General features: G+C 71.1%; 46 protein-coding genes. 25 read left to right on the top strand and 21 right to left on the bottom strand.

Going from position 1 to position 45,500, the window contains the following annotated elements:
* The 5 genes from E1294_RS25430 to phoH2 all read left to right on the top strand — a co-directional run.
* The coding region (locus tag E1294_RS25430) for an MbnB/TglH/ChrH family RiPP precursor modification enzyme (RefSeq protein WP_132512271.1) at positions 1-884 on the top strand (884 nt) is incomplete at its 5' end.
* Positions 881-1,303 carry an SCO6045 C-terminal-like domain-containing protein gene (locus tag E1294_RS25425; protein WP_132512269.1) on the top strand — a complete coding sequence of 141 codons (423 nt, stop codon included), beginning with the start codon at positions 881-883 and terminating at the stop codon, positions 1,301-1,303. The genes E1294_RS25430 and E1294_RS25425, both read left to right, overlap by 4 nt.
* Positions 1,304-1,354: 51 nt before the next feature.
* Entirely contained in the window at positions 1,355-1,903 is a 549-nt protein-coding gene (locus tag E1294_RS25420) for a hypothetical protein (protein WP_132512267.1), read from the top strand.
* 41 nt (positions 1,904-1,944) lie between these two features.
* Complete coding sequence (locus E1294_RS25415) at positions 1,945-2,706, top strand: isoprenyl transferase (RefSeq protein ID WP_132512265.1); 762 nt, start codon at positions 1,945-1,947, stop codon at positions 2,704-2,706.
* Between the two features lie 207 nt (positions 2,707-2,913).
* Positions 2,914-4,233, top strand: a complete 1,320-nt coding sequence (gene phoH2 / locus E1294_RS25410) for an RNA 5'-3' helicase PhoH2 (protein ID WP_281284500.1) — start codon at positions 2,914-2,916, stop codon at positions 4,231-4,233.
* On the opposite strand, the gene E1294_RS25405 is transcribed toward phoH2, so the two are convergent.
* From E1294_RS25405 to E1294_RS25395, 3 genes are read right to left on the bottom strand one after another with little or no spacing between them, the layout of a single operon-like run.
* Positions 4,234-4,737, bottom strand: a complete 504-nt coding sequence (locus tag E1294_RS25405) for a hypothetical protein (protein ID WP_132512263.1) — start codon at positions 4,735-4,737, stop codon at positions 4,234-4,236.
* Positions 4,734-6,146, bottom strand: coding sequence for a sensor histidine kinase (locus tag E1294_RS25400; RefSeq protein WP_132512261.1), 1,413 nt, complete (start codon positions 6,144-6,146; stop codon positions 4,734-4,736). The genes E1294_RS25405 and E1294_RS25400 overlap by 4 nt, the downstream gene beginning before the upstream one ends.
* Positions 6,143-6,817 carry a response regulator transcription factor gene (locus tag E1294_RS25395; protein WP_132512259.1) on the bottom strand — a complete coding sequence of 225 codons (675 nt, stop codon included), beginning with the start codon at positions 6,815-6,817 and terminating at the stop codon, positions 6,143-6,145. The genes E1294_RS25400 and E1294_RS25395 overlap by 4 nt, the downstream gene beginning before the upstream one ends.
* Before the next feature lie 272 nt (positions 6,818-7,089).
* On the opposite strand from E1294_RS25395, the gene E1294_RS25390 reads away from it, so the two are divergent.
* Both E1294_RS25390 and E1294_RS25385 read left to right on the top strand, forming a co-directional pair.
* Positions 7,090-7,794, top strand: a complete 705-nt coding sequence (locus tag E1294_RS25390; protein ID WP_246083264.1) for an aggregation-promoting factor C-terminal-like domain-containing protein — start codon at positions 7,090-7,092, stop codon at positions 7,792-7,794.
* A 70-nt stretch (positions 7,795-7,864) separates the two neighbouring features.
* The gene (locus E1294_RS25385; protein ID WP_132512257.1) at positions 7,865-9,862 is read left to right on the top strand and encodes a glycosyltransferase family 2 protein; all 1,998 of its coding nucleotides are present in this window, start codon (positions 7,865-7,867) and stop codon (positions 9,860-9,862) included.
* A 43-nt stretch (positions 9,863-9,905) separates the two neighbouring features.
* Here the strand turns inward: E1294_RS25385 and E1294_RS25380 are convergent, their stop codons facing one another.
* Both E1294_RS25380 and E1294_RS25375 read right to left on the bottom strand, forming a co-directional pair.
* The gene (locus tag E1294_RS25380; protein WP_246083263.1) at positions 9,906-11,765 is read right to left on the bottom strand and encodes a helix-turn-helix domain-containing protein; all 1,860 of its coding nucleotides are present in this window, start codon (positions 11,763-11,765) and stop codon (positions 9,906-9,908) included.
* Positions 11,762-12,514, bottom strand: coding sequence for a 3-hydroxybutyrate dehydrogenase (locus E1294_RS25375; protein ID WP_132512255.1), 753 nt, complete (start codon positions 12,512-12,514; stop codon positions 11,762-11,764). The genes E1294_RS25380 and E1294_RS25375 overlap by 4 nt, the downstream gene beginning before the upstream one ends.
* Before the next feature lie 240 nt (positions 12,515-12,754).
* Between E1294_RS25375 and trpD the strand changes: the two genes are divergently transcribed.
* A complete protein-coding gene (gene trpD / locus E1294_RS25370) occupies positions 12,755-13,849 on the top strand; it encodes an anthranilate phosphoribosyltransferase (RefSeq protein WP_132512253.1) in 1,095 nt (364 codons plus the stop codon).
* Here trpD and E1294_RS25365 read toward each other — a convergent pair.
* The 4 genes from E1294_RS25365 to E1294_RS25350 all read right to left on the bottom strand — a co-directional run bounded on the left by E1294_RS25365 (position 13,846) and on the right by E1294_RS25350 (position 19,369).
* Entirely contained in the window at positions 13,846-15,231 is a 1,386-nt protein-coding gene (locus E1294_RS25365) for a class II fumarate hydratase (protein ID WP_132512204.1), read from the bottom strand. The genes trpD and E1294_RS25365 overlap by 4 nt on opposite strands.
* 49 nt (positions 15,232-15,280) lie before the next feature.
* On the bottom strand, positions 15,281-17,545 hold the full coding sequence (locus E1294_RS57300; protein WP_132512202.1) for a serine/threonine-protein kinase: 2,265 nt from the start codon (positions 17,543-17,545) through the stop codon (positions 15,281-15,283).
* Positions 17,546-17,580: 35 nt separating this feature from the next.
* Positions 17,581-18,690 (bottom strand): serine/threonine-protein kinase, encoded by a 1,110-nt coding sequence (locus tag E1294_RS25355; protein WP_132512200.1) that lies wholly within the window; start codon positions 18,688-18,690, stop codon positions 17,581-17,583.
* 70 nt (positions 18,691-18,760) lie between these two features.
* Positions 18,761-19,369 carry a superoxide dismutase gene (locus tag E1294_RS25350; RefSeq protein ID WP_132512198.1) on the bottom strand — a complete coding sequence of 203 codons (609 nt, stop codon included), beginning with the start codon at positions 19,367-19,369 and terminating at the stop codon, positions 18,761-18,763.
* A gap of 577 nt (positions 19,370-19,946) precedes the next feature.
* Here E1294_RS25350 and E1294_RS25345 point away from each other — a divergent pair.
* Complete coding sequence (locus E1294_RS25345; RefSeq protein ID WP_132512196.1) at positions 19,947-20,135, top strand: DUF5999 family protein; 189 nt, start codon at positions 19,947-19,949, stop codon at positions 20,133-20,135.
* 195 nt (positions 20,136-20,330) lie between these two features.
* Here the strand turns inward: E1294_RS25345 and E1294_RS25340 are convergent, their stop codons facing one another.
* Together E1294_RS25340 and E1294_RS25335 are read right to left on the bottom strand one after the other, a co-directional pair.
* A complete protein-coding gene (locus tag E1294_RS25340) occupies positions 20,331-21,983 on the bottom strand; it encodes a fumarate hydratase (protein WP_132512194.1) in 1,653 nt (550 codons plus the stop codon).
* A 52-nt stretch (positions 21,984-22,035) separates the two neighbouring features.
* Positions 22,036-22,911 (bottom strand): DMT family transporter, encoded by an 876-nt coding sequence (locus tag E1294_RS25335; protein WP_132512192.1) that lies wholly within the window; start codon positions 22,909-22,911, stop codon positions 22,036-22,038.
* A gap of 134 nt (positions 22,912-23,045) precedes the next feature.
* Between E1294_RS25335 and pdxR the strand changes: the two genes are divergently transcribed.
* From pdxR to E1294_RS25320, 3 genes are read left to right on the top strand one after another with little or no spacing between them, the layout of a single operon-like run.
* Positions 23,046-24,392, top strand: a complete 1,347-nt coding sequence (gene pdxR / locus E1294_RS25330) for a MocR-like pyridoxine biosynthesis transcription factor PdxR (protein ID WP_246083262.1) — start codon at positions 23,046-23,048, stop codon at positions 24,390-24,392.
* A gap of 51 nt (positions 24,393-24,443) precedes the next feature.
* Positions 24,444-25,382 carry a Gfo/Idh/MocA family protein gene (locus E1294_RS25325; RefSeq protein ID WP_132512188.1) on the top strand — a complete coding sequence of 313 codons (939 nt, stop codon included), beginning with the start codon at positions 24,444-24,446 and terminating at the stop codon, positions 25,380-25,382.
* Positions 25,379-26,185, top strand: a complete 807-nt coding sequence (locus tag E1294_RS25320; RefSeq protein ID WP_132512186.1) for a TIM barrel protein — start codon at positions 25,379-25,381, stop codon at positions 26,183-26,185. The genes E1294_RS25325 and E1294_RS25320 overlap by 4 nt, the downstream gene beginning before the upstream one ends.
* On the opposite strand, the gene E1294_RS25315 is transcribed toward E1294_RS25320, so the two are convergent.
* Entirely contained in the window at positions 26,155-27,345 is a 1,191-nt protein-coding gene (locus tag E1294_RS25315) for an MFS transporter (RefSeq protein ID WP_132512184.1), read from the bottom strand. The two genes, E1294_RS25320 and E1294_RS25315, sit on opposite strands and share 31 nt — an antisense overlap.
* A 25-nt stretch (positions 27,346-27,370) precedes the next feature.
* Positions 27,371-28,060, bottom strand: coding sequence for a DUF998 domain-containing protein (locus E1294_RS25310; RefSeq protein ID WP_165977467.1), 690 nt, complete (start codon positions 28,058-28,060; stop codon positions 27,371-27,373).
* A 230-nt stretch (positions 28,061-28,290) separates the two neighbouring features.
* Between E1294_RS25310 and E1294_RS25305 the strand changes: the two genes are divergently transcribed.
* Entirely contained in the window at positions 28,291-28,941 is a 651-nt protein-coding gene (locus E1294_RS25305; protein ID WP_165977466.1) for a DUF1707 SHOCT-like domain-containing protein, read from the top strand.
* Positions 28,942-28,991: 50 nt separating this feature from the next.
* Here E1294_RS25305 and glpX read toward each other — a convergent pair whose 3' ends face one another.
* The gene (gene glpX, locus E1294_RS25300; protein ID WP_132512178.1) at positions 28,992-30,026 is read right to left on the bottom strand and encodes a class II fructose-bisphosphatase; all 1,035 of its coding nucleotides are present in this window, start codon (positions 30,024-30,026) and stop codon (positions 28,992-28,994) included.
* A gap of 237 nt (positions 30,027-30,263) precedes the next feature.
* Between glpX and E1294_RS25295 the strand changes: the two genes are divergently transcribed.
* The 3 genes from E1294_RS25295 (at position 30,264) to E1294_RS25285 (ending at position 31,759) form a co-directional block, all read left to right on the top strand.
* Positions 30,264-30,872, top strand: coding sequence for a TetR/AcrR family transcriptional regulator (locus tag E1294_RS25295; RefSeq protein ID WP_132512176.1), 609 nt, complete (start codon positions 30,264-30,266; stop codon positions 30,870-30,872).
* Positions 30,873-30,883: 11 nt separating this feature from the next.
* The gene (locus E1294_RS25290) at positions 30,884-31,414 is read left to right on the top strand and encodes a DUF4245 domain-containing protein (RefSeq protein ID WP_132512174.1); all 531 of its coding nucleotides are present in this window, start codon (positions 30,884-30,886) and stop codon (positions 31,412-31,414) included.
* Positions 31,415-31,522: 108 nt separating this feature from the next.
* A complete protein-coding gene (locus E1294_RS25285; protein ID WP_132512172.1) occupies positions 31,523-31,759 on the top strand; it encodes an exodeoxyribonuclease VII small subunit in 237 nt (78 codons plus the stop codon).
* 122 nt (positions 31,760-31,881) lie between these two features.
* Here E1294_RS25285 and E1294_RS25280 read toward each other — a convergent pair whose 3' ends face one another.
* Positions 31,882-32,292 carry a nitroreductase family deazaflavin-dependent oxidoreductase gene (locus E1294_RS25280; RefSeq protein WP_246083261.1) on the bottom strand — a complete coding sequence of 137 codons (411 nt, stop codon included), beginning with the start codon at positions 32,290-32,292 and terminating at the stop codon, positions 31,882-31,884.
* Positions 32,293-32,374: 82 nt separating this feature from the next.
* Between E1294_RS25280 and E1294_RS25275 the strand changes: the two genes are divergently transcribed.
* Entirely contained in the window at positions 32,375-33,007 is a 633-nt protein-coding gene (locus E1294_RS25275) for a TetR/AcrR family transcriptional regulator (RefSeq protein ID WP_220447928.1), read from the top strand.
* Positions 33,008-33,073: 66 nt separating this feature from the next.
* On the opposite strand, the gene E1294_RS54740 is transcribed toward E1294_RS25275, so the two are convergent.
* Genes E1294_RS54740 through E1294_RS25260 form a run of 3 tightly spaced genes read right to left on the bottom strand, consistent with a single transcriptional unit; the run spans position 33,074 to position 35,394 of the window.
* Positions 33,074-33,217 (bottom strand): hypothetical protein, encoded by a 144-nt coding sequence (locus tag E1294_RS54740; RefSeq protein ID WP_220447927.1) that lies wholly within the window; start codon positions 33,215-33,217, stop codon positions 33,074-33,076.
* A 9-nt stretch (positions 33,218-33,226) separates the two neighbouring features.
* Positions 33,227-34,465, bottom strand: a complete 1,239-nt coding sequence (gene xseA, locus E1294_RS25265; RefSeq protein WP_132512166.1) for an exodeoxyribonuclease VII large subunit — start codon at positions 34,463-34,465, stop codon at positions 33,227-33,229.
* Positions 34,466-34,524: 59 nt separating this feature from the next.
* Positions 34,525-35,394 (bottom strand): hypothetical protein, encoded by an 870-nt coding sequence (locus tag E1294_RS25260; protein ID WP_132512164.1) that lies wholly within the window; start codon positions 35,392-35,394, stop codon positions 34,525-34,527.
* A gap of 101 nt (positions 35,395-35,495) precedes the next feature.
* Here E1294_RS25260 and E1294_RS25255 point away from each other — a divergent pair, with 101 nt between their 5' ends.
* Both E1294_RS25255 and E1294_RS25250 read left to right on the top strand, forming a co-directional pair.
* Positions 35,496-36,461, top strand: coding sequence for a 4-hydroxy-3-methylbut-2-enyl diphosphate reductase (locus tag E1294_RS25255; RefSeq protein WP_132512162.1), 966 nt, complete (start codon positions 35,496-35,498; stop codon positions 36,459-36,461).
* Positions 36,462-36,536: 75 nt separating this feature from the next.
* On the top strand, positions 36,537-37,955 hold the full coding sequence (locus E1294_RS25250) for a hypothetical protein (RefSeq protein ID WP_132512160.1): 1,419 nt from the start codon (positions 36,537-36,539) through the stop codon (positions 37,953-37,955).
* On the opposite strand, the gene E1294_RS25245 is transcribed toward E1294_RS25250, so the two are convergent.
* Positions 37,910-38,419, bottom strand: a complete 510-nt coding sequence (locus tag E1294_RS25245; protein ID WP_132512158.1) for a DUF6542 domain-containing protein — start codon at positions 38,417-38,419, stop codon at positions 37,910-37,912. The two genes, E1294_RS25250 and E1294_RS25245, sit on opposite strands and share 46 nt — an antisense overlap.
* Positions 38,420-38,433: 14 nt before the next feature.
* Positions 38,434-39,705, bottom strand: coding sequence for a DNA recombination protein RmuC (locus E1294_RS25240; protein ID WP_132512156.1), 1,272 nt, complete (start codon positions 39,703-39,705; stop codon positions 38,434-38,436).
* A gap of 95 nt (positions 39,706-39,800) precedes the next feature.
* Between E1294_RS25240 and E1294_RS25235 the strand changes: the two genes are divergently transcribed.
* Complete coding sequence (locus tag E1294_RS25235; RefSeq protein WP_132512154.1) at positions 39,801-40,532, top strand: hypothetical protein; 732 nt, start codon at positions 39,801-39,803, stop codon at positions 40,530-40,532.
* A gap of 11 nt (positions 40,533-40,543) precedes the next feature.
* Positions 40,544-41,620: a redox-regulated ATPase YchF gene (ychF, locus tag E1294_RS25230; RefSeq protein ID WP_132512152.1), complete on the top strand. Its 1,077-nt coding sequence runs from the start codon at positions 40,544-40,546 to the stop codon at positions 41,618-41,620.
* Positions 41,621-41,664: 44 nt separating this feature from the next.
* Here the strand turns inward: ychF and E1294_RS25225 are convergent, their stop codons facing one another.
* On the bottom strand, positions 41,665-42,021 hold the full coding sequence (locus E1294_RS25225; RefSeq protein ID WP_165977465.1) for an iron chaperone: 357 nt from the start codon (positions 42,019-42,021) through the stop codon (positions 41,665-41,667).
* Positions 42,022-42,305: 284 nt separating this feature from the next.
* On the opposite strand from E1294_RS25225, the gene E1294_RS25220 reads away from it, so the two are divergent.
* From E1294_RS25220 to E1294_RS25205, 4 genes are all read left to right on the top strand, one after another.
* Positions 42,306-42,605 carry a hypothetical protein gene (locus E1294_RS25220; RefSeq protein WP_132512148.1) on the top strand — a complete coding sequence of 100 codons (300 nt, stop codon included), beginning with the start codon at positions 42,306-42,308 and terminating at the stop codon, positions 42,603-42,605.
* 625 nt (positions 42,606-43,230) lie between these two features.
* The gene (locus E1294_RS25215; RefSeq protein WP_246083260.1) at positions 43,231-43,950 is read left to right on the top strand and encodes a conjugal transfer protein; all 720 of its coding nucleotides are present in this window, start codon (positions 43,231-43,233) and stop codon (positions 43,948-43,950) included.
* 80 nt (positions 43,951-44,030) lie between these two features.
* Positions 44,031-44,276 (top strand): hypothetical protein, encoded by a 246-nt coding sequence (locus E1294_RS25210; RefSeq protein WP_132512273.1) that lies wholly within the window; start codon positions 44,031-44,033, stop codon positions 44,274-44,276.
* Positions 44,277-44,329: 53 nt separating this feature from the next.
* Positions 44,330-45,500, top strand: a 1,171-nt coding sequence (locus E1294_RS25205; RefSeq protein WP_132512146.1) for a conjugal transfer protein, incomplete at its 3' end; no start/stop codon positions are given.

Below are 45,500 nucleotides of genomic sequence, written 5' to 3'. Positions count from 1 at the left end.
CTGGGCCGGCTGCGCCGCGGCGCCTTCCGGCTGCGGCGGCGGTGGTTGTGGTGGGGGAGGAGGCTGACGTGGCCGAGCTGGGAGTGGGCATCGGCTGGCGGAGCGAGCTCGACCTGACGATCGAGCGGATGGACGGCGTCGACTTCCTCGAAGTGGTCGCCGAGAACATCAGGCCGGCTCGGCTGCCCGAGTCGTTACGCGTGCTGCGCGAGCGGGGCCTGCCGGTGATCCCGCACGGGGTGTCGCTCGGGGTCGGCGACGCGGAGCCGCCGTCGCCCGCCAGGCTCGCTCATCTGGCCGCCTGCGCGCAGGCTCTCGACGCGCCGCTGGTCAGCGAGCACCTGGCGTTCGTACGCGGCGGAGGCGTCGAGGCCGGGCACCTGCTGCCCGTGCCGCGCACCCGCGAGTCGCTGCGGGTGGTCACCGAGAACGTGCGGCGGGCCCAGGACGCCCTGCCCGTGCCGCTGGCCCTGGAGAACGTCGCCGCCGTCTTCGGCTGGCCCGACGACGAGCTGACCGAGGCCGAGTTCCTCGCGGAGCTGGTCGCGGCCACCGGCGTCGGGCTGCTGATCGACGTGGCCAACCTCTACACCAACCAGGTCAACCTGGGCCTGCCGGCCGTGTCCGCGCTCGACGTGCTTCCGCTGGAGCACCTCGCCTACGTCCACGTGGCCGGCGGCTACGAGCACGGCGGCATCTGGCACGACACCCACACCGAGGTCGCCCCGCAGCCGGTGCTCGATCTGCTGACCGAGCTGTGCGCCCGCGCCGCGCCGCCGGGCGTGCTGCTGGAATGGGACGACGACTACCCGAGCGACGCCGTCCTGGCGACCGAGCTGTTCCGGATCAGGGTGGCCATGTCCCTGGCGGGAGAGCCGCGGTGACCGGCCCGCAGGTCCCCGGCGGGGGAGTCGCGGCGACGGACGAGGTGCGGCGGCGGCTGGCGGAGGCGCAGGGGCGGGTGGTGGCGGCTCTGGTCACGGGGGCGGAGCCGCCTGAGGGTTTCGACCCGGAACGTATGCGGGTGCAGGCGGCGAGCCTGCTGGCCAAGCGGCGCGGCATCGTGGCCAGGCTCCGCCCCGACGCGGCCGCCGCCGCGGGCCCCGACTTGGCCGCGGAGTACGCCGCCTACGCGCGTTCCCGCAGCACGCCGCCGCCCGGCTACCGCGCGGACGCCGACGACTTCGCCGCCTGGTTGCGAGCCCGTGGCCGCATGCCCGCGCCGTCCAGGAAGGGCCGCTGGTGGTCGCGTCTCCTGCCCTGGAACGCGGGCGGCTCCCGGCCGGGCGGATGGCCCGATTGACCGGGGACATCGCCCGGGTTTAGCCGACTTTCGGGCGGAAATTGTGAGGGGATGGGGGGACTGCGCTGTGTCGATGGTTCGTATCTGAGCGTCACGCCCATCGCCTGCAGGGACAGCGTCGGCAGGCCGTACGAGATCACTCTTGAGTTGCATCGGGACGGCAGGCCTTACGGCAGCGTGGGGGAGCGGTGCGGCTGGCTGCTCGCGCGCCTCGCGCGCGGCGTCGACCAGGCCCGCAGGGACGGCGGCGCGGCCGGGCGGTGGGCCGACCCCGACGATCGTTTCCCCGACGAGGCGCCCGACAGCGAGCTGTTCTCCTTCCGCTACCGCACGCGTTCCGGCCTGGTCGGCGGCGGGGAGCTCCGCTGCCAGCTGCGCACCATCCCGAGATGGCAGCCCGTGACCGGCGAGTGGCGGCTGACCAGGCGGGCCTACGTGGAGGCATGGGGCGCCACGGGCGTGGGCATGCGGGCGGTGCTGACCTCGGCCGAGTTGTCGGGGTTCGTACGTGGGCTGGTGGAAGAGGCCGAAGGGTGCCTGGAAGGCAGAGACTTGGCCAGAAATCCTGTCCAGGGGGCAGGCACGGGCGAATCACGGTGATAATTGCCTGTTAGGTCACAGCACCGCTGGGAGGCACGTCCGTGGGCCTGCGCAATCTGGTCTACCGGCTCTATGAGCACCGGCTGGAGGCCAAGCTGTCCAAGGACAGCGTCCCCCGGCACGTCGGGGTCATCATCGACGGCAACCGCCGCTGGGCGCGGGCCATGGGCATGCGCGACGTGGCCAGCGGTCATCGCAAGGGCGCGGACAAGATCTCGGAGCTGCTCGGCTGGTGCCGCGAGACCGGGGTCGAGGTCGTCACCGTGTGGATGTTGTCCAACGACAACCTCAACCGGCCGCGGGACGAGCTGGAGCCCCTGCTACGCATCATCGAGGACGTGACGCGGGAGCTCGTGGCCGAGGGCTGGCGGATCAGCCCCGTCGGAGCGCTCGACCTGCTGCCGGACCGGACGGCGAATGTCCTCAAAGATGCAAAAGAAGTCTCCTCGCACCGTCCAGGCCTGATTGTGAACGTTGCAGTTGGGTATGGAGGAAGGCGTGAGATTGCCGATGCGGTGCGCTCACTCCTCCAGGAGCATGCGAGCAAGGGGGCGAGCATCGAGGACCTCGTCGAGGTGCTCGATGTGGAGCACATCGCGGAGCATCTTTACACTCGCGGCCAGCCCGACCCGGACCTCCTCATCCGGACCTCGGGCGAGCAGCGCTTGTCGGGCTTCATGCTCTGGCAGAGCGCCCATTCGGAGTTCTACTTCCACGAGGCCTACTGGCCGGACTTCCGCAGGGTCGACTTCCTCCGAGCGCTGCGCGATTACGCTGCGAGACACCGGCGTTACGGTTCCTGACGCGACATCTGGGTATTCAGGACGTAACGTTGGAAATGTCCGGCCACAGGACGGACATTTCGGAGAGGGTCCGCCTTTGCATCGTGAACTGCCGAGGGGGGCCGGACCCCGGCGCCGACGGCACGTAGCGGTCGGGGACGCGGGTCCGGTCCGATTCCCGCCTCGTCTGCAGGGTGCCCGAACCTATGGGCGCCCGGGGGAGAACGTGTGGCAGTGTCCTCGAGCAACCCTACGACCAAGCCGGCCAAGCGCACGTACGTGCTCGACACCTCGGTCCTGCTAGCCGATCCGGCGGCAATGACCCGCTTCGCCGAGCACGACGTCGTCCTTCCGATCGTGGTCATCACGGAACTGGAAGGAAAGCGGCACCATCCCGAGCTCGGCTATTTCGCGAGGAAGGCCCTGCGCTACCTCGACGAGCTGCGCATTCAGTACGGCAGGCTCGACGAGCCGATGCCGACGGGGGATGGCACGATCAGGGTTGAGCTCAATCACAGCGATCCGTCCATCTTGCCCGTGGGCTTCCGCCTGGGAGACAACGACACCCGCATCCTGACCGTGGCGCGTTCGCTGGCCGCCGAGGGCTGCGACGTCGTCCTTGTGTCCAAAGACCTGCCGCTGCGGGTCAAGGCCGCCTCGATCGGCCTGTCGGCTGAGGAATACCGCGCGGAGCTGGTGCACGAGTCCGGCTGGACGGGGATGGCCGAGCTCCAGGTGACCGCCGAAGACGTCGAGACGCTCTTCGACCAGGGCACCGCCGACGTCGAGGAGGGCAGGGAGCTGCCCACGCACACCGGCCTGCGGCTGCTGTCGGCCAAGGGCTCGGCCCTCGGCAGGATGCTGCCGGACAAGTCGGTCAAGCTCGTGCGCGGCGACCGCGAGGTGTTCGGCCTGCACGGCCGCTCCGCCGAGCAGCGCATCGCCCTTGAGCTGCTGATGGACCCGGAGATCGGCATCGTCTCGCTCGGCGGCCGGGCCGGCACCGGCAAGTCGGCGCTGGCCCTCTGCGCCGGCCTGGAGGCGGTCCTGGAGCGCCGCCAGCACCGCAAGGTGGTCGTCTTCCGCCCTCTCTACGCCGTGGGCGGCCAGGAGCTCGGCTACCTGCCGGGCACCGAGGGCGAGAAGATGGGCCCGTGGGCGCAGGCGGTCTACGACACGCTGGGCGCGATCACCTCGCCCGAGGTGATCGAGGAGGTGCTCGACCGGGGCATGCTGGAGGTGCTCCCGCTGACGCACATCCGCGGCCGCTCGCTGCACGACGCGTTCGTGATCGTGGACGAGGCCCAGTCGCTCGAACGCGGCGTCCTGCTCACGGTGCTGAGCCGGATCGGCGCCAACTCGCGGGTCGTGCTCACCCACGACATCGCCCAGCGCGACAATCTGCGGGTGGGCCGGCACGACGGCGTGGTGGCGGTGGTGGAGAAGCTCAAGGGCCACCCGCTCTTCGCGCACGTCACGCTGACCAGGTCCGAGCGTTCCCCAATCGCCGCCCTGGTGACGGAGATGCTGGAGGACATCACGCTCTGATCACTTGAGCTCGCCGCAGGTGTACCGCCCCTCCGTCTCGGAGGGGCGGTTCTCGTTCTCGCGTACGATCTTGACCAGCTCGAACGCCGCGTCCTGCTGGGCGGTGCAGACGATCTGGGCCTTGCCGAGCTTGGTCAGCGTGCCCTCGCCCCTGATGTAGACGGTCAGCGTCGAGGTGCGCGGGAGCTGCACCTCGTCGCGCTGGATCGGGTTGAGCGAGTCCTTGATCCCGATGTAGGTGAAGCCGCGCAACGCCGTGTCCCGGTTGCCGAGCGGCTTGGTCGACGCGTCGAAGAGCGCCCCGAGCAGGCTGCCGACGGTGTCGTTGTCGACGTCGGCGGCTTCCAGGATGAGCTCGCCGTCCCTGAGCAGGTAGATCGTCTTCGACGGCGGGGGGATCTTGGTGGTCGGGGCGTTGCCGCGGTCCTGGACGTCGGTGGGCGAGATGCCGCAGGCCGCGGCGCCGACCAGCGCGGCGATGGCGAGGATGCGTTGGGCTTTCATACGTGGGGCAACCAGACGGTGAAGAGGGTGCCGGGGTTCTGAGCGCGTACGGAGATCGTGCCGCCGTGCAGGTGCACGTTGGCCCTGGCGATGGCGAGGCCGAGACCGCTGCCCTGGCTGCGCGACCGGCCCGCGCCGGCCTTGAAGAAGCGGTCGAAGACGTGCGGCAGCGCCTCGCGGGGGATGCCCTGGCCGTGGTCACGCACCTTCACCTCCAGGCCGCTCTGCGTGGTTCTGGCGCTGACCAGCACCGGTGGACGGCCGTGCTTGAGCGCGTTGCCGACGAGGTTGGCCACGATCACGTCGAACCTGGCGGGGTCCAGGTTGACGGCCAGTCCCTGGGGGGCCTTCACGGCCACCTGGTCGCTCCAGCCGCGCATGGCCAGGCAGTCGTCGATGGCCTCGGCCACGTTCACCGGCTCGAGGTTGAGCGTGGCCGTGCCCGCGTCGAAGCGGCTGACCTCGATCAGGTGCTCGACCAGCTCGCGCAGGCGCTCGATCTCCCTGAGCACCAGGCGTACGGCCTCGGCCGGCGCCTCGGGCAGCCGGCCGGCCTCCTCGGAGAGCATGTCGGCGACGGCCGTCATCGAGGTCAGCGGCGTGCGCAGCTCGTGGGAGACGTCCGCGACGAACCTGCGCGACATGGCCTCCAGCGAGCGCAGCTCCGCCACGCTGAGCTCCAGCGCCGCGGCGGCGTCGTTGAACCTGCTGGTGAGCTCGGCCAGCTCGTCCTGCCCGTGGACGGGCAGCCGCGTGTCCAGCCGGCCCTGGCCGAGCGCCTGCGCGGCCGCGCTCAGCCGCCGGACCGGCAGCAGCACCTGCCGGGCCGACAGCAGCGCCACGACCAGCGCGATCAGCACGATGACCACGCCGGCCTGGGTGAAGGTGGTCCTGAGCCTGGCCAGCTGCCGCTCGTCGTCCTTCAGCGGGAAGAAGACGAACGCCCGCAGGCCCGTCGCCTCGATCCTGCTGCCGGCCTCCCGGTAGACCTCGGCGCCGACGATGAGCCAGAGCTCGCCCCGGATGATCTTGCGCTGGGTGACGACGCTCTGCTTGGCCCTTCCGTGGAGCTCGTTGGGCACGTCGCTCATGGACATCGGGCCCTCGGAGGCGATCAGGGCGCCGTACTCGATGAGGACGCTGCGGCCCGGCCCGTTGAGCGCGTGGGCGAGGCGGCCGAGCTCCTTCGCTGTGGGGGCGGCCTCGCCCGGCCTGAGCCGGCCGATGGGGAAGGTGATGCTGCTGAGCTCCCTGGTGACCTGGTCGAGCGCGGTGGTCTCGGCCCGGGTGACCAGCGCGGTCTTGGCCAACTCGAAGCCGATCGTGGCGACCAGCAGCGAGGCGGCCACGGCCACGAGCGTGAACGTGATGACCAGGCGGGCGCGCAGCCCGGTGGGCAGCGGGATCACGGAGGGCTGAACCGGTAGCCGAACCCGCGCACCGTGTGGATGAACACGGGCTCGCCCGGCTTGGGTTCGATCTTCGCGCGTACCCGCTGCACGCAGGCGTCCACCAGCCGCGAGTCGGCGATGTGCGTGTGGTCCCACACCTCGCGCAGCAGGTAGCGCCGGTTGAGCACCTGCCCGGGGTGCCGTATGAGCTCCAGGAGCAGCCGCAGCTCGGTCGGCGTCAGGTGGATCTCCTTGCCGGCGAGCGAGACCTTGAGCGCGCCCCGGTCGACCACGAGGTCGCCGAAGGTGATGCGGTCGGAGGCGGCCGACTCCGCCCGGCGCAGGATGGCGCGGATGCGGGCGTCCAGGACCCTGGGCTCGACGGGCTTGACCACGTAGTCGTCGGCGCCCGCCTCCAGCCCGACGACCACGTCCAGGTCGTCGCCGCGGGCGGTGAGGAGGATGACGGGGAGCTGGTCGAGCTTGCGTACGCGGCGGCACACCTCGATGCCGTCGATCCCGGGGAGCATGACGTCGAGGATCGCGATCTCGGGGCGGCGGGCCCTGATGTGGTCGAGCGCCTCCTCGCCCGTCGCGTAGGACGTGACGGAGTGCCCCTGCCGCGTCAGCGCGAGTTCGAGTGCCGTACGGACGGAGGGGTCGTCTTCTACAAGGAGGATGCCTGCCACGCGCACATTATTGTTCCATGTCCCAAATATCCGAGTTACGTCACCAAATCGTGACAATCCGTTGATGGGGCGAAGAGATGTCGAGTGTCGTCCTGTGTTGGCGCGCAAACCCTCCAAGGGCCGCGCGACAGTGTGATGAATGTCACACTGATCGGGAAACTCCACGCTAACCCGATAGTTAGCCAAACTTACGCCAAGCGATTCCCGCGTTTCGGTTGCGGACCACCCCCTAGGACAGGGCAAGCTCATGGATCGTGAGCCCCGGTCCGCAGTTGAGCGAGCGCCCTCGCGAGCGCCACCCGAAGGATGCCTCTCCCTCGGCGCGGCGGCGTTCGCGTGTCACGCCGAAGCGCGTCGTCATCACCGCCGCCACGCTGGTGATCGTCGTCGGCGGCGGTGGCTTCGTCGCCTACCGCGCCGTCCAGAACGCCAACAGGCCGCAGCAGGCCGCGCTCTCCGTCGACGACTTCGCCAAGCTGGCCGGCGGCGACCTGTCGGGGCCAGACCCCGAGACCGACGCGCTGAAGAACGCCGCCGAGCAGGCCTACCGCGCCGACCAGCTGAAGAAGGGCCGCTCCGGCAAGGCAAAGGGCTTCGACTGGGTCGTCCCGGAGCGGGCGCCCGGCGGTGACGGGTTCCCCGCCGCGAACTTCCCGCCGGGCAGCGACCCCTCGCCGGGCAGCAACAAGGCCACCGCCAAGTCCATGCTGGCGGCCAGAGGCTGGGGCGACGACCAGTGGGGTTGCCTGGAGCGGCTCTGGCAGAAGGAGAGCGGCTGGAACGAGCGGGCCATGAACCGCTACTCCGGCGCGTACGGCATCCCGCAGTCGCTGCCGGGCAGCAAGATGGCCAGCGCGGGCGCCGACTGGCAGACCAACGCCACCACCCAGATCGAGTGGGGCCTCGGCTACATCAAGGGCCGCTACGGCACGCCGTGCGGCGCCTGGGGCCATTCACAGTCGGTGGGCTGGTACTAACAGGTCAACTTTCCTCCTCAAATCGGCAAGCCGCCGCGTCCGATCGGGTATATCGGCGCACGCTGGCCGCATGGGTGTGAAGGTCAGTGTGATCGTCATTGTCTGCAATCCGGGTGACACCGCCGACGCGTGCATCCGCTCCGCGCTGGAGCAGACGATGCCCGCAGACGACTACGAAGTGATCTTCGTCGACGACGGGTCGACCGACGGCATCGGGGAACGGCTGGACACCATCGCCTCGGCCCGCCCCAACGTGCGTACGCTGCACCTGCCGCACACGGGCACGCCGATGCGCGGCCGCAACGTCGGCCTGGCCGCGGCCACCGGCGACTACGTCTACTTTCTCGACCAGGGTGACCGCCTCGAACGTGACGCGATCGCCCGCATGCACGACCGCGCGATGGAGACCGACGCCGACGTGCTGATCGGCCGGCTGGTCCGCGACTACGGGCCGCCGATGACCGCGTTCGAGCGCAGCACCGCCCGCGCCGACGTCGTGCGCGACAAGCTGCTCACCCTGCTCCTTCCGCAGCAGCTCTACCGGCGCACCTTCCTGGAGCAGCACGAGCTCGGCTTCCCCGTCCCCGGCGGGCTGATGGGGGAGCAGGCGTTCGTGATGCGGGCGTACCTGCACGCCAAGGCCATCGCCGTGCTGGCCGAGCACGTCTGCTGCCACCTCGGCCGGCGCCCCGTCGCCGAGGACGAGCCGCGGGCGATCGTGAAGGAGCTGCACGCGCTGCTCGACGACATCGACACCTACGTCGGCGAGGGCCGCCAGCGCGAGCGCATGTACGCCCACTGGTTCCGTTCCGTCGTCCTGCGCCCCCTGCTGACCAGCAAGTTCGCCGACTCATCCGTCGACCGCGGCGTGCACTTCCGGGTGGTCCAGGAGTTGGTGTTCCAGCGGTTCCCCGAGCGGCTCGACACCTACCTGCCCGTTCAGATGCGCGTGGTGGCCGCGTACGTGCGCACGGGACGCCTGGACCAGATCATGCTCCTGGCCAATTCCACCAGGCGGGCGGGCCTGCGCTCCGACCTGACCGAGGTGCGCTGGGACGCCCACGTCCTGGTGCTCGGGCTGACCGTGGAGGTGCACGGCGGCGACGGCACACCCGACAGGTACCGCGCCGACGGCGACCGCCTGCACTGGATCCCGCCGCGCTCCATCGACGCCAGGCGCCTGCCCGAGAGCGTCACCGACGTCACCGACGCGATCGAGCGGGCGCGCATCGAGGTCTACGTCCGGCACACCGAGACGGGGCTCGTGTACTTCCTGCCGCTGACCCAGCACGTGGAGCGCATCCAGGACGGCCGCCGCCGCTTCCGCGTGCAGATCAAGGGCGAGGCCCGGCTCGACGTCACCAGCGCCGCGCTCGGCGAGCCGCTCAGGCCGGGGCAGTGGGAGGTGCACGTACGCATGTTCGGCGGCGCCAACCAGGCCAGGAGCCGCGTCAGCCGTGCCAAGGGGCCGCTCAACTGCCTGGGCGTGCTGGCCCAGCGGCCCAGGATGCGGCTCGTGGTGCCGTGCTGGACCGACCAGGGTGAGCTGGGCCTGGTCGTCGAGCCGCGCTCGTTCTCGGAGTCGATCGCGCTCGTGTCCCCGGGCGTGACGGTCAAGCACCTCGACGGTCACCTGTACGTCGTGCTGCCGGTGCCGTACGTGCCGCCGAGCGGAGGGCCGCCGCTGGAGCTGGTGTTGCGCAGCAGCGGGCGGCGTGCCCGCGAGGTGTGCGCTCCCGCGCTGGTCGAAGCCGGCGTGCCGGGCAGAATCGCCGGGCAGCTCGTGGCCAAGGTGCCGGTCAAGCGGATCATGCCGGAAGACGACCACTTCGGCCCCGGCACCTGGTTGTCGTCGCTGCGCTCGTCGGACGGGGAGTTCGGGCTCAGGTTCGCGCTGGAGATGCGCAGGGGCCGGGTCGAGGTGCGCCCGGCCGCCGCGGCCGAGCCCGAGCGCCGCTCGCCCATGGGCCGCGACACCCTGCTGCACCGGATCGGCCGGCGCCTGCCCGGTGCGCGCCACATGGTGCGTCTGGCGCGCGCGGGCGGCCACCGGTACCTCAAGGAATGACCGGCGTCACTCCTATGGCGTCGGCGCCTACAGCCTGCCTGGTCTATGTGTGGCCGAGCCGGTGCAAGCGGAGCGCGAGCTGGATCTCGAGCGCGCCCTCCGGCTCCAGCCAGCCCTCGCCGAGCAGCTTGCCGACCCGGTCGAGCCGCTGCGTGACGGTGTTGACGTGGATGTGCATGGCCTCGGCCGTACGCGAAGGAGACCCGCCCGAGCCGAAGTAGGCGGACAACGTGTCGGCGAGCGCGGTGCCCCTGCGGGCGTCGTACTCGATCACCGCGCCGAGCGTCGAGTCCACGAAACCGCGCACGTCACGGCCGTCGCCGACGAGCAGGCCGACGAAGCCCAGCTCGGCCGCGCTCGCGCCGTCGCCCGCCCGGCCGAGCGCGATGAGCGCCTCCGCGCACCGCCGCGCCTCCTGGTAGGCCCCGGCGACGCCCTGTGCCCCGGGCGGCTCCCTGCCCTCACCCGACATGCCGGACGCGCCCGCCGTGGCCGGGCTCTGCAGGGACACGCTCAGCTCGGTGGCCACCCGCCGGGCGGCGCCGCTCGCGTCGCCGCCCGGCAGCAGCAGCACGACCTCGTCGCCGCGCCCGGCGGCCAGCCCGTGCCACCTCGTGGCCTGCGACGACGCCCAGAACGCGGCCCGTTCGCGCTGCCCCGCGTGCTTGGCCACCACGACGACGTGCGGCGCGCCCAGATCGACGCCGAGCCGGTGCGCCCGGTCGGCCAGGCCGGGGGAGCCGGGCCGCGCGATCAGGTCGTCGAGCAGCTCGCCCCTGACCCGCCCCTCGGCCTCCGCCACACTCCGGCGGAACAGCAGCAGCAGCGCGCACACGAGCGCCGCCCGCTCCAGGATGGGCTCGTCGGCGTCGTCGCTGCACAGGACCAGCGTGCACAGCGGTTCCCCTCCGACGTCCACCGACGCGATCAGCAGGTCGCCCCTGCGCACGGTACGGCCCAGCGCCCTGGACGCCTGCGCCGCCTCGAACACCTCCTGGTCGAGCTCCCCGACGTCTCCCGTGAGCGCCCGGCCCAGGTCGTCCAGCACCGCCAGCGAGCCGCCGAGCACGTCGGTCACCACCGCCGCGACGTCCTCGATCCCGCCGCCGCGCAGCACCAGCGAGGTCATCCTGTCGTGCGCCAGCGCGGCCCGCTCCACGGCCTCGCCGTGCGCCCTGGCCGTCCGGTGGGCGTGGGAGAGCTCCTCCAGCGCGTTCCTCGTCTCCTGCAGCAACCTGGCGTTGTCGATCGCGACCGCGGCGTGCGCCGCCAGGCTGGCCAGCAGCGACACCTCCTCCTGATGGAACGGCCGCGCGCTGCGGTTGGCCGCCATCAGCACGCCGATCACCCGCTGCCCCAGCCGCAGCGGCACGCCCAGGATCGCGACCAGGCCCTCCTCCGTGACGGCCTCGTCGATGTCGTCCTTGTGCCGGAACCTCGCGTCGGCGAAATAGTCGGCCGTCGCGTACGGGACCGCCGTCTGCGCCACCAGGCCGCCCAGCCCCGTCCCCATGGCCAGCCGCAGCGCCCGGAACTTCGCCGAGATCGACCCGTCGGTGACCCGCATGTACGTGTCGCCCCGCTCGGGGTCGTGCAGTGTCATGTACGCGATGTCGGTGGCCAGCAACTGCCTCGCTCTGTGCACGATGGCCTCGAGCACGGCGTCGAGGTCGCGCAGCGCGGCCAGGTCGCCGGCCGTGTCGTACAGCGCCGACAACTCGGCCTCCCGCCTGGCGCGCCTCCTGAGCAGGTCGCGCACCTTCAGCGCTTCGACCTTGGCCTGTTCGAGCTCCTCGATCGTGGCCGGGTCCGCGCCCGCGGCCCTGGCCGCGATGATCGGACCTTCGAACTCGACCGCCGACGCCTCCCTGGCCAGCAGTTCGAGGAAGGTGGTGCCGGTCACCTGGCCGTCCAGCCGCCGTCCACAGGGAGCGACACGCCGGTGATGAACGCCCCGCCGGGCCCGCACAGGTAGGCGACCAGCTCGGCCACCTCCTCCGGCTCGATCAGCCGCTTGATCGCGGCCGGCTGGAGCATGATGTCCGTCACCACCTCGTCGGGCGCGATGCCGTGCACCCTGGCCTGGTCGGCGATCTGCGCCTCGACCAGCCCGGTGCGGACGTAGGCGGGGCAGACGCACGTCGAGGTCACCCCATGGGGAGCGCCTTCGAGCGCGACCACCTTGGAGAACCCCTCCAGCCCGTGCTTGGCCGCGGTGTACGCCGACTTGTACGGCGAGGCCCGCAGCCCGTGGACCGACGAGATGTTCACGAACCGTCCCCAGCCCCTGGCGTACATGCCGGGCAGCACCTCGCGCGCGATCAGGAACGGCGCCTCGACCATGACCCTGAGCATCGCCGAGAACACCTCGGGCGGGAACTCCTCGACCGGCGCGACGTGCTGGAACCCCGCGTTGTTGACCACGATGTCGATGGGCTCGTCGGGCAGCGCCGCCAAGAAGCCGGGCTCGCTCAGATCGGCCACGACGGCCACGCCGCCGATCTCGGCGGCCACCGTCGTGGCGGGCTCGGCCCGCAGATCGACGACCATCACCCTGGCTCCCGCCGCGGCCAGCCGCCGGGCGCAGGCCGCCCCGATGCCGCCGCCGGCACCCGTGACCAGCGCCGTCCGCCCCGTCAGCTCCTTCGCCATACCCCTTGACTTTAGCGCTCGCCGCGCTCCGGCACATGGGTGCATGAGACATAGAACGCAGTCGCCTTATGTGGCCGACGTGGTCTGCTATGTTGGGTCGCATGATCGCGTATTCGTTCCTGTGGTGGCCCGCCTCCTAGGCGGACCTTCCAGCGCATACGCACACGGCCGCCTCGACGAGGCGGCCGTACGCATGTCGCACGCGCCCCCGTCGAGCACTGACGAAAAGGGACGCTCACCATGACCAGCTCCACAACGCCCGGCACCGCGACGACCACGGGGCCCACCGTGACCTCCACCTGGCCACAGCTGCTCACCATGCTGCTCGACGGCGTGTCGCTCACCTCGCGCCAGACCGCGTGGGCCATGGATCAGATCATGTCGGGCGCGGCCACGGACGCGCAGATCGCCGCGTTCGCCGTGGCGCTGCGGGCCAAGGGCGAGAGCGTGGCGGAGGTGTCAGGGCTGGCCGACGGCATGTTGTCCCGATCGGCCGCCATCAGGGTGTCCGGCGACCCCGTCGACCTCGTCGGCACCGGCGGCGACCGCGCCAACACCGTGAACATCTCCACCATGGCAGCCGTCGTGGCCGCCGCCGCGGGCGCGAAGGTGGTCAAGCACGGAGGCCGGGCCGCCTCTTCCATGGCCGGCGCCGCGGACGTGCTGGAAGGGCTCGGCGTGGTCGTCGACCTGCCGCCCGGCGCCGTGGTCGCGATCGCGGAGGAGGTGGGCATCACGTTCTGCTTCGCGCCGGCGTTCAACCCGGCGCTGAAAAGCACCTCCGGACCGCGCCGCGAGCTGGGCGTGCCGACGGTCTTCAACTTCCTGGGCCCGCTCACCAACCCCGCCCTGCCCGCCGCGCAGGCGGTCGGCGTCTTCCACCCGGCGATGGCGCCGGTCATCGCGGGCGTCCTGGCCGAACGCGGCGGCTCGTCCCTCGTCTTCCGCGGCGACGACGGGCTCGACGAGCTCACCACGTGCGGCCCCTCGACGATCTGGGTCGTACGGCGCGGCACGGTGACGCGGACCGCCTTCGACCCCGCCGACCTGTCGATCCCGCGGGCTCGCCCTGACGACCTGCGCGGCGGCGACGCCCGGCACAACGCGGCGGTGGCCCGCGCCGTCCTCGCGGGAGAGCCGGGCCCCGTACGAGACGTCGTGCTGCTCAACGCGGCCGCCGCCGTGGTGGCCGCCGACGGGGTGCCGCCGGCCGCCGAGCTCACTGCCGCCCTGGGCGCCGCCCGCAAGCGGGCCGCCGACGCCGTCGACTCCGGCGCCGCCGCGGCCCTGCTCACCCGCTGGGCGCAGGCCACGCAGCGGGCGCGGCCGTCCTAGGGACGGGTCATCGACAGAACGTCGAGCGCGGCGTCCAGCTGCTCCTCCGTCAGGGTGCCGTTGGCCACGTGGCCGCGCTCGATGACGACCTCACGGATCGTCTTCCGCTCCGCCAGCGCCTGCTTGGCGATCTTGGCCGCCTCCTCATATCCGACATACCGGTTCAGAGGGGTGACGATCGACGGGGACGACTCGGCGTACTCGCGCAGGCGCTCCACGTTCGCCGTGATGCCGGACACACAGCGGTCGGCGAGCAGCCGCGAGAGGTTGCCCAGCAACCTGATCGACTCCAGCACGTTGCGGGCGATGACCGGCAGTTGCACGTTCAGCTCGAAGTTCCCCGAAGCGCCCGCGAACGTGATCGCCGCGTCGTTGCCGATGACCTGCGCCGCGACCATGCCCGTGGCCTCAGGGATCACCGGGTTGACCTTGCCCGGCATGATGGACGAGCCGGGCTGCAGGTCGGGCAGGTTGATCTCGCCGAGCCCCGCGCGCGGGCCGGACCCCATCCAGCGGAGATCGTTCGCGATCTTGTTCAGCGAGACGGCCACCACCTTGAGCTGCCCCGACAGCTCGACGATCGAGTCTTGCGCGCTCTGGGCCTCGAAATGGTCCCTGGCCTCCAGGAACGGGATGCCGGTCGCCTCGCGCAGTTTCGCGATCGCCTCCTGAGCGAACCCCGCGGGGGTGTTGATGCCCGTGCCCACGGCCGTGCCGCCGAGAGGCAGCTCAAGCACGTGTTCGAGCGCCGCCGTGACGCGTACGACACCGTGCTCGATCTGCGTGGCGTAACCCCCGAACTCCTGGCCCAGCGTCACCGGAGTCGCGTCCATCAGATGGGTGCGCCCCGACTTCACCACGCCGCCGAACTCGGCAGCCTTCGCCCGCAGCGCCTCGGCCAGGTGCTGGAGCGAGGGCAGCAGGTGATAGGTCACCTCGGTCGCCGCCGCCACGTGGATCGACGTGGGGAAGACGTCGTTGGACGACTGGGAGGCGTTCACGTGGTCGTTCGGGTGCACGGGCCGGCCCAGCCGCTCCTCGGCCAGCGTCGCGATCACCTCGTTGGCGTTCATGTTGGACGAGGTGCCCGAGCCGGTCTGGAAGACGTCGATCGGGAAGTGGGCGTCGTGCTCGTTCTCGGCCACGTCGGCGGCGGCCTGCGCGATCGCCTCGGCCATGTCCTTCTCGATCACGCCGAGCTCGCCGTTGACCTCCGCCGCCACCGCCTTGACCAGGGCCAGCGCGGCGATGTGGGACGGCTCGATGGGCCGCCCGGAAACCGGGAAATTCTCCACCGCCCGCTGGGTCTGCGCGCGCCACCGTGCTCCTGCCGGCACGCGAACCTCACCCATCGAGTCATGTTCGATCCTGAACTCGCTCATGACTTCAGTCTGGCTCACGAATTCGGGCTCGCCGGGAAACGCCCCGCGTTCAGCTCGAGATGAGGGCGACGATCAGGATGGCGATCACCACGGCCGCGGCGGCGGCGACCGCCATGAGCACCAGCATGCCGTTGCGGTTGCCGTCGGGCCGCTGCTCCGGCTGGCCGGCGATGGCGAACAGGTCGGTGCCCAGCCCGCCAGGACCCCCTCCCTGCGGCACCGGCGGCGGCTGCTGCCGCGAGCCGGGTTCCTGGTCCGTCGGCGGGTAGACCTGCTGGCCCGGCGACCCGCCCTTCGGGATGCGCGCGGTCATGAACGCGCCCTCGTCGCCCTGCCCCTGCGGCGGTCCGCCCTGCTCGGGACCCAAGGGGAAGGGCCCTTTGGGCCGCGAGATGCTGATCGTACGCTCCGGATCGAACCCCGACTCGGGAGACGCGGTCCCGGGCGCACCGCCCTGCGGCCCGGCGCCGCCCGCGGTGGTTCCCGGCGCACCGAACTGCTGCTCACCCTGCGGCGGGCGCCCGATGCTCTGCGGAACGGTGGGCGCGTTGGAACCCCGCACCGGCCCTCCGGCCCCATGCGGCCCGATCCCCTGCCCACCGGGTCCCTGGTTACCGGGCCCCTGTCCACCAGGCCCGTTCCCCTGCCCTCCGGGTATCTGCCCGCCAGGCCCCTGGTTACCGGGCCCGTGCCCGCCAGGTCCTTGTCCCCCAGATCCCTGTCCGCCGGGCCCCTGCGATCCGGGCCCCTGTCCGCCGGGCCCATAGGCGCTGGGTCCCTGGCCACCGGGCCCGGGTCCGCCCTGGCCCTGCCCGCCGGGTCGTTGCCCGCCGGTCCCGTGCCCCCCGGGTCCCTGGCCGCCGGGTGATGGGCCGCCGGGTCCTTGCCCGCCAGGGCCGTTTCCTGGGCCGCCGGGTCCCTGGCCCCCAGGTCCGCCGGGGCCCGGCCTTCGGCCGGGCCCGCCGCCCGGTGCCGGTCCGGTCGAACCGGGCCTGCCGCCCATCGGATCGGTCGCGCCCGGGCCCTGCCCAGGTGCTCCGGACCCGCCCGGTCCTTGCCCGGACCGGCCCTGCTCGTGTCCTGGACCGCCGAAGGCCCCCTGCGGATCCGGCCCGCCTTGCCCCGGACCGGATCCGGTGAAGGCGTTCGGACCCGGCGCGGACGGCCCGGTGTATCCCTGCCCCGGTCCGCCGGCCGCAGCCGGGCCGCTGAACGCCCCACGCGGCGCCGGATGCCTGGGCCCCGCGGGACCCTGTCCGTGCCCTCCGGGACCCTGTCCAGGGCCGCCCCGGTCCTGCGGCGCTCCCGGTCCGCCGGGCGCGTTTCCGGGCCCGCGCCTGCCAGGGCCGGGCCCCTGGCCACCAGCGCCGGGCCCCTGGTCGTCGCGGCCGGGTGCCTGGTCGGCGGGGGTTTTCTGGGCAGCGAACGGATCGGGCAAAGCGGCCTCCTGCGCCATAAGAGCCTCGGCCGTGAGCACCGGCATCTCGCTCGTGGGGGTGTCGGCGACCATGCGCAGCAGGGTCTCCGCCTTGGCAGCGCCGAGACGCTGCCGATAGTCCTTGTTCAGCAGCCCGTTCAGCACGGGACGGAGTTGTCCCGCCTGCGTGGGCGGGTCGGCGCTCTCGGTGAGCAGCGCCGCCAGTGTCTCAGCGACCGTGGACCGTTCGTACGCCGGCCGCCCCTCGACCGCGAAGTAGAGCGTGGCCCCCAGCGCCCAGATGTCGGACTCGGGCCCGGTGTAGTCGCCCCTGGCACGTTCCGGGGCGGTGTAGCCGGGGGAGCCGATCACCATGCCCGTCTTCGTGAGCCGGGAGTCGCCCTCGGCCTTGGCGATGCCGAAGTCGGTCAGCACCACGCGCCCGCTCTCGGTGATGAGCACGTTGGCGGGCTTGACGTCGCGGTGGGTGATGCCCTGGGCGTGTGCGGCGCGCAGCGCGCCGAGCAGATCGACGCCGATCTCGGCCACGAGCCGGGGCGGCAGCGGACCCTCCTCGTCGATCACCTGTTCCAGCGAGCGGGCCTCGATGAGCTCCATGATGATCCACGGGCTGTCGTCGTGGATGATCACGTCGTGAATGGAGGCCACGGACGGGTGGTTGATCCGGGAGGCGATGCGGCCCTCGCGGACCATGCGTTCGCGCAGCTCCGTCCGTTGTTCTTCGGTGAGCACCGGGTCCTGGCGGATCTCCTTGACCGCCACCTCGCGCCCTAGGGCGCGGTCGCGTGCGCGCCACACGGTGCCCATGGTGCCCCGGCCGAGCGGGGTGATGAGCTCGTAGCGCTTCGCGAGCAGGCGTGTCTGCTGTTCCGGCATGAGAAGAAGATATCGATTCTCGCTTGGGAAGTGCTTTACCCTCGCTTGCGAAGTTCTCTTGGCCAGAACCGCCGAGGAAGGCACAACTTTATCACCGTCGCTTTCAGACGGGCATAAGCCGACGGCGACGGCCGCGCTTCAACGCGCTTCCTGTGCACCCCCTCGCCGGGTTTACGTTCCTGTCTCGGCTCGGGCACGGTGACGGTCTGGGTCTCGGCGCGGTGCAGCCCGCGATGCGCGGGCCTGCGTGTGAAAGACGGCGGTGTGAGAGCAGGCACCGGCCGTGCGGGTTTGGGCTTGCGCGGGGTCAGCGGCTCCTCCGCCGAGCCTCCTGCGGCCACCCTGGCCAGCATCAGCGAGGCGCGTACGGAGTCGAGCCTGGTCTGGGGGTCGATCCGCAGCAGCGCGTCGAGCACGGGGGCCAGCGGGCCGGCCTTGCTCATCGGGATCGGCTCGCCGCTGGTCAGCGCCGCGAGCGCAGCGGCGGCCGTACGGCGGCCGTGCAGGCCCCTGCCCTCGACGGCGGTGTAGAGGGTCGCCCCGAGCGACCACAGATCGCCCGCGGGGCTGGCCTTCGAGCCGAGCACCCGCTCCGGCGCGATGTAACCGGCGGACCCCAGCACGATGCCCGCCTGGGTAATGGAAACGTCACCTTCGAGTGCGGCCAGGCCGAAGTCGGTGAGCACCGCGCGGTCCTCGGTCACGAGCACGTTGCTCGGCTTGACGTCGCGGTGCAGGATGCCCTTGGCGTGCACCGCGCGCAGCGCGCCGAGGATCTGCCGGCCGATCTCGGCGGCCCTGCGCGGAGGGAGCGGCCCGTGCTCCTGGATGAGCTGCTCCAGAGACTTGGCCCGGAGCAGCTCCATCACGATCCATGGCCGGTCGTCCTCGGTGACCACGTCGAACACGGTGATGACCGAGGGGTGGGTGACCATGGCGGTCGCCCTGCCCTCGCGCTCGGTGCGGGCGCACAACTCGGCGCGCAACTCCTCGTCGAGCACGGTGGGCAGGCGCACTTCCTTGACCGCCACGTCGCGGTCGAGCAGCTCGTCATGCGCCCGCCAAACGGTGCCCATGCCGCCACGACCAACCGGCTCCAGGAGCCGGTAGCGCGCGGCGAGTAGGTAACCGGAGGGCGCACGCATGCCTGGCAGCTTACCTATTTGTGTAAACCGACCAGTAGAGGCGTGGCCGATAAAATGTTGCGAAGTTAAGTCAAGTCGCCTGACTCGTCACGTCAGCAAACCTCGCGGCCACATCATCCCAGTTGATGAGGCCCCACAGTTTCTCGACGTAGTCGGGTCGGACGTTCCGATACTGAAGATAGTACGCATGCTCCCAGGCGTCGAACACGAGCAGCGGCGTGGTGTTCATCCCGACGTTGCCGTGATGGTCGTAGACCTGCTCGACGACGAGCCTGCGGCTCGTCGGCTCCCAGGCCAGCACGCCCCATCCGGAGCCCTGGACCGTCGAGGTGGCGGCGGTGAGCTGCTTCTGGAACGCCTCGAACGTGCCGAAGTGCTGATCGATGGCGTCTCTGAGCGGCCCGTCCGGGCGGTCGCCGCCGTCGGGTGACAGGTTCTGCCAGAAGATCGAGTGCAGGACGTGGCCGGACAGGTTGAAGGCGAACGTCTTCTCCAGGCCCACGAGGTTGGAGAACTCGGTCTTGTCGCGGGCCTCGGCGAGGCGCTCAAGCGTGTCGTTGGCGCCCTTGACGTAGGCCGCGTGGTGTTTGGCGTGGTGCAGCTCCAGGATCTCGCCGGTGATGGCGGGCTCCAGCGCGGCGTAGTCGTAGGGCATGTCGGGAAGGGTGTAGTCCCCCATGCGTGTCCTCCTTCTGGATCTTTGGGGACGACACTATTGCAACTCATTCGCAGTTGCATCGGACTTGCGACCTAGGACCTCGCGACGGCAGTGTGGCGAGGGTCAGATTGGTCCAGCGGCGCGGGCGGCGACCAGCCGCCCGCGCCCGCGTCCCCGCCCGGCTTCCTGGAGCGCGTTCACGCAGCTCGCCGTGCATCTGTGCCCGCCGGCACACCCTTGTCGCCGGTCCCCGTGAATGATGATTGAGGGGCGTTCGACAAGCGCGCTTACGGGGACCTAGGGGGCGTCGTCAGCGGGTTGTAAGGGTGCCGAAAGCGGCCGGGGGCATGGTAAAGCCATGAGGGAGGGCCAACTCCTAGGCCACCGGAAATGTCGGTGCCGAGCGTCACACTGGGGGCATGGGCCGAAGTCCTCCCACCGATGTCAGATCGTTGAAGGACGTGATGAAGATGCGCCAGACCCAGGTTCGCCGCCGGCCGAAGAAGCCGGCCAGAGCCGGCCTGGACCTTCGCACGCCGTCAGGGCGCCTGCTGCCCTATTGAAACCACGACCAGGAGCGCTATCTGAGAGGTGCGCGATGTGCAGTCACTACCCCGTTTGCCCCAGTGCCGACTCGCCCGACCGTGAGGCGTCGCACGTGATCGCTTCCCACCCTGACCAGGGGTGGAGCCTGCTCTGCAACGGCGTCGTGCTGTTCGACGACACCGGCCTGCTGCTGCCCGACGGCACTGTCGTGGCACCGCACCGGGCACCGGTGGCCGCGTGACCGCCCACCTCCGGCCGGAGCCGCCGCGCGATGCGCCCGCCGGCGCCTGACCCCGGCTCCTCAACCCCCGGCCGCCGGGGCGCCGCGGTGGCCGGCGCCCGCCCTGATCGAGCGACGCCTGCCGATGGTGGCCGGCGTCCTCCCTGGTCGGGCGACGCCCGCCGATGACCTCCCGCGCGGACGCATCCGCCGCCGTCAGCGGCGGCCGATGGACAGGACCGGGCCCGTCCTGTCGGTGAAGAAGTCGTCGCCCTTGTCGTCCACGACGATGAACGCGGGGAAGTCGACCACCTCGATCTTCCACACGGCCTCCATCCCGAGCTCGGGATATTCGAGCAGCTCGACCTTCCTGATGCAGTCCTGCGCCAGCCTGGCCGCGGGGCCGCCGATGGAGCCGAGATAGAAGCCGCCGTGCTGCTCGCACGCCTCGGTGACCTGCTTGGACCGGTTGCCCTTGGCCAGCATCACCATCGACCCGCCGGCCGCCTGGAAGCGCCCGACGTACGAGTCCATGCGCCCGGCCGTCGTCGGCCCGAACGAGCCGGAGGCGTAACCGTCGGGGGTCTTGGCCGGTCCGGCGTAGTAGACGGCGTGGTTCTTGAGGTATTCCGGCATCTCGCCGCCGTTGTCGAGCAGCTCGGCGATCTTGGCGTGGGCGATGTCGCGGGCGACCACGAGCGGCCCGGTGAGGGACAGCCGCGTCTTGACCGGATGCTTCGTCAGCTGGGCGAGGATTTCGGGCATGGGGCGGTTGAGGTTGACCTGGACCACGTCGTCCGAGAGGTGCTCGTCGGTGGTTTCCGGCAGGAACCGCGCCGGGTCGGTCTCCAGCTGCTCCAGGAACACGCCCTCCGGCGTGATCTTGGCCAGCGCCTGCCGGTCGGCGGAGCAGGACACGGCGATGGCCACCGGGCAGGAGGCGCCGTGCCTGGGCAGGCGGATGACACGCACGTCGTGGCAGAAGTATTTGCCGCCGAACTGCGCCCCGATGCCCAGCTTCTGGGTGAGCTCGAAGACCTTGGCCTCCATCTCGAGGTCCCTGAAACCGTGTCCGGACGGCGAGCCCTCGGTGGGGATCGAGTCGAGGTAGCGGGCGCTGGCGTATTTGGCGGTCTTGAGCGCGTATTCGGCGGAGGTGCCGCCGACGACGATCGCCAGATGGTACGGCGGGCAGGCCGCCGTACCCAGCGAGCGGATCTTCTCCTCCAGGAAGGCCAGCATGCGCTTCTCGTTGAGCACGGCCTTGGTCTCCTGGTAGAGGAACGACTTGTTGGCCGAGCCGCCGCCCTTGGCCATGAACAGCAGTTTGTACTCGTCGGGGTGGCCGTGGGGGTCCTCGGCGTACAACTCGATCTGGGCGGGCAGGTTGTCGCCGGTGTTCTTCTCCTCCCACATGCTCAGCGGGGCCATCTGGGAGTAACGCAGGTTGAGCCGGGTGTAGGCGTCGTAGACGCCCCGCGAGACGTGCTCGGCGTCGCGCCCGTCGGTCAGCACGTGGCGGCCGCGCTTGCCCATGACGATCGCGGTGCCGGTGTCCTGGCACATGGGGAGCACGCCGCCGGCCGAGATGGAGGCGTTCTTCAGCAGGTCGAGGGCGACGAAGCGGTCGTTGCCGCTGGACTCGGGGTCATCGACGATCTTGCGCAGCTGGGCGAGGTGGGAGGTCCGCAGGAAATGGGAGATGTCGTGGATCGCCGTCTCGGTCAGCAACCGCAGCGCCTCCGGTTCGACCTCGAGGAACGTACGCCCGGCCGCCTCGACCTTCCGCACCCCCTCCGTGGTGATCAGCCGATATTCGGTCTCATCGGCTCCCAGCGGCAGCAGGTCGGTGTAGTCGAACTCGCCCATGTCCATCCTTTCGGTCACCCAAGAGGTTAACGGGTGACCGAGCCGCCGGGGGTCACGCCTCGGAGACGGCCGCCCGTGCTCGCGTCCGTGACCGCCCCGCGGTGAGGCCGAGCGTGATGCCCGCGATCACCAGGCCGGCGCCGAGCAGGTCGTACGCCGTCGGCATCGCGATCCCGAGCACCGCCCCCGTGACGATCGCGCCCACCGGGATGAGCCCGGCGAACAGCCCGGCCCGCCCGGGGCCCAGCCGGGGCAGCGCGGAGTACCAGAGGAAGAAGGCCACGACGGTCACCACGAGCGCCAGGTAGGCCAGCCCCAGCCCTTCGGCCACGGTGGGCGTCCGCACCATGCCCGGCCCTTCGTACACCAGCCCGACCAGGGTCAGCATGGGCACCGCGAGCGCCGTCGAGTAGGCCGCCACCCTGATCGCCCCCAGCTTGGGCAGCAGGGGGATGGCCAGCAGGGAGAAGCTCACCTCGCCCACGAGCGCGCCGAGGGCCCAGAGCAGTCCGGGCAGGTTGCCGCTGCCGAGGCCGGTGGCCAGGATCGCCCCTGCCACCACCACGCACGCTCCGACGAGCAGCCGTGGGGCGGGCCGCCCGCCGGCCAGCGCGAGCCAGAGCGGCACGGTGCCCAGGATGGTGCCGACCAGCGCGGGCCCGGACTCGTTGGTGGACTCGATCACGCAGACGTTGAAGACCACCAGGCCGAGCAGAGTGAGCCCGGCCAGGCACAGGCCCTCCCGCAGCGTCAGCCGGACGAAGCGCAGGCCGAGCACTCGTGTGATGGCGAGCAGGATGACGGCGGCCACGAGGTACCGCACGGCCTGTCCGCCGTAGATGGGGTAGTCGCCGATGAGCCCGGACACGCCCGCCAGCGTCCCGACCAGGAACATGGCGGAGGCCGCGCCGACGATTCCGTGTCTCATGTGCGGAATGCTAGGAGAACGATGGTTCGGGAAAACAGTCCAATGTCCCGCCGGATGACAGGACCAATATGGCCGATCTCCACATCCAGATAAATCGCGATAAAGGGGGGATCGCTGGTCAGATCGCCTCCGAGTTGCGCGATGCCATCAGGGGCGGCCGGCTCGCCCCCGGCACCCGCCTGCCCGCGACCCGCGACCTCGCCACCGACCTCCAGGTCTCCAGGGGCGTGGCGGTGGAGGCGTACGAGCAGCTCGTCGCCGAGGGTTTCCTGGTCTCCAAGGTGGGCGTCGGCACCCAGGTCACCCCCGTGCCCCCCGCCAGGGCCGCACCGAGGCAGCGCGCCGCGGCGCAGGAGCGGCCCACGCCGGTGCGGCCCACCTCGGACACCCCCGCGGGCTCGCCGTACTACGGTCATCGTCCCACCTCTCCCGACCTCAGCCACTTCCCCCGTGAACGCTGGCTCGCGGCCGTCAGGCACGTCCTGGCCACCGTACCCTCGGACGCCCTCGACTACGGGGACCCCGGCGGCGTGCCTGAGCTGCGGGAAGAGCTGGCCGGCTACCTCAGGAGGGTCAGGGCGGCGGACGCGCGCCCGGAGAACCTCATCATCGTCGGCGGCGTGGCGCAGGGGCTGAGCCTCGTGCTCCACGTGCTGTCCCAGCGGCGCGCGGTCAGGCTCGCCGTCGAGGACCCGACGAGCCACCGCCAGGTGCCCCTGCTCAGGCGAGCGGGCGCGCACCTCGTCCCGGTGCCCGTGGACGAGGAGGGCCTCGACGTGCGCAGGTTGAGCGGCGACGCGGTGCTGGTGACGCCGGCCCACCAGTTCCCGACCGGCGTGGTGCTCTCTCCGTCCCGCAGGGCCGCGCTGATGGAGTGGGTCCACGTGGGCGGCCGCGTGATCCTGGAGGACGACTATGACGCCGAGTTCCGCTTCGACCGCGACCCCGTCGGCTGTCTGCAGGGCCTGGCGCCCGACCGCGTGATCCTGTCGGGCAGCGTCAGCAAGGCGCTCGCGCCCGGCCTGCGCCTGGGCTGGGTGGCCGCGCCGCCCGACCTGGCCGAGGACGTGCGCCGGGCCAGGGGCGAGCTCGACCTGGGCTCGCCGGTCATCGAGCAGTACGCGCTGGCGCACTTCCTGCGCACCGGCGGCTACGACAAGCACCTGCGCCGCATGCGCAGGGAATATCGTCGCCGCAGGGACGCCCTCGTCAGGGCGCTGGCCTGCGAGCTTCCCGAGGTCAGCGTCAAGGGCATCGACGCGGGCCTGCACGTCTATCTGGAGTTGCCGGACGGCTGGGACGAGCCGCGGACGGCGCGGGTGGCACGGGAGCTGGGGCTGTCCGCCGAGCCTGTGGGGCCGATGCGCCAGTCGCCGGGGAAGCCGGCGGTGGTGGTGGGGTTCGCGCGGTTGCCCGGTCACAAGGCTGCCGAGGCCGTTAAAGGCTTAAAAGTAAGAATGTCAGGACATGCTATGGATTAAGAGTTTCATATCCGCCTGGGGCGAGGGCTCCGGCGGGGACGGGAGACATTCATGCGTGTGGGACTGTTCGGTCTGGGCCGGATCGGGGCCTTCCACGCCGCGACCATGGCCGCCCATCCGCTGGTGGACGAGCTGATCGTGGCCGATCCTGTGCGGACCTCCCCGTACGGCAGGCCGGGAGACCCGTTCGAGTCGGACGCCGTGGTCATCGCCACCCCGACCAGCACCCACGCCGAGCTGATCGTCCGAGCCTGCGCACTCGGCATCCCGGTCCTCTGCGAGAAACCGGTCGCGGGCACGGTGGGCGAGACCGTCAAGGTGCTGGAGGCGCGCGCGGGCAACCGGGTGCACGTCGGGTTCCAGCGCCGGTTCGACCCCGGGTACGCGGCCGCCGCGCGGGCCGTGCGGGACGGCGAGCTGGGCGACCTGCACCGGGTCCACCTGGTCACGGCCGATCCCACGCCGCCGCCCGCCGCGTACATCCCGCTGTCCGGGGGCATCTTCCGCGACTGCCACGTCCACGACTTCGACGTCCTGCGCTGGGTGACCGGCCGCGAGGTGGTGTCCGTCTACGCGCGGGGCGCCAACCGCGGCGCCGCGTTCTTCGCCGAGGCGGGCGACGTGGACACCAGCGCCGCGCTGCTCACGCTGGACGACGGCACGCTGGCCACCCTGCAGGGCTCGCGCTACAACGGCGGCGGGTACGACGTGCGCATGGAGCTCGCGGGCACCCGCCGCACCCAGGCGGTCGGGCTTGGCCCGCGTGCCCCGCTCCACACGACCGAGGGCCTGCGGGAACCGGACGATCCCTGGCCCGACTTCGTGACCCGCTTCGCGACCGCGTACCGCGACGAGATCGACTGCTTCCTCCGCGGCGGTCAGGGCCTCTGCTCGATCGAGGACGCGCTGGAGGCCCTGTACGTGGCCGAGGCCGCCGACCTGTCGCTGCGCGAAGGCCGTCCCGTCGACGTGGCGGAGGTGCGGCGATGAAGCTCGCGGGAGCCCCCATCTCGTGGGGCGTGTGCGAGGTCCCCGGCTGGGGCTACCAGCTCCCGCCCGACCGTGTGCTGTCCGAGATGCGCAAGCTCGGCCTCACCGCGACCGAGCTGGGCCCCCAGGGTTTCCTGACGCCCGGCCTCATCGAGCGGTACGGCCTGCGCCTGGCCGGCGCCTTCGTGCCCGTCGTGCTCCACGACCCCGGCCACGACCCCCTGCCCGGCCTGCCGGAGGAGGGGCTGCTCGTGCTGGCCGCCGCCACGGGCGGCGACGGCTACGACACGCGCCCCGAGCTCGACGCCGCCGGCTGGGCCACGTTGCTGGGCAACCTCGACGGGATCGCCGCCGCGCTCGGCCCCCGCGCGGTCCTGCACCCGCACGTGGGCACCATGGTCGAGACCCGGGCCGAGGTCGAGCGGGTGCTGGAGGGCAGCTCGATGCCGCTCTGCCTGGACACCGGCCACCTGCTGGTCGGCGGCACCGACCCGGCCGCCCTGGTCGAGGCGGCCGCGTCGCGGATCGCGCACGTGCATCTCAAGGACGTCGACGCCCGCATGGCCGCCCAGGTCGCCGCCGGGACGCTGGCCTACACGCAGGCCGTGCGCGAGGGCGTCTACCGCCCGCTGGGCCAGGGCGACGTGGACATCGAGGCCATCGTCACCGGCCTGACCAGGAGCGGCTACGACGGCTGGTACGTCATGGAGCAGGACGTCATCCTGTCCGGCCCTGACGACCGGCCGATCGAGGACGTCCGGCGGAGCCTCGCCTACCTCGACGGGGTGCTGGGTGCCGGCTGACCGCCGTGGCCGGCGCGGCTCCTGGGCTCGAAGCCGGGCGCGAGCACGATGATCGTGGCGGCCAGCACCAGCGGCGCGGCGAACGCCACCCGCATGTCCGCGGCGTCCGCGACGCCGCCGACCAGGGCCGCGCCCACGATGAAGCCGACGTAGTTGAAGAGGTTCACCCTGGCGATGGCGACCCCGGTGCCCGACGGGTCGAGCCGGCCGGCCGCCGAGAACGACTGCGGCGCCACCACCGACAACCCCACCCCGGTCAGCCCGAACGCGACGATGCCGAGCGGCTGGTTCGGGGCCAGGACGACGCCGAGGAAGCCGGCCGTGGCGATCACACCGCCGATCCTGACGATGGCGGCGGGGCCGTACCTGCGGACGGCGAGGTCGCCGCCGAGCCTGACGGCCAGCGTGGTCGCCTGGTAGGCCACGTAGGCCAGCGGGATCACGCGCGGGCCAGCCGCCAGCACGTCCTTCATGAACACGGTGTTGAAGTTGGACACGGCGGCGTCGCCGACGTAGAGGAAGCCCATGGCCAGGCAGAGAGGGACGATCGGTCGCCAGGGGAGACGGCCGGGCGTGGTTCCTGGGACGGCCGCGACCTTCTCCTCGTCCGGCGCGCACAGGGCGCGGCCCGCGTAGAGGGAGCCGGCCAGCGCGAAGACCATCGGGATCGCCATGATGAGCGGCAGCGGGAGATCGGCGGCCACCGACGCCCATAACGCTCCGGCCATGCTGAACGCGCTCCACACGCAGTGGAAGCCGTTGAGCACCTGGACGCCGTACCTGCGCTCGACCGCCACGCCCTGCATGTTGATGCCCGCGTCGACCGCGCCGACGGCCACGCCGAACAGCAGCAGCACCGGCACCAGCAGGGGCACGCTCGGCGCGAGCCCGGCCAGCACCACGGCGGCGGCCACCACCGGCTGGGCGATCCGCAGCAGGATCCTGCTGCCGTGGCGGGCGGAGAACGCGCCCGCCGCGACGCTGCCGACCCCCGCGAACACGGGAACGATCAGCAGGAGGAGCGTCAGCGTGCCCTCGTCGAGCTCGTGCTTGTCCTGCAGGGCGGCGACCTGGATGAGCAGCGAGGCGAACGACAGGCCCTGCACGGCGTAGACGGCGTACGTGGCGAGCCGGGCCTGGCGATCACGCGAGGACGGCACGGCGGCCTCCTGATCGGGGGGTGGATCAAACGCGAGGCGGAGTCAGGTTAGCGGCAGAACCAGCCGCTCCGGCAGCACGCGGACCGGGTTTCAGCGACCGGTTCCCCGGTGTGGCCGCCCACACGCCGAGCGCCAGCAGCGCCGCCACCTCCGTGACGGCCAGGCCGCGCTCCACCAGCCCGAGGGGCATGATCCGATACCACGGCAGCCCGTTGCGCGTGCCGATGAACACCATCGTGCCGATGCCCACCACCCACAACACCGAACAGACCCCGAGCCCGAACGCCACCAGCGTGGCCCGCGACCGCACACGGCGCCGCCACGGCCCGGTGATGAGCACGACCGCCAGCGGCAGGCACAGGAAGGCCACGAGACTGCCCACCCGGTGGATGCTCCCGCTCAGGCTCGGCCCCACCGACCAGTCGTGCTTCTGGAACCAGGCCGTCATGAGCAGGCCGACGCTCCACCCCATGAGCGCCACGGTGCCGAGAACACCGGCCAGCTTCCTCCGCGCCAGCGACACCCCGATGCCCACGGACCCCGCCGCCAGCAGACCCACGGCGAACCCGAAGATCCAGCCGTCGGGGCCCAGGCCGTGCTCGCTGATGGTCAGCCTGATCGGGTTCATCTCGTCGAGGCTGGACGCCTCCAGGCCGAGGATGACCGCAATGCCCGCGCCTGCCGCGCCGAGACCCCACCGCGCCGGTTGATGCACGCGCACACACCTCCCTACGCCGGATCAACGGCCGGGGACGCGTACGGATTCCGCGCGGGGCGTGCTTCTCGCGCTTTCCCGGAACGCTGCCCTTCCTGGACGATGCCTTCCGCCACGCCGAGACGGACGAGGCCCTGGTCGAGGAGATCGTCGCCTCCTCGGCGCGAATCGGCTGACGCGGACCGGTTCGGGACGAGCGCATCCGGCGAGCGCCAGATATCGTCAGAAGTGTGAACGAACGCGCTGGATCGTGGTTGCCCAAGCTGCAGGAAGTGGGAGAGCGGCTGGCCGAGGAGTGGGTGTCGGCCCGCCGCCCGCCGGTGGCCGGCGACGCGCCGCAGCCGCACGAGCTACGCGCGTCCGACGCCGACCGGGAGCGCATCGCCCAGGTCCTCCAGGACGCCCACGCCGACGGCCGGCTCTCCCTGGAGGAGCTGGAGGAACGGCTCGGCGTGCTCTACTCCTCACGCACACTCGGCGAGCTGGCCGCGCTCACCTCCGACCTGCTGCCCGCCGAGGAGCAGCCGCTCAACCTCGACGACCGGCCGGTGTCGGCCATCTTCAAGAAGGAGCAGCGCGGCGGGCGCTGGGTCGTGCCCGCAGAGGTCGCCGTGACGGCCATGTTCGGCACGACCAAGCTCGACTTCCGTGACGCGATCCTGCAGAACCGGCGGATCATCATCAACGCCACCCTCGTCTTCGGCGGGCTGGAGATCCACGTTCCCGAAGGGCTTGAGGTGATCAGGATCGCCAAGGACAAGACCGTCCGGCTGACCAAGCAGCCGACCGAGCCGGGCGGGCCCGTCGTCGAGGTGCACACGACCAACTTCGCCGGCGAGGTCAAGGTCAAGGAGCCACCCCGCCGCAAGCGCCGCCGCTGACCGCGCCTTTCCGGCCACCCCGGCCGCCCCGCCGCCGCAGGGCGGCCGCCTCAGCCCGCGGTGTCGAAGTTGATCGCGCTGTACGCCCGCAGCTTCCAGAGCTGGTGCTCGCTCTCGATCTTGCGGATCGTCCCCGACCGGCCGCGCATGACCAGCGATTCCGTCACCGCCGAGCCGGCCCTGAACCGTACGCCCTGCATGAGCTCGCCGTGCGTGATGCCGGTCGCCGCGAAGAACACGTCGTCCGACCTGACCAGGTCGTTGGTGGTGAGCACCTGGCCGAGATCGTGCCCGGCGTCGACCGCCTTGCTCCGCTCGGCGTCGTCGCGGGGCCAGAGCCGGCCCTGGATCACGCCGCCGAGGCACTTGAGCGCGCACGCCGCCACGATGCCCTCGGGCGTGCCGCCGATGCCCAGCATCAGGTCGATGCCCGTACCGGAACGAGCCGCCATGATCGCGCCGGCCACGTCGCCGTCGGTGATGAACTTGATCCGCGCGCCCGTCTCCCTGATCTCCTTGACCAGCCGCTCATGCCTGGGCCGATCGAGCACCACCACGGTCACGTCGGACGGCGAGCAGTGTTTGGCCTTGGCCACCGCGTTGATGTTCACGGACACGGGGGCCTCGATGTCGACCACGCCGGCCGCCTCGGGGCCGGTGACCAGCTTCTCCATGTAGAACACCGCGGACGGGTCGTACATCGAACCGCGCTCGCTCACGGCGATCACCGACACCGCGTCGGGCATGCCCAGCGCCGTCAGCCTGGTGCCGTCGATGGGATCGACGGCCACGTCGCAGGCCGGGCCGCTGCCTGCGCCGACCTGCTCGCCGTTGAACAACATCGGGGCGTGGTCCTTCTCGCCCTCGCCGATGACCACCACGCCGTTCATCGACACCGTGTTGATCAGCTGGCGCATGGCGTTCACCGCCGCGCCGTCGGCGCCGTTCTTGTCTCCCCGGCCGACCCAGCGGGCCGCCGCCATCGCGGCGGCCTCCGTGACCCGGACGAGCTCCATCGCCAGGTTGCGATCGGGGGCGTGCTCGCCCGTGGCGAGCTGGGCCGGTACGGACGTCTCGTCGGACATGATGCGTGGCCTCCTCGTGGAACATCTACGTCGATCGTAGTTGCCGCCATATTCCCGCTCAGGACCGGATAATCTGCCCTGTCGGCATTGCTTCTCTGCCCAGAAGCGAGGCGAAGGCGACCTCTGTAAGCTTCGACTGGTCGCCCTGCATATCGGAGAACGGGTCCAGCGCTCCTGCGCCCGAGATCCCGCCTCCGCCGTGGAGCAGGATGGCGCCTCGCCGTGGAGGAGTTCCGAATGAGCGATGTGGAAAACGTGGTGGCCCAGTCGCGCACGTCCGAGCGGGGCGCGGCCACACGCAGCTCACTGCTCGCCGCAGCCAGGGAGGTCTTCGTCTCCAAGGGCTTCGCGGAGGCGGGTGTGACCGACGTGGTGGCCAAGGCGGAGGCCAGCGTGGGCAGCCTTTACCACCACTTCTCCGGCAAGGCCGACCTCTACCTCACGTTGTGGGAGGAGTTCCAGGCCCGGCTGTCGCAGCGCACCAAACTGGCCGCCCGCGCGGCCCGCTCCGCCGGCGAGACCGACCCGATGCGCGTGTTCGTCAGCGCCGCCCGCGCCTATCTCGAGGGCTGCCTGGAGGAGCGCGAGCTGGCCGCGCTCTTCCTGCGCGGTGACGGCCCGCCCGGCTTCGACGTCATCATGCGCGACCGGCTCCGCAAGTGGGCCCAGCTCAACGCCACCCTGTTCGAGGACGAGGGCGCGCTGGTCGTGGTGATCACAGGGGCGCTGGCGGCGGCCGTGTCCGAGGTCGTACGCACAGGCGATCGGGGCCTGGCCGAGGACACCCTCGCCATCATCGGCCGGATCCGCCCGGCCACTTCGGCGACCACCTCGTCCAGCGGGTAATCTCGCCAGGTGTGCGACGGTTCACCGAAGGTTTCTACGGCTACGCGGTAGCCCTGCTGGTCTGCCTCGTGGGAGCCGGGATTTTCCTGCTGGTCACCCCGCAGAGCCGCGACGAGCACATCCCGCGGGTCGACTACTCCATCACCGTCGCCAACTTCGGTCACGAGGTGCCCTACGGCGTGTGGGCGCCGCGGAACGACCCGGCCGGATGGGTGCCCAACAGCAACCGGATCGCCGCAGGCACGGGCGGCGCCAAGGTCCTCTACCTCGGTTACGCCACCGCCGAGCGGGAACACGCCATGTTCGCGCAGAGCGACGAGAAGCCGCCCGCCGGGTTCGCGAGCCGCATGGCCAACAGCGACAAGGCCGTGGGCACGCAGCAGATCGGCGGGGTCACGTGGGAGCGGCGCTTCCGCGAGGACAAGAACCAGCGCACCCTGGTGCGGATCCTGCCCGACGTGACACTGGTGATCACCGGCACCGCCGACTGGCCCGAGCTGGCCCAGCTGGCCGCCCTCCTCCAGCAACGCCCCCAGGGCTGACCACCGCCCTGCGCCCGGGCACGCGCCTGCGCTTGGATGCGGGAACGCGCCCGCGCCCGGGTACACGCCTGCGCTCGGGCACGTGCCGTCGCGTCTAGGGTGGGTGCCGTGGCAGACGAGAAGGCACCCTCATATGAGCAGGCCCGCGAGGAGCTGACCGAGGTGGTGCGCCGCCTGGAGACCGGCGGGCTCACCCTGGAGCAGTCGATCGAGCTCTGGGAGCGGGGCGAGAAGCTCGCCGCCGTCTGCGAGGAGTGGCTGCAGGGGGCTCGGGTCAAGCTCGCCGCGGCCATGGCCCGCCGCTCCGATCCCACGTCGGACGACGCCGGCGACGCCCCCTTCTGACCCGCCACCGCGCCCTGTCCGACCGGCCCGGGGTCCGACCGGCGCAATGCTTCCGCGACCGGGCCCGCGTTTCCGTCGCCGTTCCTGCTGCGGCCGGTCTCAGGCCTTGTGGCCGGTCGCGGTCAGGAGCCGGCGCGCACGAGGGCGATCACGGGGATGCGGCGGGTGGTCTTGGCCTCGTACTCGGCGAACTGGGGCGCCTGCGCCACCATCCGCGCGTAGAGCTGGTCGCGTTCCTCGCCCTCCAATGCGACCGCCCCGGCCTCGAATGTGTCCGTGCCGACCTCGACCGTGGCGTTGGGGGTGGCGCGGAGGTTGTGGTACCACGCCGGGTGCTTGTCGGCGCCGCCGGAGGACGCGATGACGATCTGGCGGTCGCCGTCGGGCACGTACATCAGCGGGGTGGTCGCCTGCTTGCCGCTCTTGGCTCCGGTGGTGGTGAGCAGCAGCAGGTGGGCCTTCCCGAACATGCCCCCGACCCGCCCCTCGTTGGCGCGGAACTCGTCTATGACCTGCTGGTTGAAATCGTTCATCACGGCTCCTCAGGAATCGGAGAAATCTCCGGTTCGGAGATTAATCGGAGAGTTCTCCGTTTACAAGCTGTATGCTCCCCCCGTGCGCGGACGCCGAACCTTGCCCGTGATCGGGCAGCCCCAGCCGGAACGGGCCGACGCCGCCCGAAACCGACGGAGGATCATCGAGGTGGCCGCCAGGATGATCGCCGAGCACGGCGCGGACAACATCTCGCTCGACGAGGTGGCCCGCGTCGCCGGCGTCGGTGTCGGCACGGTCTACCGGCGCTTCGGCGACCGCGCCGGGCTGGTCCTGGCCCTGATCGACGATCAGGAGCGGCAGTTCCAGGAGGCGTTCCTCGCCGGGCCGCCGCCGCTCGGGCCCGGCGCCCCCGCCGCCGAACGGATCACCGCGTTCCTGGACGCCCTGGTCGACCGGGTCGTGGCCCAGCAGGGGCTGTTCGTGCAGCTGGAGAAATGTGGCAAGACCATCCGGTACAGCGGGCCGTACCGGGTGCACCACGTCCACCTGGCCACGCTGCTCGCCCAGGCCTGCCCGCAGGCGGACCGGGCGTTCCTGGCCGACGCGCTCCTCGCGCCCGTCAACGCCCGCCTGATCGCCTTCCAGCAGGAAGAGCGCGGCATGACGATCGGGGAGATCAAGGCCGGCCTGGCCCAGCTGGCCACGGTGGTCACCTGCGGCTACAGCGTCCCGCCCGGTGGCAGCCGGCGGTAGCCGTGGCCGGTCTCCTGGGCCGGCCACCCGTTCACGCTCGCCGGCCCGCGCTCGTTGACCTGGGCGTCATGGATGCCGTAACGCCCGCCGCGGCCGCACCGCGCGTACGAAGTCGATCACCTCGGCGTCACCGGGTTCGATGACCAGCCCGCGCCCCTCGTGTTCCACGCCTACGCAGGCATGCGTGAACGTCGCGACCTGCATATTCATGCGGCGGAGTCACGCGCCGCTTGTTGGTTCTCCTGCTGATTCTCCGGGCTCCTCGGCGCGTACGGTCAGGCGGTCGTCCGTGAGGCGGATCGTCAGCACGGCGCCGGGGGAGACGTCCTTCGCCCGGCGCACCACGTCGCCGGAAGGGTGCTGCACGATGGCGTAGCCGCGCTCCAAGGTGGCGGCAGGCGAGAGGGCGATCAGCCGGGCACGCAGGTGGGTGAGGTCGTCGGACGCCCGGTCGAGCGAACCGGTCAACGACCGTCTGGCGCGCTCGCGCAGCGCGTCCACCTGCTCGGCCCTTCGTTCGAGCTCGCGTACGGGATCGGCCAGCGACGGCCGCGACCGTACGGACGTCAGCCATGACATCTCGCGGTCGAGCCAGCCGCTCAACACCCGCCGGCCCCGGTCGCGCAGCTGGCGCACCAGCGTGAGCTGCTCGCCGACGTCGGGCACGACCTTCTTGGCCGCGTCGGTGGGGGTGGACGCGCGTATGTCGGCCACCAGGTCGAGCAGGGGGCTGTCCTGCTCGTGGCCGATCGCGCTCACCACGGGGGTGCGGCAGGAGGCCACCGAGCGCACGAGCGTCTCGTCGGAGAACGGCAGCAGGTCCTCCAGCGAGCCGCCGCCCCGGGCGATGACGATCACGTCGACCGAGGAGTCGGCGTCGAGCCTGCCCAGCGCCTCGGTCACCTCACCCACCGCGTACGGCCCCTGAACGGCCACCTCCTCGACCTTGAACCGCACGGCGGGCCAGCGCCTGCGGGAGTTCTCCAGCACGTCGCGCTCGGCCGCCGAGTCGCGACCGCAGATGAGCCCGATCGTGCCGGGCAGGAACGGCAGCCGCCGCTTCCTGTCGGCGTTGAACAGCCCCTCGGCGGCCAGCAGCTGCCTGAGGCGTTCGAGCCTGGCCAGCAGCTCGCCCACGCCGACCGGGCGGATCTCCATCGCGGTGAAGGCGAACGATCCTCTGTTGACCCAGAAGTCGGGCTTGACGTGCACGACCACCCTGGCGCCGTCGGCCGGTCTCGGCATGGCCGCCTCATAGACCCCTCGAGGGGCGGTGACCCTGGCCGACACGTTGGCGACCGGGTCGCGCAGGGTCATGAACACCGTGCCGCCGCGGGCGCTCAGGTCGGTGATCTGGCCCTCGACCCAGACGGTGCCGAGCCTGCCGATCCAGCCGCCCACCATCTGCAGGACAGTGCGGATCGGCAAGGGAGACTCGGGCGAGGTCTTCGAGGTCATGGCGGAAGACTACGCGGCGGGGAAGCTCGCTTCCCCGCGGGCCGGAACGTTTCTTCCCTCTACTCGGCGGCCTGCAGCTTGGCGAGGCGGTTCTCGAACATGCGGATGACCTCGGCCCTGGCCTTCGTCGCCCGCTCGTAGGCCAGGAAGCCGCTGATCTGCTCGGCGGTCTTTCCCCGCATCCTCGCGCGCAGGGAGGCGACGGTCAGCTCCGCGTAGCCGGGCAGCGGCTCGACCAGGTCGGTCGCCGCGGCCGTCACGGGCGCGGCGGCCGGCTCCGTGGACGCCGCCGGCTCCGGCGCGGCGGCCGGCTCGGTCGCCGCGGCGGGCTCCTTGGCAGCGGATCTCCCGGCGGCGGGCTTCCTCGCGGCCTTGGGCTTGGCCGGCGTCGCCTTCGGCTTCGCCGCGGGCTTCGCGGCGGCGGCAGGCCCATCGACGGCGTCCGTCTTCCCTGCGGCCGGCTCGGCCGCTACGGCCGTCTCCTCAGCGGTGGCCGGCTTGGCGGCGGCCTCCTCCGTGACCGTGGGCTTGTCCTCGACGGCGGGCTCGGCGGTGGCGGGCTCCGTCTTGCCCGCCGGGGCGAAGATGACCGGGTCGGGCCTGCTCTTGCCGGTGCCGTTCGGCTCGGCGGCCCCCGGGCGCGGGGCGAAGATGACCGGCTCCTTGCGGGCGGGCTTCTCCTCGTCCTCCGCGGCGGGCGCGGCGACCTGGCCGGCCGCGGGGCGGGAGTCGTGCTCCTCCTCGCGCTCCTCCTTGTCGCCCGCCCCTCTGATGGAGTTCTTCACCCGGTCGACGAGCAGCATTGCCTGCCCGGCGGCGCTGAGCGCGGTCTGGGCGACGAGGAGCGGCAGGTCTTTGGCCTTCTCCTTGAGCTCGTCCTTGTTGGTAACGGTTTTGGCGATGTTGCGTATCACGTCGCTGAGGGACATGTACGTCTCCCTGGGAGGTCAGTATTGGACGGCCAGTGTGGCAAACCGCGGGCGGCCACGCACGCGCGGGCCTACCGGCCGCTCCACGTAGCATAAGAAGTATGGAGCCCCAGACCCCCACTTCCCGCCGAGTCCTCGTAGCCAAGCCGCGTGGCTATTGCGCCGGAGTCGATCGAGCCGTGGTAGCGGTCGAGAAGGCTTTGGAGCAATATGGTGCGCCGATCTACGTGCGCAAGCAGATCGTCCACAACACCCACGTCGTCAAGACGCTCGAGGCCAGGGGTGCCATCTTCGTCGAGGAGACCGAGGAGGTGCCGGAGGGGGAAATCGTCGTGTTCTCCGCCCACGGCGTCGCGCCCGTGGTCCACGAGGAGGCCAGGAGCCGCCGGCTGCGCACCATCGACGCCACCTGCCCGCTGGTCACCAAGGTGCACAACGAGGCGAAGCGGTTCGCGGGACAGGACTACGACATCCTGCTGATCGGGCACGAGGGCCACGAGGAGGTCGAGGGCACCTCCGGTGAGGCGCCCGACAACATCCAGCTGGTCGACGGGCTCGACGCGGTCGACCAGGTGCAGGTGAAAGACCCGAGCAAGCTCGTGTGGCTGTCGCAGACCACGCTGTCGGTCGACGAGACCACCGAGACGGTCGCCCGGCTCAAGGAGCGCTTCCCCACGCTGATCGACCCGCCGAGCGACGACATCTGCTACGCCACCCAGAACCGGCAGGTCGCGGTCAAGGAGATCGCCGCCGACTCGCAGCTGGTCATCGTGGTCGGCTCGGAAAACTCCTCCAACTCCAAGCGGCTGGTCGAGGTGGCGAAAGACTACGGCGCCGAGGCCGCCTACCTCGTCGACGACGCCACGCTCATCCGCGACGAGTGGCTCGACGGCGTCACCACGGTCGGTGTGACCAGCGGCGCGTCCGTTCCGGAAGAGCTCGTGGAAGGGGTGCTGGCGCGGCTGGCCGAGCACGGGTTCGGCGACGTGACGGAGGTGCAGCCGGTCGACGAGCGCATGCGCTTCGCACTGCCCCACGAGCTGCGCAAGGACCTGCGCGCCTCCTGACCCCGGCGATCGAATGATCGTCCGCCCCGAACCGGGCGGCCGTCCCGTGACGTCCAATGCGTCATGAGGAAAAACGTGACGGCGGCCGCCCTGCTCGGATCCGTGAGCGTCTTCTGCGCTTCGATCGTCGGGCTCGATCTCGCCGTGGTGTCGATGGAGCCCCCGCGCAATCTCCACGAGATCTCCTTGGCATCGGCGCTGAAGTCACTCGTCACCGTGGTCCCGATCCTCAAGGCCTTACTGTTCGCCCCCAGCAGCCCGTCATCGGTGCCGCTGTTCGTCAACGCCCTGTTCTGCGGCGCCGGGGCATCGCTGATGGCCGTGGCCGCCGTGATGGTCCGTCGCGGCATGCCGCTGGGCTCGCTGCTGGCGGCGCTGGTCGGCGGGTGCCAGCTCGGCTTCTCGCTTTTCGGGGCCTTGACCCTCTTTCCGCGAGCCGTGGATGAGGGCGCGCCTTGGTACGTCTGGTCCACCACCGTCCTGTTCGGCCTCGCCGCGGTGTCGTACGTCCTGGGCCTGTGGGCCATCCCGCCGCACGGGGGCTCCGGCGCGGCCGGCGCGTCCACCCGGCGCATCCTGGTGGCGAGCGCGCTCTGCTTCGCGACGACGGTGGCGGTGATCTGCGCGTACTACCTGGTCGCGGAGCCCTTGCTGAACGCGTATGCGTCCGAGCCGCCTCTCCCTGTGGTGGTATCGGTCGCGGCGGTCGCCGCGGGCCTCGCCGCGATCGCCAGGACGGCGGCCAGGCGAGGCGGGTCGAAAGGCGTGCTGATCGCGGGAGGGCTCATCGCCCTGCCCGGGCTCCTGCTGCTCGAGCTCCTGTCCGGAATCGTCACGGCCATGCCCGGCCCCGCACTCCTCCTCGGCCTGTGCTCCGTCGTGCTGCTGCTGATGGGGCTGGTCCGGCTGGTGGCCGAGCCGGCCGGCACGCGGGCGGACGGCAGCGCGCCCGCCGCGCTGATCGTCTCCTCGGCCTGGGCCGGGCCTGTCATCACCCTCTTCGGCGTCGTCGCCGTCGGCGAGGCGCGGCGTGTCGCGCACGAGGAAGCCCGGCTCAAGGGGGACGAGCTCGCCGGCGACCCCGTCCTCGGCGACATGTTCCTCGACGACGCGGCGTCCGGCGTCCGGGGCTACGCGCTGCTGTTCGCCGCCGCCGTCGTGGGCCTGACCGTGCTGGCCCGCCGGGTCAGGATCCGGGGCGGCACGCCACAGACGCAGGCCGCGGTGTTCATCTGGGGCCTGGTGTACGTCCTCTTCCTGGTGATCGCCGCCACGCTCACGCCCTTCGTCCTGGGCGACGGCGACGAGCCCGTGCACGAGGTGGTCGTCGAAGGCCCTGTCTGGTATGTGCCGGCCATCCGCACGGTCCTCGCGTGCTCGGCGGCGGCGTTCGTGGCCGCGTGCGTCCTGCTCGTGCGACGGCCGCCCGGAGCCCCCGGTGACCTGCCTCAGTCGTCGCCGCGCGGCGTGCCGTACACCTTCGGCTCGAAGTAGCCCTCCGGCTCGGGCACGAACGGCTGGCGCGGTCGCGGCACCTCCGCGCCGGCCTTCAGCTCCTCGCGCAGATCGCGTACGTTGTCACGCAACCCGCGCCGCCACGCGACGCCCAGCACGGCGGCCGAGCCGGCGAACAACCACGGCGCCCCCTGCGTCAGCGACGTGTAGAGCCCGAGTGCCAGCGACTGCACGATCGACACCGAGCCGAACGCCCGCCCGAGCTCGACGAAGAGCGTGGCGCAGAAGAACACCAGCGGCGGCGTCACCACCAGCGACAGCAGCTCGCGCCGGTTGACCAGCAGCACGCCCAGCAGGCTGGCCAGGACGAACGCGGCGCCCACCAGGTGGGGGACGTCGAGCAGGGCGGTCAGCACGTAGCCCGCAAGGGTGGCGACCAGGGAGAGCGCGATGGCGCCGCGCGCGGTCAGCTTGACCGCCGAACGCCTGCCTTTCCCAGCCACTGGCCCACCCCCGTTTACTGCGACCCGTTGGCCAACTTACCGTTCGGGTGCGAAATCAGTGACGAGGTTGGCTGAGAAGCGGTTTCGAGCAGCTCGGGTGAGGCGAGGGGCCTGGGCAGCCCTTCGAGCATCTCGGGGGAGTCGAGGTCGCCGTCGACGACGCCCAGATCGTGCAGCTTGCGCGCGGTGACCAGCACGCGGCTTTCGAGCGATCCGACCGACTTGTTGTACGCCTCCACGGCCCGCGTCAGCGCCCTGCCCAGCGAGTCGACGTTCCTGCCCAGGGTCGAGAGCCGTTCGTACAGCTCCTTGCCCAGCTCGAACACCGCCCGCGCGTTCTCGCTGAGCGCCGCCTGCTGCCAGGCGTAGTGCGCGGTGCGCAGCATCGTGATCAGCGTCGTCGGCGTGGCGATGTGCACCCGCCGCGTCATGGCGTATTCCAGCAGCCCGGGGTCGCGTTCGAGGGCGGGCGCCAGGAACGCCTCGCCGGGGATGAACAGCACGACGAACTCCGGCGACGGGTTGAACCCCTGCCAGTAGGACTTGGCGGCCAGCCGGTCGATGTGCTCGCGCACGTGCCTGGCGTGCGCGTCGAGCCGGACCGTCGCGAGCGACTCGTCGGACGCCTCGGCGGCCTCCAGGTAGGCCGCCAGCGACACCTTGGAGTCGACCACGATGTTCTTGCCGCCGGCCAGCCTGACGACCATGTCGGGCCGCATGGAGCCCTCGGCGACCTGTTCGTCGAAGTCGCAGTAGCGCTGCATTCCGGCGATCTCGGCGACCCTGCGCAGCTGGAGCTCACCCCACCGGCCGCGCGCCTCGGGCCGCTGCAGGGCCCTGACCAGGGCGGTGGTCTGGGAGCGCAGCTGCTCGTGGCTCTGGCGTACGAACTCCATCTGCTTGGCCAGCTCCGCACGCGCGGCGCGCTGGCCTGACTCGGTGTCGCGCAGCTGCGCCTCTACCCGCGACAGGGCGTCCTTCAGCGGCTCGACCAGGTGCTCGACGGCCTGCCTTCGCTGCTCCAGGTCGCCGGTGGCCTCGGCGCGGCTGGCGGCGAGCCTGGTCTCGGCCAGCTCGAGGAAGCGCACGTTGTTGACGTCGAGCGCGCGCGTGGACAGGGCCTGGAAACGCTCGGCGAGCTGCTCCTCGACGTAGACCAGCTTCTCCGCGGCCGACCTGGCGCGCGCGTCGGCCTCGGCCACCCGCACCGCCGCTCGTGTCCTGGCGAGGAGGAAACCGATGAGCAGCCCGACGGCGAGACCTGTGAGAAGCGCGATGACATCCACTTCATCGATGATTGCAGGACTCCGGCGCGCGGATCCCCCGACACGCTTGGGCGTTCCGCTTGTGCGCCGCGTCCGTCGTCGCCGAGAGTAGTGGAATGGACACGCTCGCGAAGCAGGTGGTGGTGGGCGTCTCGGTGGCGGTGGCGCTGGTGGCGCTGGCCGGGGCCGTCATCGCCGGCGCGGGGAAGAGCTTTCGGCACGAGCGGGCGCCCGGGCCCGCCGCGCTGCGCTGGTCGCCGGGCGCGTGCGTCACCGGGGACTTCGCGCTGACGGCGTGCAACGGCGGTGTCTCGGAGGTGGTGGCCATCGCTCCCGACCCGCCGGGGCCGGGTGACTGCCCTGAGGACACCGACGACGTCCTGCGCGTCGGGCCGGGCCGTACGGCGTGCGTACGCAACTTCCTCGACCCGCACCCCGGAGCCCCCGGCGGTGGCGGCGGCCTGCTCAGGGTGGGCGACTGCGTGACGCTCGACGGCCGCGAGCGGCCGTGCGCCCGGCCCGGCTGGTACGGCAGAGCCGTCGCGATCACGCCCGACGCCGCCGCCTGCCCCGAGGACACCCTGGACACCCTCGGCAGCGGCTCCCGGACGATCTGCCTGGGCCCTGGCGGACAGGTGCTCGACCGGGGCGCGTGCGTGGCGCGGCCGCCGAGCCGGGTGGCCGACCGCTCGGACGTCACCCGGGTGGCCTGCGGCTCAGCCCGGGCGTGGGCCAGGGTGCTGTCGTTCGAGACGGCCGCGGCGAACTGCCCTGCGCGCTCTGAGCGTTATCTGCGCTCCGCCTCCGCTCCGCGCCCGGTGACCTGTCTGGACGTGCTGAGCCAGTAAACTCGACGTCCGTGAGTCTTTCCATCGGCATCGTCGGCCTGCCCAACGTCGGCAAGTCCACGCTCTTCAACGCGCTGACCAAGTCCGGCAACGCGCTCGCCGCGAACTACCCGTTCGCCACCATCGAGCCCAACGTGGGTATCGTGGGCGTGCCCGACGACCGCCTGCCCAAGCTGGCCGAGATCTTCGGCTCGGCCCGCATCCTGCCCGCCAAGGTCGAGTTCGTCGACATCGCGGGCCTGGTCAAGGGGGCTTCCGAGGGGCAGGGCCGGGGCAACCAGTTCCTCGCCAACATCCGCGACACCGACGCGATCTGCCAGGTCATCCGGGTCTTCAACGACCCCGACGTCACCCACGTCGACGGCGAGATCTCCCCCAAGCGCGACATCGAGACCATCAACACCGAGTTGATCATGGCCGACCTGCAGACGGTCGAGAAGGCCGTCCCGCGCCTGCAGAAGGAGGCGCGCAACAACAAGGACAAGAAGGTCGCGCTCGAGGCAGCGGAGGGCGCCCTGAGGGTGCTGGAGACGGGCAAGACCATCTTCGAGAGCGGCCTTGACCGCGACGAGCTGGGCGAGCTGCACCTGCTGACGGCCAAGCCCTTCCTGTACGTGTTCAACCTCGACTCCGACGAGCTGATCGACTCCGCGCTGAGGGAGCAGCTGTCCACGCTGGTCGCGCCGGCCGAGGCCGTCTTCCTCGACGCCAAGATCGAGTCCGAGCTGGTCGAGCTCGACGAGGAGGAGGCGCTGGAGCTGCTGCAGTCGGTCGGCCAGGAGGAGTCGGGCCTGCGCCAGCTGGCCAGGGTCGGCTTCGAGACGCTCGGCCTGCAGACCTACCTGACGGCCGGCCCGAAGGAGACCAGGGCCTGGACGATCAGCAAGGGCGCCACGGCGCCGGAGGCGGCCGGCGTGATCCACACCGACTTCCAGCGCGGCTTCATCAAGGCCGAGGTCGTCTCCTTCGACGAGCTGGTCGAGGCGGGTTCCATCGCCGGCGCCAGGTCAGCGGGCAAGGCCCGCATCGAGGGCAAGGACTACGTCATGCGCGACGGCGATGTGGTGGAGTTCAGGTTCAACGTGTAGTGACCTCGCACCTCCGGAGCCACGCGAATCTGCGGCAGAGGGCCTCAGCCGTCAACGTACTTGCTTGATGCTTGTGCGAGCCGTGTCACGAGATCATCCGGGACCGGCTTGCGCGGCGGGAAGGTGACGCCGGTCTTGCTCGCTCTGAGGCCCGTTTCCGCGATCTCTTCGGCATGACCTGAGATCGCAGGGGCGAGAAAGTACAGCCCGACCTGCTTGCTGAACGCTGCGTAGCTCGCGACGACCGTGCCACGAATCCTGAACCCCGGCATGTTGTACGCCATCATCTCCTCTGCATCCGGGAGAGCCCCGCGCAGGAGGTCCCGGAGGTGGTTGAGAACCGGGCGGAACGCCTCCGGCGCAGCGGCGATGTAGGAGTCGTGATCAGGGATAGTTGCCATGTCTATGCCTTCCTCTCAGGTGAGGAAACTCTACCTGCGTCCGTTCGCCGGTCTCCGGAAGCGGGTCCTGGGAGGCGGACGTGATTGGTGCGGCTGGCCTTGCCAGGCCCGATCACTCAGATGGTCCTCCGTGCTGGAACCCGGTGCAGTTTCCGCTTCAACGTCTGACCGGGCGGTCCCGGGAAGGGCATGGACGTCTGATCCCGGGACGAGTGATGCGTCAACCTCTGCGGGCGTCCGCGCGTCGAATCGTCACGGCGTTCACGCTGACTCGGGAGACCCTCATGATCCGTCGCATCATTCGGAAACGACGCCCCGCACCCACGCTCACGGGCATCAGCCTCGAGGAGGAGCTGGCCCTGATCAGGGTCGAGCTCATGTACGGCCTGCGGGTCAACCGCGAGGCGTACCTCCGCAGGAAGGTCGACGAGCGCGACGAGATGGCGACCCGCATGCGCGAGCAGGGTCCCGCGGGCATGCTGGCCGATCTCCGCGGCTCCCTGGAACGGGCGGTGCAGCCGACGGTCGTCGACCTGGAGAGCAGGCGCCGGCCGCACTCGTCGCAGGACCCTGAGCCCGCCTGACGCTCCGCCTCCGTTCGTGACCTATGCCGAATCCGCAGGTCGCGAGAGTCCTTGCGCGATTTGGACAGGAATCCGTGGCCGCCGCGCTATGCGATTTTAGGCGTTTGGCCTGGTCAAAAGCCGTTTACACCGGGAACTCACTGGAATCGGGTCTGGGGCCTGTCATGAGGGCCCGGTTTGCCGTGAGGACGGTCATGCCGCAGCATGGGCGTGGCTTTCCTGGAACAATGGCGGAGACCGGATAGGGTGACTACTTCACCGCGGATGATGGGGATCGGCAACGGACGACACCGCGCCAGCCGGGGGGATCGGCGCGAGCGGAGGCGTGATGGCTCGTAGGTCTACCGTCCAGCACGATCCTCGGATCGCTGGCGAGCCCGAGCTTTCCGCGCGCCTCGACACAGACGACTTCGCCGCGCCGCCGCCTCGCCGGCCCCGGCGCGGCGGCTGGTCGGGCGGCGGCGGACGGTGGCTGGTATGGACCGGCCGCATCATTCTCTGGGCACTTATTGTGGTTGTCGTGGTGAATGGGATTCGTGCCCCATTTGAGAGGTTTACCCAGCAAGAGGTTGTCGCGCCCAACGTTGCGGCGCAGGAGCACCATGGATTCCCCACCGAGCGTGGCATGGCATTCGCCGCCCAGTTCGCGGGCGTCTACCTTAATTTCAATCCCGACGACGCGGCGAGCAGGTCCAGCAAACTCGCCGCGTTCCTGGCCCAGGGCATGGACCCGCAAATGGGCTGGGACGGCTTCGGCAAGCTGGCGGCCGTCGCCATCCAGGCCTACGACATCGAGGCGACCGACGCCCACAACGCGGTGGCGAGCGTGGCCTTCCAGACCGGCCCGCGCAGGATGATGTTGTCGGTCCCGATCTACTTCTCCGGCGACGACGCCGGGGAAAGGTTCGTCGTCTCAGGGCGTCCGGCGATCCTGCCCGCTCCGGCCCCGGCCGACCTTCCCCAGGTGGCCGAGCCCGAAACCGACGACGCGGCGGCGGCCGAGCTCAAGCCGCAGCTGGAGGGCTTCTTCAAGGACTACGCCGACGGTGACGCCGCCGGGCTGCAGCGCTACGTCGCCGCCGGCAAGAGCCTGCCGAGCTTCGGTGGCGCCTTCACCTTCGCAGAGCTCAAAGAAGTCGTGGTGCCTGTGGGGGGTGCCACCAGAGAGATCCAGGCGGTGGTGGTGTGGACCGTGCCGAACGGCGACGTCCCGCCCACTCCCGACTCCACCGACCCCGCGGCGGCCGGCGGGCGTCTGGAGCAAGCCTATCGCCTGACCGTCGAGAAGCAGGGCGACAAGTGGTTCGTCGCCGACATCCGCGGCGCCGGCCGGGTTGCTGATTAGGGCATGGCCACGCTGCTGATCGGTACCCCCCGGGAGGACAAGAAGTGACCTATAAGACCGTACTGCTCACCTTGATCGAGATGACGCCGACACCGGTGCCGACCGGCATCGACACCGGAGGGCTCGCCGACTTCCTGCGCGCGTTCTTCGCGCCGCTGTTCCTGGTCGTCGTCTCCGTGGTCGCGCTGTTCTTCCTCTTCACCCGCGAGATCACGCGGTTCGTGCAGTTCCTCATCTTGGCCGTGGCCATCGGAGTGATCTTCTACGTTCCCAACATCATCGAGGTGACGGCGAAGGCGATCGCGGGCGCACTGGGCATCACGTAAGGGTTGAGACCGCTCCCCGGCGGTCATGAACGAGCGGGCGAGAGGAGGGCCGTGTGGACCTGCCCACGTATACGAACATCTGGCGGATAGAGAAGCGGCTGTACAAGCTGTACGACCTACGCCTGCCGATGCCGCTGCCGATCGTCTGGATCGGCGTCTTCGTCGGGGTGTTCGTTCCGTGGTCGCTCCTGCTGGTCCTGGTGGGCGTGCCGGTGGAGATGCCGTGGCACGTGTTGTTCCTCGTCCCGCCCGGAATCGTGACGTGGTTGTCCACCCGTCCCGTCATCGAGGGCAAGCGGCTCACCGAGCTGCTCGAGTCCCAGCTCCGCTACCTCGGCCAGCCCAGAGCCTGGTACCGCCTCGCGCCCGGCGCCGAGCCCGAGACCATCACGTTCTCCGCTCGCGTCTGGCGTGCCACCCCCGCCAGGGTCAAGTCGAAGAAGCCGCGCAAGGCCCGCCAGGCGCAGCGCAGGCGCGAGGGCCAGCGGATCACCGGGCCTCGCCAGGTGCGGCCCGCCGTGGCCGCCGCCGCTGCCGCTGCCGCGCAGGCCCCGGTGGGCGAGCAGCCCGGCGCGCGCGGCGGCTGGGGCACGCGCCGCGGCACCGCGCCGGCGCTCAAGGCGCAGGCACACCAGGCGCCCCCCTCCCCGGCACGTGCCACCGCGGGAGGCGTGATCCGGCGCGAGAAGGGGCTCTCAGGCGGCGCTGAACGCCGTCACGACCGCTCGCCCGTGCCGTCCGCCGCCGGACCCGCCGCCGCGCCGGAGCCCGGTGACAGGCGAGCATCGTTCGGAGAGACGGACGCCGAGGCGCGGGCCGCGCGGGACGCGGTGGTGCCGATCAAGACGGCGGAGAGCCGCAAGCCCGTCGCCGGGAAGCCGATCGACACCGAGGCACTGCGGAGGTTGAGAAGACTCGCGGCGAGCGCCGACGCGCCCGCCGCGACACCGGAGCCCGCACCGGCCGAGCGCCCCCGCGATGCCCGTGACGATGCGCGCCACGATGCTCGCGACGACGGGGGACACCGCCAGGACGGGGGACGACGCCAGGACGGAGGGCAGCGTCAGGACAGCGGGCGGCACGAGGACGAGGTCGCGCGCGATCAGCACAGGAAGGGGCAGCCGCCCCGGCTGGGTCCGGCCCTGGTGCTGACGGGCACACAACGGATCTGGCCGCCGCTCAACCCCGACGCCAAGCCCCTGCCCCTGTCTCTTATACACCTCT

The sequence above is a fragment of the Nonomuraea diastatica genome, assembly GCF_004349015.1.
Classification (GTDB): Bacteria; Actinomycetota; Actinomycetes; order Streptosporangiales; family Streptosporangiaceae; genus Nonomuraea; species Nonomuraea diastatica.
This window is presented reverse-complemented; position numbering and strand designations above follow the sequence as displayed.

Excerpts from the sequence above, each read along its gene's own strand:
- E1294_RS25295 (WP_132512176.1), top strand. The coding sequence starts at position 30,264 with ATGAGCGATGTGGAAAACGTGGTGGCCCAGTCGCGCACGTCCGAGCGG.
- E1294_RS25220 (WP_132512148.1), top strand. The coding sequence starts at position 42,306 with ATGATCCGTCGCATCATTCGGAAACGACGCCCCGCACCCACGCTCACG.
- trpD (WP_132512253.1), top strand. The coding sequence starts at position 12,755 with ATGACCAGCTCCACAACGCCCGGCACCGCGACGACCACGGGGCCCACC.
- E1294_RS54740 (WP_220447927.1), bottom strand. The coding sequence starts at position 33,217 with ATGAATATGCAGGTCGCGACGTTCACGCATGCCTGCGTAGGCGTGGAA.
- E1294_RS25280 (WP_246083261.1), bottom strand. The coding sequence starts at position 32,292 with ATGAACGATTTCAACCAGCAGGTCATAGACGAGTTCCGCGCCAACGAG.
- E1294_RS25420 (WP_132512267.1), top strand. The coding sequence starts at position 1,355 with ATGGGGGGACTGCGCTGTGTCGATGGTTCGTATCTGAGCGTCACGCCC.
- E1294_RS25335 (WP_132512192.1), bottom strand. The coding sequence starts at position 22,911 with ATGAGACACGGAATCGTCGGCGCGGCCTCCGCCATGTTCCTGGTCGGG.
- E1294_RS25350 (WP_132512198.1), bottom strand. The coding sequence starts at position 19,369 with ATGGGGGACTACACCCTTCCCGACATGCCCTACGACTACGCCGCGCTG.
- E1294_RS25365 (WP_132512204.1), bottom strand. The coding sequence starts at position 15,231 with ATGAGCGAGTTCAGGATCGAACATGACTCGATGGGTGAGGTTCGCGTG.
- E1294_RS25355 (WP_132512200.1), bottom strand. The coding sequence starts at position 18,690 with ATGCGTGCGCCCTCCGGTTACCTACTCGCCGCGCGCTACCGGCTCCTG.
- E1294_RS25405 (WP_132512263.1), bottom strand. The coding sequence starts at position 4,737 with ATGAAAGCCCAACGCATCCTCGCCATCGCCGCGCTGGTCGGCGCCGCG.
- E1294_RS25210 (WP_132512273.1), top strand. The coding sequence starts at position 44,031 with ATGACGCCGACACCGGTGCCGACCGGCATCGACACCGGAGGGCTCGCC.
- E1294_RS25375 (WP_132512255.1), bottom strand. The coding sequence starts at position 12,514 with ATGGCGAAGGAGCTGACGGGGCGGACGGCGCTGGTCACGGGTGCCGGC.
- glpX (WP_132512178.1), bottom strand. The coding sequence starts at position 30,026 with ATGTCCGACGAGACGTCCGTACCGGCCCAGCTCGCCACGGGCGAGCAC.
- E1294_RS25225 (WP_165977465.1), bottom strand. The coding sequence starts at position 42,021 with ATGGCAACTATCCCTGATCACGACTCCTACATCGCCGCTGCGCCGGAG.
- E1294_RS25325 (WP_132512188.1), top strand. The coding sequence starts at position 24,444 with ATGCGTGTGGGACTGTTCGGTCTGGGCCGGATCGGGGCCTTCCACGCC.
- E1294_RS25320 (WP_132512186.1), top strand. The coding sequence starts at position 25,379 with ATGAAGCTCGCGGGAGCCCCCATCTCGTGGGGCGTGTGCGAGGTCCCC.
- E1294_RS25255 (WP_132512162.1), top strand. The coding sequence starts at position 35,496 with ATGGAGCCCCAGACCCCCACTTCCCGCCGAGTCCTCGTAGCCAAGCCG.
- E1294_RS25340 (WP_132512194.1), bottom strand. The coding sequence starts at position 21,983 with ATGGGCGAGTTCGACTACACCGACCTGCTGCCGCTGGGAGCCGATGAG.
- E1294_RS25345 (WP_132512196.1), top strand. The coding sequence starts at position 19,947 with ATGTGCAGTCACTACCCCGTTTGCCCCAGTGCCGACTCGCCCGACCGT.
- E1294_RS25260 (WP_132512164.1), bottom strand. The coding sequence starts at position 35,394 with ATGTCCCTCAGCGACGTGATACGCAACATCGCCAAAACCGTTACCAAC.
- E1294_RS25385 (WP_132512257.1), top strand. The coding sequence starts at position 7,865 with ATGGGTGTGAAGGTCAGTGTGATCGTCATTGTCTGCAATCCGGGTGAC.
- E1294_RS57300 (WP_132512202.1), bottom strand. The coding sequence starts at position 17,545 with ATGCCGGAACAGCAGACACGCCTGCTCGCGAAGCGCTACGAGCTCATC.
- E1294_RS25235 (WP_132512154.1), top strand. The coding sequence starts at position 39,801 with ATGGACACGCTCGCGAAGCAGGTGGTGGTGGGCGTCTCGGTGGCGGTG.
- E1294_RS25215 (WP_246083260.1), top strand. The coding sequence starts at position 43,231 with ATGGCATTCGCCGCCCAGTTCGCGGGCGTCTACCTTAATTTCAATCCC.
- xseA (WP_132512166.1), bottom strand. The coding sequence starts at position 34,465 with ATGACCTCGAAGACCTCGCCCGAGTCTCCCTTGCCGATCCGCACTGTC.